At 38.7% G+C, this 57,671-nt stretch carries 39 protein-coding genes, 3 pseudogenes and 1 riboswitch (2 of these 43 running past the window's edge); of the genes and pseudogenes, 30 read left to right on the forward strand and 12 right to left on the reverse strand.

Annotated elements, in window-relative coordinates:
* The 3 genes from I6H64_RS03460 to nagE all read left to right on the forward strand — a co-directional run.
* Nucleotides 1–1,160, forward strand: partial view of a thiolase family protein gene (locus tag I6H64_RS03460; RefSeq protein ID WP_008840980.1) — the 3' portion only. The gene continues 19 nt to the left of window position 1, outside the view; the window shows 1,160 of its 1,179 coding nt (coding positions 20–1,179); its start codon lies beyond the left edge, outside the window; it ends in the stop codon at nt 1,158–1,160.
* Between the two features lie 216 nt (nt 1,161–1,376).
* Nucleotides 1,377–2,747, forward strand: a complete 1,371-nt coding sequence (locus tag I6H64_RS03465) for an FAD-dependent oxidoreductase (protein WP_056984979.1) — start codon at nt 1,377–1,379, stop codon at nt 2,745–2,747.
* Nucleotides 2,748–3,198: 451 nt separating this feature from the next.
* Nucleotides 3,199–5,178: an N-acetylglucosamine-specific PTS transporter subunit IIBC gene (nagE, locus tag I6H64_RS03470; protein WP_008840977.1), complete on the forward strand. Its 1,980-nt coding sequence runs from the start codon at nt 3,199–3,201 to the stop codon at nt 5,176–5,178.
* 128 nt (nt 5,179–5,306) lie between these two features.
* Here nagE and I6H64_RS10095 read toward each other — a convergent pair.
* From I6H64_RS10095 to I6H64_RS03480, 3 genes and pseudogenes are all read right to left on the reverse strand, one after another.
* Nucleotides 5,307–5,624, reverse strand: a pseudogene (locus tag I6H64_RS10095) (IS1182 family transposase); the annotation flags it as partial.
* Nucleotides 5,625–5,691: 67 nt separating this feature from the next.
* The gene (locus tag I6H64_RS03475) at nt 5,692–6,696 is read right to left on the reverse strand and encodes an aldose epimerase family protein (RefSeq protein ID WP_008840976.1); all 1,005 of its coding nucleotides are present in this window, start codon (nt 6,694–6,696) and stop codon (nt 5,692–5,694) included.
* A 63-nt stretch (nt 6,697–6,759) separates the two neighbouring features.
* Entirely contained in the window at nt 6,760–10,059 is a 3,300-nt protein-coding gene (locus I6H64_RS03480; RefSeq protein ID WP_008840975.1) for a tetratricopeptide repeat protein, read from the reverse strand.
* A 168-nt stretch (nt 10,060–10,227) separates the two neighbouring features.
* On the opposite strand from I6H64_RS03480, the gene I6H64_RS03485 reads away from it, so the two are divergent.
* The 6 genes and pseudogenes from I6H64_RS03485 to I6H64_RS03510 all read left to right on the forward strand — a co-directional run bounded on the left by I6H64_RS03485 (nt 10,228) and on the right by I6H64_RS03510 (nt 19,910).
* Complete coding sequence (locus I6H64_RS03485; protein ID WP_008840974.1) at nt 10,228–11,124, forward strand: helix-turn-helix domain-containing protein; 897 nt, start codon at nt 10,228–10,230, stop codon at nt 11,122–11,124.
* 41 nt (nt 11,125–11,165) lie between these two features.
* On the forward strand, nt 11,166–12,512 hold the full coding sequence (locus I6H64_RS03490) for an oligosaccharide MFS transporter (RefSeq protein ID WP_201781100.1): 1,347 nt from the start codon (nt 11,166–11,168) through the stop codon (nt 12,510–12,512).
* 26 nt (nt 12,513–12,538) lie between these two features.
* The gene (locus tag I6H64_RS03495; protein ID WP_008840972.1) at nt 12,539–14,872 is read left to right on the forward strand and encodes a beta-galactosidase; all 2,334 of its coding nucleotides are present in this window, start codon (nt 12,539–12,541) and stop codon (nt 14,870–14,872) included.
* 536 nt (nt 14,873–15,408) lie between these two features.
* Nucleotides 15,409–16,830, forward strand: a pseudogene (locus I6H64_RS03500) (glycoside-pentoside-hexuronide (GPH):cation symporter).
* 13 nt (nt 16,831–16,843) lie between these two features.
* The gene (locus I6H64_RS03505) at nt 16,844–19,207 is read left to right on the forward strand and encodes a glycoside hydrolase family 2 protein (RefSeq protein ID WP_036685054.1); all 2,364 of its coding nucleotides are present in this window, start codon (nt 16,844–16,846) and stop codon (nt 19,205–19,207) included.
* 19 nt (nt 19,208–19,226) lie between these two features.
* On the forward strand, nt 19,227–19,910 hold the full coding sequence (locus tag I6H64_RS03510; RefSeq protein WP_056984981.1) for a discoidin domain-containing protein: 684 nt from the start codon (nt 19,227–19,229) through the stop codon (nt 19,908–19,910).
* Nucleotides 19,911–19,932: 22 nt separating this feature from the next.
* On the opposite strand, the gene I6H64_RS03515 is transcribed toward I6H64_RS03510, so the two are convergent.
* Nucleotides 19,933–20,358 (reverse strand): helix-turn-helix domain-containing protein, encoded by a 426-nt coding sequence (locus I6H64_RS03515; RefSeq protein ID WP_056984984.1) that lies wholly within the window; start codon nt 20,356–20,358, stop codon nt 19,933–19,935.
* A 211-nt stretch (nt 20,359–20,569) separates the two neighbouring features.
* Here I6H64_RS03515 and I6H64_RS03520 point away from each other — a divergent pair, with 211 nt between their 5' ends.
* The 9 genes from I6H64_RS03520 to I6H64_RS03560 all read left to right on the forward strand — a co-directional run bounded on the left by I6H64_RS03520 (nt 20,570) and on the right by I6H64_RS03560 (nt 30,960).
* Nucleotides 20,570–21,049 (forward strand): flavodoxin family protein, encoded by a 480-nt coding sequence (locus tag I6H64_RS03520; RefSeq protein ID WP_008840966.1) that lies wholly within the window; start codon nt 20,570–20,572, stop codon nt 21,047–21,049.
* Between the two features lie 1,268 nt (nt 21,050–22,317).
* Nucleotides 22,318–23,181: a ribosome biogenesis GTPase YlqF gene (gene ylqF, locus I6H64_RS03525; RefSeq protein WP_036685048.1), complete on the forward strand. Its 864-nt coding sequence runs from the start codon at nt 22,318–22,320 to the stop codon at nt 23,179–23,181.
* Entirely contained in the window at nt 23,168–23,935 is a 768-nt protein-coding gene (locus I6H64_RS03530; protein ID WP_008840964.1) for a ribonuclease HII, read from the forward strand. Before ylqF ends, I6H64_RS03530 begins: the two co-directional genes overlap by 14 nt.
* A gap of 45 nt (nt 23,936–23,980) precedes the next feature.
* Nucleotides 23,981–24,850: a DNA-processing protein DprA gene (gene dprA, locus I6H64_RS03535; RefSeq protein WP_008840963.1), complete on the forward strand. Its 870-nt coding sequence runs from the start codon at nt 23,981–23,983 to the stop codon at nt 24,848–24,850.
* 172 nt (nt 24,851–25,022) lie between these two features.
* Nucleotides 25,023–27,095 (forward strand): type I DNA topoisomerase, encoded by a 2,073-nt coding sequence (gene topA, locus I6H64_RS03540; protein ID WP_008840962.1) that lies wholly within the window; start codon nt 25,023–25,025, stop codon nt 27,093–27,095.
* Between the two features lie 71 nt (nt 27,096–27,166).
* On the forward strand, nt 27,167–28,072 hold the full coding sequence (xerC, locus tag I6H64_RS03545; RefSeq protein WP_008840961.1) for a tyrosine recombinase XerC: 906 nt from the start codon (nt 27,167–27,169) through the stop codon (nt 28,070–28,072).
* Between the two features lie 20 nt (nt 28,073–28,092).
* The gene (gene hslV / locus I6H64_RS03550) at nt 28,093–28,647 is read left to right on the forward strand and encodes an ATP-dependent protease subunit HslV (protein ID WP_002831687.1); all 555 of its coding nucleotides are present in this window, start codon (nt 28,093–28,095) and stop codon (nt 28,645–28,647) included.
* A 3-nt stretch (nt 28,648–28,650) separates the two neighbouring features.
* Entirely contained in the window at nt 28,651–30,063 is a 1,413-nt protein-coding gene (gene hslU, locus I6H64_RS03555) for an ATP-dependent protease ATPase subunit HslU (RefSeq protein WP_004165097.1), read from the forward strand.
* Between the two features lie 12 nt (nt 30,064–30,075).
* Nucleotides 30,076–30,960: an aldose 1-epimerase family protein gene (locus I6H64_RS03560; RefSeq protein ID WP_008840959.1), complete on the forward strand. Its 885-nt coding sequence runs from the start codon at nt 30,076–30,078 to the stop codon at nt 30,958–30,960.
* A gap of 45 nt (nt 30,961–31,005) precedes the next feature.
* On the opposite strand, the gene plsY is transcribed toward I6H64_RS03560, so the two are convergent.
* The gene (plsY, locus tag I6H64_RS03565) at nt 31,006–31,617 is read right to left on the reverse strand and encodes a glycerol-3-phosphate 1-O-acyltransferase PlsY (RefSeq protein WP_002831684.1); all 612 of its coding nucleotides are present in this window, start codon (nt 31,615–31,617) and stop codon (nt 31,006–31,008) included.
* Between the two features lie 169 nt (nt 31,618–31,786).
* Between plsY and parE the strand changes: the two genes are divergently transcribed.
* From parE to msrA, 9 genes are all read left to right on the forward strand, one after another.
* A complete protein-coding gene (gene parE / locus I6H64_RS03570) occupies nt 31,787–33,832 on the forward strand; it encodes a DNA topoisomerase IV subunit B (RefSeq protein WP_008840958.1) in 2,046 nt (681 codons plus the stop codon).
* An 18-nt stretch (nt 33,833–33,850) separates the two neighbouring features.
* The gene (gene parC / locus I6H64_RS03575) at nt 33,851–36,304 is read left to right on the forward strand and encodes a DNA topoisomerase IV subunit A (protein WP_002831680.1); all 2,454 of its coding nucleotides are present in this window, start codon (nt 33,851–33,853) and stop codon (nt 36,302–36,304) included.
* A gap of 95 nt (nt 36,305–36,399) precedes the next feature.
* A complete protein-coding gene (locus I6H64_RS03580) occupies nt 36,400–37,386 on the forward strand; it encodes a LysR family transcriptional regulator (protein WP_008840955.1) in 987 nt (328 codons plus the stop codon).
* Nucleotides 37,379–38,311: a manganese-dependent inorganic pyrophosphatase gene (locus I6H64_RS03585; RefSeq protein WP_005916961.1), complete on the forward strand. Its 933-nt coding sequence runs from the start codon at nt 37,379–37,381 to the stop codon at nt 38,309–38,311. The genes I6H64_RS03580 and I6H64_RS03585 overlap by 8 nt, the downstream gene beginning before the upstream one ends.
* Before the next feature lie 193 nt (nt 38,312–38,504).
* Nucleotides 38,505–41,036: an ATP-binding cassette domain-containing protein gene (locus I6H64_RS03590; protein WP_056984985.1), complete on the forward strand. Its 2,532-nt coding sequence runs from the start codon at nt 38,505–38,507 to the stop codon at nt 41,034–41,036.
* A gap of 174 nt (nt 41,037–41,210) precedes the next feature.
* On the forward strand, nt 41,211–42,503 hold the full coding sequence (locus I6H64_RS03595; protein ID WP_008840952.1) for a GntP family permease: 1,293 nt from the start codon (nt 41,211–41,213) through the stop codon (nt 42,501–42,503).
* A 15-nt stretch (nt 42,504–42,518) separates the two neighbouring features.
* A complete protein-coding gene (locus I6H64_RS03600) occupies nt 42,519–43,673 on the forward strand; it encodes a glycerate kinase family protein (RefSeq protein WP_008840951.1) in 1,155 nt (384 codons plus the stop codon).
* A 192-nt stretch (nt 43,674–43,865) separates the two neighbouring features.
* Nucleotides 43,866–44,318 (forward strand): peptide-methionine (R)-S-oxide reductase MsrB, encoded by a 453-nt coding sequence (msrB, locus tag I6H64_RS03605; protein WP_002831667.1) that lies wholly within the window; start codon nt 43,866–43,868, stop codon nt 44,316–44,318.
* Between the two features lie 3 nt (nt 44,319–44,321).
* Entirely contained in the window at nt 44,322–44,837 is a 516-nt protein-coding gene (msrA, locus tag I6H64_RS03610) for a peptide-methionine (S)-S-oxide reductase MsrA (RefSeq protein WP_036685046.1), read from the forward strand.
* 61 nt (nt 44,838–44,898) lie between these two features.
* On the opposite strand, the gene yjeM is transcribed toward msrA, so the two are convergent.
* The gene (gene yjeM, locus I6H64_RS03615; protein WP_002831664.1) at nt 44,899–46,401 is read right to left on the reverse strand and encodes a glutamate/gamma-aminobutyrate family transporter YjeM; all 1,503 of its coding nucleotides are present in this window, start codon (nt 46,399–46,401) and stop codon (nt 44,899–44,901) included.
* Nucleotides 46,402–46,760: 359 nt separating this feature from the next.
* On the opposite strand from yjeM, the pseudogene I6H64_RS03620 reads away from it, so the two are divergent.
* A pseudogene (locus I6H64_RS03620) lies at nt 46,761–47,246 on the forward strand (YfcC family protein); the annotation flags it as partial.
* Between the two features lie 483 nt (nt 47,247–47,729).
* Here I6H64_RS03620 and I6H64_RS03625 read toward each other — a convergent pair.
* Together I6H64_RS03625 and mgtA are read right to left on the reverse strand one after the other, a co-directional pair.
* Nucleotides 47,730–48,755 carry an LCP family protein gene (locus I6H64_RS03625; RefSeq protein WP_008840948.1) on the reverse strand — a complete coding sequence of 342 codons (1,026 nt, stop codon included), beginning with the start codon at nt 48,753–48,755 and terminating at the stop codon, nt 47,730–47,732.
* A 139-nt stretch (nt 48,756–48,894) separates the two neighbouring features.
* Complete coding sequence (gene mgtA, locus I6H64_RS03630; RefSeq protein WP_008840947.1) at nt 48,895–51,552, reverse strand: magnesium-translocating P-type ATPase; 2,658 nt, start codon at nt 51,550–51,552, stop codon at nt 48,895–48,897.
* Between the two features lie 117 nt (nt 51,553–51,669).
* Nucleotides 51,670–51,841, reverse strand: a riboswitch (M-box (ykoK) riboswitch).
* Between the two features lie 423 nt (nt 51,842–52,264).
* Here mgtA and I6H64_RS03635 point away from each other — a divergent pair.
* Entirely contained in the window at nt 52,265–53,440 is a 1,176-nt protein-coding gene (locus I6H64_RS03635; RefSeq protein WP_056984988.1) for a multidrug effflux MFS transporter, read from the forward strand.
* A 336-nt stretch (nt 53,441–53,776) separates the two neighbouring features.
* Nucleotides 53,777–54,346 (forward strand): NAD(P)H-dependent oxidoreductase, encoded by a 570-nt coding sequence (locus I6H64_RS03640; protein WP_008840944.1) that lies wholly within the window; start codon nt 53,777–53,779, stop codon nt 54,344–54,346.
* 71 nt (nt 54,347–54,417) lie between these two features.
* On the opposite strand, the gene ribH is transcribed toward I6H64_RS03640, so the two are convergent.
* The 4 genes in view from ribH to ribD are tightly spaced (at most 4 nt apart) and all read right to left on the reverse strand, a layout consistent with a single transcriptional unit that may run on beyond the window.
* Nucleotides 54,418–54,891: a 6,7-dimethyl-8-ribityllumazine synthase gene (gene ribH / locus I6H64_RS03645; RefSeq protein ID WP_008840943.1), complete on the reverse strand. Its 474-nt coding sequence runs from the start codon at nt 54,889–54,891 to the stop codon at nt 54,418–54,420.
* Between the two features lie 4 nt (nt 54,892–54,895).
* On the reverse strand, nt 54,896–56,110 hold the full coding sequence (locus tag I6H64_RS03650) for a bifunctional 3,4-dihydroxy-2-butanone-4-phosphate synthase/GTP cyclohydrolase II (protein ID WP_008840942.1): 1,215 nt from the start codon (nt 56,108–56,110) through the stop codon (nt 54,896–54,898).
* Entirely contained in the window at nt 56,103–56,702 is a 600-nt protein-coding gene (locus I6H64_RS03655; protein ID WP_008840941.1) for a riboflavin synthase, read from the reverse strand. Before I6H64_RS03655 ends, I6H64_RS03650 begins: the two co-directional genes overlap by 8 nt.
* Nucleotides 56,703–57,671: the 3' portion of a bifunctional diaminohydroxyphosphoribosylaminopyrimidine deaminase/5-amino-6-(5-phosphoribosylamino)uracil reductase RibD gene (gene ribD / locus I6H64_RS03660; protein WP_008840940.1), read on the reverse strand. Its footprint extends 105 nt past the window's final position; the window shows 969 of its 1,074 coding nt (coding positions 106–1,074); its start codon lies beyond the right edge, outside the window; the stop codon is at nt 56,703–56,705.

Below are 57,671 nucleotides of genomic sequence, written 5' to 3' on the forward strand. Positions count from 1 at the left end.
TTGCAGCCAAACGGACGGCAATCGGCAAACTAGGTGGAAGTCTAAAAGGATTTACAGCCGCTGAACTAGGCGGATTTGCAATAAAGGCAGCAATGGAACAAGCTAATTTAGAGGATAATTACGTTGATCAAGTACTTATGGGGAATGTGATTCAAGCAGGTAATGGTCAAAACCCAGCAAGGCAAGCAGCGGTATCCGCAGGCATTAATTATTCTGTGCCGGCCATCACTATTAATGATGTGTGCGGGTCTGGTATATCTAGTATTAATTTAGCGGCAAGCCTTATCGCTTCAAAACAGGCAAAAGTCGTAATTGCTGGAGGAATGGAAAGCATGTCGGCAGCGCCTTTAATTTCGCGTAAATCGCGATTTGGGCAGCGACTTGGTAATCAAGTTTTAGAAGATGCAATTCTAAGTGATGCGCTAACTGACGCCTGGGGCCACTATCATATGGGGATTACCGCTGAAAATGTTGCCTCGAAATACCATGTTAGCAGACGTGAAATGGATGAGTTTGCTTTAGCTAGTCACCGGAAGGCAGTTGATGCGCAAAATAATGGTCGCTTTGATAAAGAAATTACATCAATAACCATAAATCAAGCGGATGGCAAATATTTATTTAACAAAGATGAGGCTCCACGAAAGGACACAACCATTGAAAAATTGGGAAATTTAAAACCAGCGTTTAAGTTAGATGGGGAGGTTACTGCCGGCAATTCTTCTGGGATTAACGATGGGGCTGCAGCGCTAATCCTTGCTTCTAAGGAAGCAGTTATCGCACACGGATTAAAGCCCTTAGCAAGGTGGGTGAATTGTTCTCTGATAGGTTTAAGTCCAGACATGATGGGCATGGGACCGTACTATGCTGTTAACGAAGTATTAAAAAATGCAGGATTAGCGAAAGAAGACATTGATTTGTATGAGCTCAACGAAGCTTTTGCAGCGCAATCGATTGCATGTATTAGAAAATTAAAGTTAAAAACAGAGAACGTGAATATTAATGGTGGTGCGATTGCTTTGGGACACCCAGTAGGCGCTTCGGGAGCAAGAATATTAGTGAGTTTGATATACGAGTTACACGATCAAAAATTAAAGAGAGGCCTTGCTAGCCTTTGCGTTGGTGGCGGTATGGGCGTAGGTACAATAATTGAAGCTGTTTGATTATTAAATGGGTGGCTTTTTTATTAGGAGATTTGTTGGTTACTTCTATTTAAACTCTAACTTATCTAACGTTAAGTACTTAATAATTTTATTTAAGCAAATACATTTAATGCATTAAAGTATAGTTTTTGTAAAATTATTGTCGTTTTGTTTGTAAACGGTTTACAAAAAGAGTTACACTATAGCTGTAATATTATGAATAGGGGGATATTATAGATGGATAAAGCAAAAGTTATTATTGTTGGGGCATCACATGGCGGACATGAATCGGCAATTGAGCTGTTAGATAAATACGATAACGTCGATGTTACGATTTATGAAATGGGTGATTTCGTATCGTTCATGTCCTGTGGGATGCAACTTTACTTAGAAGACCAAGTTACGGATGTTAATGACGTAAGGAACTTCCGACCAGAAGACATCACTTCCAAGGGCGGAAAGATTTATAACAATCACCAAGTTACGGCAATTGATGTTGACCAAAAACAGGTAACCGTTAAGGATTTAAAAGAAGGTACAGAAGAACAAGTTGCTTATGATAAATTGATTCTTAGTTCAGGAGTGACGCCTAAGAATTTGCCAGTCCCAGGTACAGACCTTGAAAATGTATATTTAATGCGAGGTTACGACTGGGCTACAAAGATTAAGGCAGCATTAACTGATGATAGTATTAAAAATGTTGCGGTGGTTGGTTCAGGATACATCGGGATTGAAGCAGCTGAAGTATTTGCTAAGAAAGGTAAACACGTCACTTTATTTGATTTTATCGATCGTCCCCTCGGCAATTATCTCAACCCTGAAATGACTGAAATTATCGATAAAACGTTGACTGACAACGGCGTCCAAGTAGAAATGAGCCAGAGCATTACCGCATTTAAGGGCGACGGAAAAGTTGCCAGTGTGGAAACTAAGAAGGGCAGTTATCCTGCAGACCTTGTAATTCAAGCTGCCGGGGTACAACCTAATACAGAATGGCTCAAGGGCGTAGTAGACCTGACAGATCGCGGATTCATCAATGTGGATGGCTACTTGAGAACCAACGTGCCCGACATATTTGCAGTCGGAGATGCCATCTTACCATTATCTATCCCGGCTGGAAAACCGTCCCCAATTGCTTTAGCTACAACTGCCCGGCGTGAAGCCCAATACGTTGTAAATCATATTTTCGAGAAGAAACCAACCCAAATCTTTAAAGGCGTAGTCGGCTCATCAGCGCTGCATGTATTTGACGAACACTTTGCTTCTACGGGTGTAAATGAATTTACTGCAGAACGCTCTAATGTTGAAATCGTTAATTCACACTATGTCGATCACATTCGTCCTGCATACGTTCCTGAGTCAGAAGGAAACGTTCGCGTGGATGTTGACATCACGTTTGATCCTCATACCCACATCGTTTTAGGTGGCGCAGTTCTTTCAACATGCGATTTAACTGCTCAAGGAAATGTTTTGGCTTTAGCGGTAGAACACCGTTTGACAGTTGAAGACTTAGCCGAAGCTGACTTCTTCTTCCAACCTGGTTACGACCGGCAATGGAGTTTAATTAATTTGGCTGCGCAACATGCTTTAGGTTATGCACGCTTCTAAAGTAGGTTGTTTCTTCGATTATATTAACGCCTTTAAAAAGGATAAAATAGTAAGTCTAATTAGCAGGAAGCCCTTTATATAGGGCTTCTTTTTAGTGTGTTTTCGAATAGCAAATTAAATTTTAGAATGATTTCTAGCCATATTGAGCAAACAATAGATAGAGAGTAGTGATACGAGGATTTAGTTGCTGTCCAAAAAAGCGGTCTACGGAGGTTGTAACCAATAATTTTTTAAAAAAATTTAGTCCTTTAGACCACGGTAAATTCAAATATGTAATTTTTTATCAAAACAGCGCTTTCAAAAACTAATAATAGGTATATACCAATTTTGTTTTTTTATAAAAAAGACCCATAAAGCGGATTATACCAATAATTTACGCTTGAAACAGCGTTTTCACTAACATAGAATTGAATTATTGCATTTATTCAATATTCTATTTGGAGGTATTTTCATGAAAGCATATTTGCAACGCATGGGTCGTTCTTTACAACTTCCCGTAGCCGTTTTACCTGCCGCCGCTTTGTTGGTTGGTATTGGTAACTGGTGGGCTTCTTACAGTAATGACGTAGTTGCTCATTTCTTACAAGCTGGTGGTAACGCTGTTTTAGGTCAACTACCACTGTTATTCGCCGTTGGCTTAGCCCTTGGGATGTCAGTCGATCAATCTGGGGCTGCGGCCCTTGCTGGGTTAGTTGCCTTTGAGCTACCGGTTAATGTATTAAAACCTGAATCGGTTGCTACATTAATGAACATCAAACCTACAACTGTTGATGCTTCGTTTGCTCAAATTGGTAATGTATTTATCGGAATTATTGCTGGTTTGATTGCTGCAGCATTATACAATCGATTCCACGAAACAAAATTACCGATGGCCCTTTCCTTCTTTAGTGGTAAGCGTTTAGTACCAATTATGGCTGCCCTTGTTATGCTGCTTGTCAGTGTAGTGTTACTATTTATTTGGCCACCAGTTTACGGTGCACTCGTTACATTCGCTAAGTTTATCTTAAACTTAGGCTGGGTTGGTGCTGGATTGTACGGTTTCTTCAACCGTCTCCTTATCCCAACTGGTTTACATCAAGCTTTGAATTCCGTATTCTGGTTTGACGTGGCTGGGATTAATGATATTGGTAAATTTTTGGCTTCCCAAGGTACAAAGGGTGTTACAGGTATGTATCAAGCTGGATTCTTCCCAATCATGATGTTTGGACTTCCAGCCGGAGCTTATGCTATTTACAAAAATGCTCGTCCTGAAAATAAAGCAACTACAGCATCATTGATGTTAGCTGCTGCGTTTGCTTCATTCTTCACCGGTGTTACGGAACCACTTGAATTCTCATTTATGTTCGTTGCGTGGCCTCTATACGTATTGCATGCTATCTTTACTGGTCTATCACTTGCATTTGCGGCATTTATGCATTGGACAGCTGGATTCGCATTCAGTGCAGGTTTAGTTGATTATGTGCTTAGTTTGAAGAATCCTATCGCTAATCAACCACTATGGTTAATTGTTCAAGGCCTTGTAATGGCTGCAATTTACTATTTTGGTTTCGATTTTGCGATTAAGAAATTCCATTTGATGACCCCAGGTCGCGAAGAACTAGGTGAAGATGACGGTGTTGAAGAAGTTGCAACTGATGATTCAGATGATAAGTATACTGTTCAAGCTAAGAAGATTTATGCTGCTTTAGGCGGTTCAGACAACTTACAAGTTGTGGATAACTGTACAACACGTCTTCGTCTTAAATTGAATGACACAGATAATATTAATGAAAATGCAATCAAACGTAGTGGTGCTGCAGGATTAAACAAGATTGATAAAAATAACCTACAAATTATTATTGGTACTGAAGTTCAATTTGTTTCAGATGCACTTGCAAAATTAAGCAATGCTAAGGCCCCAATTTCTTCAGTGAAGACTGCAGATGAACCAGCTCCAACAGAAGAAACGGTTGCTGATGGTATTAAACGGGATGTTACAGAAGAGTTCTATAGTGTTGCTAATGGACAATACATGGACATTGAGGAAATTCCTGATGACACGTTTGCTCAAAAGATGTTAGGTGACGGATATGCTATTAATCCTATTGATGGAACTATTACTGCTCCAGTTGATGGAACAATCACATCAGTATTTCCAACTAAACATGCAATTGGTTTCAAAACAAATGCCGGTTTAGAAGTTCTTCTTCATATGGGAATCGACACTGTAGAATTAAATGGTGCTCCATTCGATGTTAAGGTGGAAGACGGACAAATGGTTAAACATGGTGACGTTGTAGCTAAAGTTAACTTAGACGCAATTAAAAATGCGGGTAAGCAAACACCAATGATCGTCATCGTTACGAACATGGATGCAGTTCGGGTGATGAAGTTCAAAGGTAATGCACAAGTTACACCAGAGTCATTAGTTCTTAAAACAACTACCAAGTAAAAATAAGTGAAGTAAAATGAGGTTGTGACAAAAATGCCTCTCACAATAAATAAAAAGGACGAAAAATCAAAAATCCGATTTTTCGTTCTTTTTTGCTTTAGAATATTCTCAATCTTCATTAATCAAGTTTTTTCTGTATATCCCTTTGGAGTCAGTGATTTTGATATTAGTTTGTGGTCAACATCGTATTTTTCAGCAACATATTCCTTAAAGGTCCTAGTGAATCCATTTTTATTAGTTCGTTTTCGATAAGCATTAAAATTAAATCTAACGCTGTGTGGGTCGAAGTAATCGTCCCAATTCATAACCTTTTGGTCATCATTCTTCCATTTACGACAATTTCCTTTTACCGTGGTTCCGTGAGGAATCTAAGCAACATGTCCGCTAAGCTCATCTTCAATATACAGATAATTGCTTTCAGAATCATATCCTGCATCAGCAACGACATAAAGTACCAAGAACACCCTGTTTTTTTAAGATTGAATAAAGGTTTTTAAAGTTCTAAATCAAAGATTAAAAATCAATATGCCAACTAGTTCGTCGGTAAAAGCGTTCATCTGGTAGTAAAGTTATCTCACGTAATTGTTCGTCTTGACTTGGTGGAACCTGTGTTTCTAAAGCTACACCTGCATATTGTCCGATGTTTTTTGTGTAACCTCTATGATTAAAATGATTCCCAGTATATACGACGATGGATGGTGCGGTTGTAGATAATTCTAATCTTCGTTGATGATCTAAACTCTCTAAGGTAGCGTCAATTTTACCATTTTTATTCAATAAAAATGGGTGATTTAATCCTAATTGAGATTTTATTTGAGGGTCATTGGATCGAATTGCTTTGCCAATTAATGTCGGGTTGCGAAAATCAAAAACTGATTCCTTTACCTTTTGTGCTTTTTTGAATGGAATATTATTTTCATCTAGTGCTAAGTAATAATCTGCATCTATGCTTAAATATTGGTCCAAAATGTTATTACCACTGTTTAAGTTGAAATAGCTGTGGTTGGCTGGATTAAAAATGGTTTTTTTATCAGTAGTTGCTTTGATCTCATAAGACAAAGTATCATTTTGATCCAAAGTATATATTACTGACATTTCTAAATTTCCGGGATAATTATTATGTCCATCGGGGTCAATTAAATGGAAATAAACTTTTGAACAATCAATGTTATCCTCAATTTCATAATTATATACTTGCGTGTCTAATCCATTGAATCCACCGTGTGCGTGGTTTACACCGTCATTTAGGTCAAAATTATGAATTGCTTTTCCATCAAGCCAAACACCGTTTTTTATGCGACCAATGACCCTTCCTACAGTGGCTCCAAGATAGGTTCGTTCTAAATTATAATATTCTGGAGATTCTAAGCTTAAGACAATGTTATCTAAAGGTGATTTTCTTCCCGGTATCAGAAAATCTTTTACTGTGGCACCGTAGTTGAGTAAATTGATTTTAATTCCATGACGATTTTCTAAAGAAATTTGACTGTATTTGTTATATTCTTTAATTGTTATCATTGTTTTGAGACCTTTCAGATACATTAAAAAGCACTAATTTTAGCGCTTTTTAATTTGTCTATATTAAACTTGATATTTAATAAATTCTCGATGCCGAATTATACCTTGATGATTATTAGTTAAATCATCAACTAAATCAAGAACTTCAGGGACTTTATCATGATTTCCAAGTCCAATGTAACCTAAGATCATTAAATAGTAGCAATCGATAGTGTTGCGTAGCTGATAATCATCTTTAAAAAGAAGGGCGTCTGGCAAAGATACTGCAAAGTAATCTTTTTCAAATTTATCAAAAATATGCTTTTTCCCATAACTAATTAGTTGATGATATCTTCCCGAAGCCTTATCAAGCTTTCCTAATTGTTCAAAGGCCAAGCCTTGATAGAAGATGGTATCAGAAGGTTGATCATTATAGTAAAGAGCACTGGAAGGATGTTCTAAACCAGTTGTTGCTAAGGTAAAGTACTTAATGGCTTCTTCATTCTTATTTAATTTTTTATAAGCATATCCAAGGTAGTAATTGATAACGTTATCATTAGCAGTTGGTAGCTTTCCTTCTCCTAAGGAACGGGGGAAGACGAGTGCTTTCTTCAATTTTTGAATTGCATCTTCGTATGCCGTATTATCTATATCGATTTTGGCCATTTCAACTAATGCATATTCGTATTGAGAACTGACTTTGCCTTCGCCGCCTTCCCAAGGGTGGAAGTTGCGTTTCATAATCATATTATAAGCTTGTTCATATTTGCCAGTTTCATTTAAGAGGGTGATGTACTGAATATAGCTATCGTCACGTTGGTTAACTAAATCAATATGATTCTCTAAGAAATTAATCCTATCAGTAAGTGGCATTTTAAGTTTTTGGTATAGAGAATCTAGTTCAATTACCAAGCGAGAATTCTGTGGATCTAGTTCAAATGCACGTTCCAATGATTTCTTGGCTAATTGCTGCTGGTTACTCTTATTATAATATGATATAGAAAGATTACGGTGTGACATCGCGTAATCAGGATTAATACGGGTCGATTTTTCCCATAGCTTCTCTGCTTTATTATATATTCTACGATCGTAGTACAAATTGCCAAGATAATAAGGTGCAAATCCATCCTCAGGATTCTTAGCTTGGATAAAGTTTAAAACATTTACTTCAAACAACCGGTTAGGGAATATATAATCGGGAGAAGCTTTGGAACCTTCAATTGCTGCTGACAAGGCCTTATCTACTAAATTCATTTTTTCGTAAACAAATGCCTTATAATAAAGGTGCATAGGATTTTTCGTTCCATCATAAACATCAAGAACAGATAGAGCATCTTCAAATTGGCCAGATTCTATATATAATTCGGCGAGACCAAGAACATCATTTAAACGATCATGAGTAAAATCAGATAATTTAGTTAGGTAATCGGAATCTAATTTAGATAATTCAAATAAGATTGCAGGGCAGCTCTCATCAATTAAAAGACTGTCTAATAAGATTTCTTTAGCCTGATGGTGTCGTTCTTTTTTAATTAAAATATGACCTTTTAAGGCACGGGCTTCTAAATCGTTATAGTTAAATATAAGGGCCTGGTTAATAAATTTAAGTGCATTTTCGATGTCATTTTTGGCCATCTTTATTTTAGCCATCGCAATTAAACTGATTGATTTTGTGTCAGCTGACCAAGTTGCTTTGTAAAAAGCATCATATGCTTCATCAAATTTACCTTGTTTTTCTAAACTGATCCCTAAGTGATAACTTGGAAAACCTGATACAGGATTAGTATTATGCATATTTTGGCGTTTGAGTGCTCGTCTGAAGAATTTCTCACTTTCACTAAATAATCCTTGGCGATAGAGTAATAGACCATAAGCATCATTAATGCGTTTATCAAATTTATCTCGTTTTAGTCCTTCTAGATAGTATTGCTCTGGTCTAAAACTTGCATGACGATATTGTTCAAGATGTTGACCAGCATTGTATAGTTCATCGTTGGTTTTAATATCTTCAGGATTTGGAATGGCTTTAGCAGCATCTGGAATAGGTTTCATTTTCTCGGCATCTGGACGGTATGAAACCAAAATTTTATTAAATTGATCAGTTATTTGAACAGAGTAATCAGATAAAACTTCATTAGATTTTTGAGGAATGATATCCTTAAAAATATTAACCGGACTTAAGTCGACTTCTTTATCAATAAGTACATCATTTTTATTTTTCAGAATAATGCGTGCATCTTTGAATTCTGATGTCGCGTATGCAACGATTTTTAAGCCCTCAGAAGTTGTTTCTAGATTTACGGCAGCATCAACGGTTGCATTCTTGACTGAACCGACTTCCTTATACGGCATAAAGTATTCCGTGCTATGTTTTTCTTCATGTGGATTTAGCCAGGTGAAATCGGGTTGATTATCAGTAAAAGTACCAACCATTAATTCAATGTAAGGACCGTCATTGTCAGTTAGCTGGTTATCCCACGATTTTCCAAAATCCCCATGTCCCCATGTCCATTGTTTTTTTCCGGGAGATGTATGATGATTGGCAACATGTAATAAACCGGCCTTCTTTTGATGATCATAATTTCCTAAGAAATCATATTTAGAACTAGCCGCCATGTACGAAGTAGGGACAGGGACGTTTTTATACCGTGAAATATCCACGCCACTAGAATAGTCAACTTTGTAATATTCTCCAGTAGCAATTGGAAAGTCAGAAACCGCCCGTTTACCATGATCAAAAACGGCATTAACATCTGGTGGGAAAATTGATTGAGTATTTTCGTTTACTGGTACGGCTGGATTTGCCCACCATAAAAAGGTCTGTGGTAAATCGGTCGGATTTGAAAATGTTTCATCTATTTTCAGGTAAGCCTTGTCAGGGAACATGGTAAAACCGACCAATACCTTAGTGCCATACATTTGGTCAACATCACTCATCCAAACAGTCTTGGAACCGTCGTCGTTATTGCGCGTGTAATAATTTATAGGTGCAAAGGTATCTGGACGATGATGTTGAGGCCAATTGAATTCAATTCCTCCTGAAATCCATGGACCAGCTAATCCGACTAAAGCGGGTTTAATGACATGATTATAGTAGACAAAATCGTAGTTGTTAGTCTTGTCTAACATACGTTGGATACGTCCGCCTAGTTCAGGTAAAAAGGTTACTTGAATATACTCGTTTTCTAATATTATAGCTTTGTACTCTTTATCTTTTTTTTCGTCAAATACTTTTTCAGTTACGGGAAAAGGGTAGGTTTTACCGCTACTACCTTGGTAAACACGATCTTCTAAAAACATTGGATTTTTCTCTGGTTTTCCAACCGGATATGTCGGAATAGTGATATTTTTTTCAGTTAAAATAACTTTATCTTGTATAGACATAGTAAATCTCCTTTCTACTGTTCGATACCAGAATATGACAGAAAGCGTTTTCTTTAAATGAAGGAAATGAGCTAAATGATGGATTATATACAACCAAGTAATTGTTGCTGTTCAAAGTGTGTGCTATTATCTTGATAATAAAATTATTAAAAATTTAGGGGTGGGATTATGAAAAAATTGCATGGTTTTGAGAATGAGTATTTATATGTTTTGCCGTCTGAAGTATTAAATAATTTCACGTTTTCTGACATTGTAAAACAGTTATATATAACGGATTTAGGTTTTTATCCCAAAGCTAAGTTCCATTTTGTCCATCGTGATAATGGGGCGAAGGAATGGATTTTAATTTTTTGTACTTATGGGAAAGGAACGATTCGTTCTTCGAATAAGACTTGGAATATAGAAAGCGGACAGATAGCGTTGTTACCACCTAATAAAGAGCATACATACTTTTCGAGTGATGGAAGTCCTTGGGATATATTTTGGGTGCATTTTGCAGGGGATGCAATTGAAGAATATATACCACAAGAAGCGCTCCAAGGTGACGGATTTTTGGTAATTAACAAACTTGAAAGTGACGAAACACAGTTGATTATGTCACAATTTTGGCAAATGATAAAATCGCTTTCGAATGGATTTTCATATCAATCTGTGTTTTACACTTCTCAAGTTTTAGGAATGACTTTAGCGTATATATCGCTTCATTCAGTATTGCCTAAGGGATCATATACGATGGGAAATGAGTATATAACTAGAGCAGTAAAATTTATCTATGATCATATAGATGAAAAAGTTAGCTTATCAACTCTGACAAAAGAGTTAGATATTTCAAAAAGTTACTTAAGTCGTATTTTTAGACAGACCGTTGGAAAAAGTGTTAACGAGTTTATTTTAGATATTAAAATGAAACAAGCTAGCTATTACCTACAAGATACTAATTTGGCTGTTTCACAAGTGGCTTCCAGATTAGGTTATGAAGATCCTTACTATTTTTCAAGAATATTTAAGAAAAGTATCGGAAAAGCTCCAAGGGAGTTTAGAAAAAAACATAATAAGCAATTATAGCAATTAGTGGTCAATTATCCATTTTTTAAGGTTGATCGTCTATGTCTTTGTTAGCGCTTTCAATACATAATGTTTATGTATTCGGAAAGTGCTTTTATTTTGTGGAAATGGTGGTGACTGTTTTGGGTGTAGAACTTACGAATAAAATCCAGGATCGTAATCGAAATTTTATTGCGATTAGTGTTGTTAGCTTTTTTTACTTGTTTGCTTGGTCGGCAGCAATGTCTTTCTTTGTTATCTGGTTGGGGCAATCTGAAGGAATAGGGAGTGCTCAAACAGGTATTCTTTACTCGGCTAATTCTTTAATGGCCCTCGTTATGCAACCGATTTTTGGTTTTGTTTCAGATAAAATTGGTTTGCGAAAGGGTTTATTATTTGGAATTCTAATTCTTGTTTTACCAATTGGACCATTTTTTATTTATTTGTACGGGCCACTTCTACGTCATACATTTTGGTTAGGAGCAATTTTAGGTGGGCTGTATTTGGGTATGATTTTTAATGCTGGGTATGGTGCTATTGATTCATTCATGGACAAGATTTCACGCAAATATGGTTTTGAATACGGTCGTTGCCGTATGTGGGGTTCATTAGGATGGGCTGTAGCTACTTTTGTGGCCGGTCGCGCTATTAATATTTCACCTAATATTAACTTTTTATTAGCTTCTGGTGCCGCTGTAGTTGCTATTTTAGCCTTGTCTTTAACTAAAATTAAACTTAGCGAAATAGAAATTGAAAAAGCAGAATCAGTCAAATTGAAGGATACCTTTAGTTTGGTTAAAAATGTACGCTTTTTAATTTTATTACTTTTTATGATAGGCGTCGGTTGTATTTATGATGTGTATGATCAACAATTTGCTACATATTTTGTATCTCAATTTAAATCAGCGGCTATTGGTAATAAGTGGTTTGGTGATTTAGGTTCGATACAGACAATTTTCGAGGCGCTGTTCTTGGCGGTTGCTCCTTTTATTTGTAAAAGATTAGGTGCCAAAAGAACATTATTATTAGCGGGTATAATTATGTCGGTTCGAATTTTTGGGTCTTCTTTGCAATTTGGACCACTTTGGATCGGCATTATGAAATGCATTCACTCATTTGAAAAACCACTATTTTTGGTTGCACAATTTAAATATATTGCTTTAAATTTTGATTTGAGATTATCTTCCTCGGTATATTTGGGTTGTATGTTTACAAGCTCCGCTATGTCAGTTATGTTGGCACCTTTGTTTGGAGTAATGTATGCAACCATTGGATTTTCAACCACCTATATGATAATTGGAATTACTGCTGGAATTTGTACAATTCTATCATCATTCCTACTTACCAGTGACAAAAAAGCACTTAACTTTGGTAACTCTTTTGCGGAAGGGTCAGTTAATGATAATTAAAGATATTAACTTAAAAGGAGAATAAGATGGAAATTGAAAATGTTATTAATTTAAAGGGTATAAAAAATAACGTTCATGAAGCATTGCCACAACTGCACGGTGTCGACCCCAATGGAAATGAATTTAGTTTTACCAATCACTATATGGTTCGTGATGGACATCCTTTCTTTGGTATTTGTGGAGAATTTCATTTTAGTAGATATAACTGCGATGAATGGGAAGACGAATTAATAAAAATGAAAATGGGAGGGATTAATATTGTACCAACTTACGTGATTTGGAATCATCATGAGGAGGTTAAAGATCAATTTATATGGTCTGGAAATAAAGACTTGCGCAGGTTTGTTAAGCTATGTAAGAAGCATGGCTTGGATGTCATTTTAAGAATTGGACCTTGGGACCACGGCGAAGTTAGAAACGGTGGATATCCAGATTGGTTATATGGAGAGCCCCTAGAAGTTCGATCCAATGATAAACTATATCTACATTATGTAGAAAAATTATATGAAGAAATTGGAAAACAAGTACATGGATTATTTTTTGAGAATGGTGGACCTATTATTGGAATCCAGTTAGAAAATGAATTCCAACACGCTGGAGCCTCTTGGGAGATAACTACAGGAACAAGTGATGAATGGATTCCGGCAGGTCATGGTGGAAATGAGCATATTAAATCTTTGTTGAGGTTGACAAAGAAGGTTGGTATGAATGTACCGATATATACTGGGACAGCTTGGGGCGGCGCAGTCGCTGAAACTGATACAGTTTTACCTTTAGGGGGTGGCTATGCGTTTTGGCCATGGATTTTTTACGATAAAAATGTTAAAGAACATCCAGCAACACCTGAATATATATATAGGGATTATCGGTACCCAACTTATAATTTTGATCCAACCTATAATCCGAAAGAGGTACCATATGCAGCATGTGAAATGGGCGGTGGTATGACCGTATTTTATAGTTATCGGTTTAAGCTACCTTATCAAAGTGTGGATGCTATGACTAATGTTAAAGTGGCAAGTGGATGTAATTTTGTTGGCTACTATGTTTACCATGGTGGATCAAATCCACGTGGTATTAAAACCCCATACTTGAATGAAGCTGCTACTCCCAAAATTAATTATGATTATCAAGCGGTATTGGGACAATTTGGACAGCCTCGAGAATCTTACTATCGTTTAAAACGCCAACATTATTTTTTTAAGGATTTTCAAGATGATTTTTGTCCAATGGAAACAGTACTACCAGAAGGGGCGCAAGATATAGACCCGACTGATGATAAAACCTTGAGATACTCAGTTCGTCAAAAAGATGGTAAAGGATTTATTTTTCTTAATAATTACCAAGATCATATCAAAGGAACTGATAAGGAACATGAAGTTATCAATTTAGAGTTAGATAACGAAAGTTTGAGAGTTCCATTTAGTGGAACATTTGGTCTTAAGAATGAAGAGAGTTGCATTTTGCCATTTAACTTTGATATGGATGGGATTCTTATAAAAACAGCAACGGTTCAGCTAATTACTAAAGTAGAAAGTAAAGGCGAATCATATTACTTCTTCTATCAACCAAGAGGAATGGAGCCGGAATTGGCACTAGATTCAACAACAATTGATAACATTGACTCGGAAGATATTGAATCATATGGTGATCATATTGTTATTCGCCCAGTAAAAGGGGAACTTACCAATTATAAGATGAAATCTGCAAATGGTAAAAAAGTTAATGTTTATGTTATGACTAGTCAACAAAGTTTAGATTTTTGGAAATTTAACTTTGCTGGAAAAGATAATATTGCTTTGTCAGCAAGCCCATTATTAGCAGATGGTAACAACTTGAAAATGGAATCTAACGATAGTAATGTTAAATTAACAATTTTCAAGGCATTAAAAGATCCAGAAATCATTAAAAATATGGTTAAAGTAGACGAAGACAAATTAACTGAAACGTATGAAATGGAAGTTGAAAAAGTTAATTTTGGTTATAAAGTTGTCAAAGTTAATGATAAAAAAATGTCTATTCATATAGATACCACGCCTTTGGATTCTTCTAGGATTAAAGATTGCCTACTTGAAGTTGATTATGAAGGTGATATAGGGTACGCATTTTATGAGGATAAGCTAATTAACGACGATTATTCAAATGGTAGAGTTTGGGATATCGGATTGAAACATAATGTTCCGGAAACAAAGGACACAGTTGTTAATCTAACAATATCTCCAATCCGTAAAGACCATTATGTTAAGAGTGATTCCCCTATGGCGGCTAGATCGGAAGAAAATGAAGGGGAAGTTGCTAATATTAATGAAATCAAACTAACTCCAATTTATAAATTTAATTTGATTTCATTATTTAATTAAGGAAAAAATAAGTAGCTCACTTTTAGATTGAATTAATTTGAAGTCATAGTCCTAGAAAGAAAGTTACTTAAGAGGATAGATAGTATTTAAAGTCATAAACAAAGTTATCTTGATTCATCAATAGAATTAAGATGGCTTTTTTATATGTAAATCTTTCAAGTCAAGCATAAAACTAAAAAAATATCATCCGTCTAGTAATTCAAAAAATTATAGGACGTTGATCTAACTGGTAGTGGCATTTTTAGTCGGTTTGTATAAGGTTTGTCTATTTAATAGTAGAGAAAAAAATAGTTTATCTGATTTGAGAAAAGAAATAGATATCTCAAAAAGTTAGTAGAGGTAGATTTTTTAGCAACCGATTGGTAGCGGGTTCAATGAATTTTAGATTATTATCAATAAATTTTATAAAAATTTAAAATAAATGGCCTTTGTGGACAATTGTTCATTTTTTAAGGTTAATATTCCATGTTTATGTTAGCGCTTTCAATTTATTATGAATTTGTATAAAGGAGGCTATTTTTAAACCAAAATTTGAGGTGATTAATTTGAAACAAAGAATTGCATATGCTGTAGGTGGATTTGGTCATTCAGTATTTTACGTTGTACTCAGCACATATTTTATTGTTTTTGTTACAACTGGTATGTTTCAAAACGTTGATAAAGTTACTTCATCAAAATTAGTTAGTGTAGTCACAAGTGTGATTGTAGTTATGCGTATTGTAGAGGTATTTTTTGACCCGCTAATTGGTGGAATCATTGACAATACCCATACTAAGTATGGAAAATTCAAACCATGGATCACGGTAGGTGGCTTGGTTAGTTCCATTTTGTTAATTTGTTTATTTACCGACTTTGGTGGATTAGCAAAACGTAATGAAATTTTATTTATTATAGTATTTGCAATTGTGTTCTTTTTAATGGATTGTTTTTATTCATTTAAAGACATCGCTTTTTGGGGGATGGTTCCGGCATTGAGTACGGATTCACGTGAGCGAGACAAAATCGTTACATTAGGTAATTTTGGTGCTTCTATTGGAGGAAATGTTGTAAACATTACCGTGGTTTCAGTAACAACATTCTTTACATATTTGGTAACTGGTAAACATACACAAGGTGCTGAAGGTTGGTTCTTGTTTGCTGTAGTTGCAGCATTTATCGCAGGAATCACATCAATCACGACAGCATTGTTTACTGAAGAAAATACGAGTTTATTAAGACAAAATAATGATCACCATGGGATTAAACAAATTATTCAAGCGCTTGTTACAAATGATCAACTCTTATGGATGTCAATCGCTTATGTGATTTATGGAATTGCCAATGTCGCTACAACTTCAGTATTATTTTACTATTTTAAATTTATTTTAAATAAACCCGACGCATTTTGGGTAGTTGGGTTTATTGCAGGGACATTGGGTTTTGTAATTATACCGCTCTATCCATTCATATCTAAATTAATCAGTAGAAGATGGGTTTTTATCCTAGGAATTACATTAATGTTATTATCTTATTTATTTTTTATATCCGGTGAAATAGTTTAATACTAGTCATCATCGGATTAGTTTTATTTTCCACAACCTTTAGTTTTTTTAGCTTCGTTAATGACAATCACTGATTCTGTAGAATATGGTCAACTAAAAATAGGAGTTAGAAATGAAGCAGTTATATTGGCCATTAGGCCTCTGTTGGATAAGTTTTCTGGAGCGCTATCGAATGGATTGGTGGGGTTTATTGCGGTAACAGCAGGTATGACAGGGGCGGCCACTGCATCTTCAATTACGGAACATGGCATTAGAATGTTTAATTTATTAGCTTTTTTAGCTCCAGCACTGTTAATGATGGTTTCTATTTGTATTTATTATTTTAAAGTAACTTTAACTGAAGAAAGGCATGAAAAAATTGTGAAAGAACTAAGTGATAGATTAGCATTAAAAAACGATTTAAAAAATAAACTTTAAAGGAGAAATGAAAATGTATGATATAAGTGGAAGCTGGTCCTATAAACTAGATAGTGATGATACGGGAAGTAAAAATCATTGGTATCAAGGATTTAATGAAGATGGAGAATTCACTTTTCCTGGAAGTAATACGGATAATAATATTGGATCTTCGTATGTTTACGATGGGAAACTATCTAAAGAAAATGTGCATATGCTTCGAAGTCGTTATAGTTATATAGGTAAAATTTGGTTTAAAAAAAGGATAAAATTGGATGGTTTTGATGAAAGAAAAGTTTATAAAATAATATTTGAAAGGATTATGTGGCAGTCTAGTTTATGGATTAACGGTAATTTTATTGGGACATGTGACTCGTTAAGCACAAGTCATGTGTTTGACATTACAGAGTTTACGGCTCCTTCGATGGAAATAACATTATGTATTGATAATAGAGATATCCATGAAATAGGAACAGCACCAAGTGCCTATACAGAAGAAACACAAACTATATGGAATGGCGCTATCGGGAAAATGCACATTGTTGAAAGCGTTTTAAAAGAAGAAAAAATCAATGTGTTTGCTGATTTCGATGGTGAATCAATAGTTTTGAATGCAGATTTAGAATTTATGGATACAAGTGAGCAGTATAAATTAAATATTAATATTTATGATGAAACAAAATTAATAGATAGTGCTGTGTATTCATTAAAGAAAAAAGATGTGCTTAACGAAAAATTCAAATTGAACTCTATAAATTATTGGGATGAAAACAATCCTCATTTATACAAAGTTAAAATTTCAATAGAAAATCATGCTGGAACTAATGTTTTGAATTTTTCAAAATCCATTGGTTTTAGAAAATTTACTAATAATAGGGGACAGATGTTATTAAATAATAATCCAGTTTTCTTACGAGGTACTGTAGATTGTTGTATTTTTCCTAAAACTGGTTATCCACCAATGGATATCGACAGTTGGAAAAAAATATTAACTAAAATTAAGTCCTATGGTTTTAATCATGTTAGATATCATTCCTGGTGTCCACCGGAAGCAGCATTTGATGCGGCAGATCAATTAGGATTATATCTTCAAGTTGAAGGACCAATTTGGCTGGATGATTATATGCCATTTGTGCTTGGAGATAAGCCGGATCATTATACATTTTTTGAAAGAGAAAGCGCCCAAATTGTTGATGAATATGGAGATCATCCATCATTTTGCTTTTTTAGTTGTGGTAATGAGTTACGTGGTGACAATACCATTTTACGTAATATAGTTAAAAAGCTAAAGACGATGAATAAATCTATATTGTATACTTGTACATCCAATTGGGATCGGAGTGTTTATCCAGAGGAAGACTTCTTTATAGCCCAGACAGTTGAAAAGAAACCAGTCAGAGGACAATATTATTTAGATGAGTTATCAAACGGTACCAATGTTAATTTTAATGATGCTATAAAGCAAAGGGATATTCCTATCATTTCACACGAAGTGGGACAGTATAGTATTTATCCTAGGATTCAAGAAATATCAAAGTACAACGGTAATTTATTACCGGTTAATTTTGAGGCTATCAAAGATGATTTAATTAAAAAGAATATGGTTGAGGAGGCTGAAGTATTTACTCATGATTCGGGTCGTTTGGCATTTGAATTGTATAAGTCTGAAGTAGAAGCGGCTTTAGGAACCGATAGAATGGGTGGTTTTCAACTTTTAGGTTTAAATGATTTTACAGGACAAAGCACTGCTACAGTTGGTATGTTGGACTCTTTTTGGGAAGATAAAAATATAACAAATGCAGATGAATTTAAGCAATTTAACAATACAATAGTTCCGTTGGCTATTTTTAAAAAAAGGAATTTTTATTCAAATGAATTATTTTCTTTTCTGCCTAAAGTAGCAAATTATTTAAAAGATATAAAGAAAGTAGATTTTTATTGGTCTTTGAAAAATAGAGAAGGAAAAGTACTGATAGAAAAAAATTGTAACATAAAAAACATTTCAACGGGGTTAAACAATGTAAAAGAAATACAAAGCTTTACGGTAGGAGATAAAATTAGTAAAAGCGAACAGCTAGTCTTAGAAATGAAGATTAGGTTTGACGATGAAACTTACGAAAATAGTTGGAATTTATGGTGCTATAAATCACTTGATAAGAAGTATAATAAATACTTCATTCAATCTAATTATATTGATGATGAAATAATGAGAAGGGTTTACAATGGAGAGAACTTACTATTAGAACCAAAATCAAGGTTTATTAAAAATGCTGAAAAAACGACTTTCTTTTCGGTATTTTGGAGCCCAGTGCACTTTATGTCTAAAGATAGTTGTGGTGCTCATATTGACTTAAATTGTCCGTTATTCGAATTATTTCCTACGGATAGTTTATACTAATTTTCAGTGGAAAGATTTATTGACAGGTGCTTTTTCAATTAAATATCCTGATACGATTGAAAATTTCCAGCCGTTGGTTCAAGTGATACCGAATTTTTTCAATAATAGAAAAAATTTTGTTTTAGCGGAATTTAAATTTGGTAAAGGAAATATTTTGATCAATACATTAAATATGACGAAGGATACGCCCGCGGTTAAAGCCTTTAAAAAATCTGTGAATTGTTATTTACAGTCAGATGAATTTCATCCTTTATCTGAGATAGATAAAAAACAGCTTGAAATTTTTTTCTATAAAGACGGAGAAACACCTGAAAAAAACAATTTGGCTTTAGGATGCAAAAGCTTTGCAGATAGTCAAAAGGGGAGTGATTATGATCCCAATAATGCAATAGATAAAAATCTAGATAAAGTATGGAAGGCTTCTGACAATGATGGTGGACATTGGTTGAAAATAAATTTAGGAGAAGAAAAATATTTAACGTCTCTAGAAATCGACACCCTAAGTAAAGGGGTTTATTACTATAACGTAGATATATCTAGTGATGATGTTGTATATCACAAAGTTGTTAATTCAACTGTTAGTACACAGGACGATTTAACAGTTACAGCTAGTTTGAATGATAATGCTCGATACGTAAAAATAACTTTTACTGATTGTAATGAAGGTGCTACTGTTGGAGTAAGATCAATAAGAATCTATTAGATTTTATAACAGTTGCAATCTTTTAGTATATTTTTACTATAAATTCTAAATAAAAAACATTATCATTTTGATCATGTTTTTTATTTAGAAAAAGTTTTAGTTCGATTGACAAGCAACAAAAATAAAAATCGTGTGAATTCTCATAATGTTTGTGGAAGTCGTTTATTCTTGCAAGAATTTCTACATCATGCTTTTTAATTACCTCGTTAAAAAAGTACTGAGATAACATCTCTTTTTCAGGGGTAACATTATTATTCAAATAAAAGGTATATTCCTGAGCAGTGACGTTCAATCTTTCTATATAAGCAAAAAGAATATTGCTGGCAACATGAGTCGAATTATTTTCAAACGCAGAAAGCGTCGCTCGACTTGAAATACCACTGGACAGCTGTGTTTGAGTCATTCCACGTTCTTTTCTAAGTTTTCTAATCAGTTCTCCATGGGTCATAAAATGCCTCCATAAATGACAGGATCCTTTACAAAAAAGTTTCAAGTATTTCTGCCATTGTACAATAATCCTAAACTTAAAGCGAAAGCACTATTTATTACACAATAAAAAAGTGCCCAAGCAATTAGAAATATGAGGTAGAAAATATGAAGCTCCTGTTGATAGTTCATCTGGAAGGGTAAATTCAAACTCAGAGTGTTTAGGCAAGAAAGTGCTAAAAAATCTCAAATTTGATGAAATAAATTTGTTGAATTATTCAGTTGATGATGTTCTAGATAAAAGAGAACATAAAATCTGGCAGAAAACGTCAGACGACTATTACAAAATTATTGACTTATTCGTTAAAGCTGATTTAGTTGTTTTATCGAGCCCCATATATTGGTACGATGTCTCATCAAGGTTATCTCGTTTTATTGAAAGAATTTCAGAAACCTTACACATAGATCCAGATTTTAAAGCAAAAATTTCCCATAAAAAAATAGTTTTAGTGATTGTAGGTGGGGATACCCCGTTAGACAAGGGAAAGGTAATAATTCAGAGATTTAGATATATTTGCGAATTCTTAAATTTAGATTTAGTTGCTACAGTTATTGGATGTGCTAATAGATCATTAGAAGTTATATCTGATGAAAATGCTATGTTGACAGCGCAAAACGTCAATCAAAAAATATTAGAAATGTTGGATAACTAAAAATAGGCCGGGAGTTATTTTTAGTGATTTAAAATATACTTCTAACTAAATGTTGGGTATTTTTTCTAAAGGGTAAAACTTTATATTCACGCCTAAAAAACGCTTGCAAACGCATGAAGAAAGATTACAATTAAAGCGGAAAAGTAGGAACGGTTTTTAATTCAAGAATGTACTATATAAGTATGGGTAGGATAAATGACAAATTTTAAAATTCAGAATTCAGTGAATATTTGAACCTAATAGAAGTTTCAATAACAATTGTTAAAAGGGGCTTTGTGAATTAAGAAATGTTGGAATAGTTAGCATGTGTGAAGTAAAAAGAGTGATTCATCATGAAATTAAAAAAGGCAAACCTAACGAAACGAACTAAAAGGCTGTATATTGTTTGGATAATTGCTAACTCATTAATGTTAGTAATGACTTCGTTTACACCACTTAAGGAAAGCGCAGATTTTGTAGTTGGATCATTTTTCGTAATGTTATTCTTTTCCATTTACGTATTTTGTATGGCAATGAAGGATGAATTTGGTGATAAAAACCGTTTGAGATAGAAAAAAATCAATTTTACGAGTGAAAGAGAACGAGTTTGGTTCTCTTTTTGTTTGTCCTAGTGTATGTATGGATCTTTATGAATAGATTTGATGCACACAAAAACAGAAACCAAATTTTCGAGGAATTGATTTCTGTTTTTTATTTTATTAAGGGCTAGTAAAAATTAGTTAACTGCTAATTAAACATTGAACATCGTGTAAACAGCTTCTTTTCGACTTGCTTAATTTGCCCAATGCTTGTTATTAGAAACGATACGGCTACTCAAGATGTGGTAGCAAACAGCTTTGAAGATGGTAAAATTGATTTGGCGATTACTAGATTTTGAATTTGCCCAATTTCAATTAATACATCCTTAATGGATATTCAGATTTGAAAATTTGAATAAATTAGGTAACATAAGTACTTGATGCTAAAAAAATTATTATCAATCCGATGACTCATGGATCCATTAAAGAGTTAGTTTATTTTTTTAAATAAATTTGCCCAATTTTCAAAGATATTGAATGAAAATTAGGGTTCAGTACCTTGATATAAAAGGGGTTAGAAAATATACCTATTATACAGTGACCGTATTAATGTTTTTAAGCGTGGTAAAAGTAGCTGATATAATAACGTTTTACTAATTTAAGCAATGCTAATCAGCAAGTTTAAGTGGATTAGCTTAATTTTAAACAAACAAGGTGTTTAAAGCCTTGATATAAAAGGAGTTAGAAAATATGCCTATTATACAATGGTATCCGGGCCACATGGCCAAAGCCATTCGGCAAGTTGAAGAAAAATTAAAGCTCGTTGACGTTGTTTTCGAACTGGTCGACGCGCGGATCCCAGTTTCGTCACGCAATCCAATGATTGAGTCGGTTATTAAAGATAAGCCGCATTTATTAATTTTAACCAAGGCGGACTTGGCCGATCCTCAAGAGACCCAACGGTGGTTGGAGTACTTCCGCAAAAATGGCGACCATGCCGTGGCGTTGAACTCTAAAGAGCCTTCAACGGAAAAAATCATCTTAAAACATACCCGCGCAATTCTAGTAGATAAGCTTGAAAACTGGGAAAGTCGAGGAATTAAGAAAACTGAGATTAAATCGATGTGTATCGGAATTCCTAATGTAGGAAAATCGACCTTACTAAATCATCTGGTTAACAAAAAAGTTGCCATTACTGGGGACCGTCCTGGCGTTACTAAAAAACAACAATGGCTTAAATCACGGCAAGGTTTGTACCTATTAGATACCCCCGGAATTTTATGGCCGAAGTTTGAAGACCAGTCGGTTGGCAGTAAGCTAGCATTTACTGGGGCAATTAAGGACAACCTCTACGCCAATGATGATGTGGCATTATTTGGCTTGCAGATTTTTAGTGACAAATACCGTAACGGTTTAATGGAGCGGTATCATTTAACGGATGAAGACTTTGATCAGCCTTTGCCAGAACTTTTACTGTTAATCACCCAGAAGTTAGGAATGCGAGACGACTATGATCGTGCTAGCCAACGAATCTTGTTGGATGCTCGGAAGGGTAAATTAGGTCGTTTTAACTTAGATTTTGTAGAGGAGCTTAACGACCGTGGCGACGATTAAAGAAATTAAGGAACGCTTAGTAACCGTTCAAGACGTTAATGATCCTTACTTTTTGGCTCTAGCTGACGATAGCCGTGCCGGAGTGCAAAAACTATTACGGCAAAAGGAAAAGGCGCTCCAAAAAGTGGCTGAACAACGCCTCGCCTTTCAAAAGCGGTTTTCCTTGGAAAATGAGTTATGGCAGTCCGGCAAACAGTTTGTGGCTGGGATTGATGAAGTAGGCCGCGGATGTTTAGCTGGACCAGTGGTGACGGCAGCAGTGGTCTTAGACGACCGTTTTGATTTAGTAGAAGTTAACGACTCCAAACAGTTGTCCTTAAAGCTTAGGGAATCTCTGTACGCCCAAATTCTATCTGAAGCAGTTAGCGTTGGTATCGGGGTGCGTTCTAACCAGCAAATTGATCAAATGGGAATTTTGAACGCCACCAAAGCGGCGATGAACGACGCGATTAGCCATTTAAACGTAACGCCGGAACACTTGTTAATTGATGCAGTTCAGGTTCCTACAAGCATCCCTAAGACGGTGATGTATAAAGGGGATGCTAAGAGTATTAGCATTGCGGCAGCTTCAATTGTGGCCAAAGTCTACCGGGACCACCTCATGCGCTCGTACAATAAAATTTATCCCGGCTATGGCTTCGACCAAAACGTGGGTTACGGCACTAAGCAGCATCTGGAAGGGTTAAAGGAATTGGGAGTTACCCCGCTACATCGGTTAACTTTTGAACCGGTTCCGGAATTTGTTCGACAATAAAATATTATTTATTAAAATCACGTATTGTACATTCGAGGTGAAAGAATGGAACTTCGTGATTTTTTAATTCGCATTAAAATCGGCACTACTTTTGGCATTAAAAAGCAATCTCAAATTTATCAAGCGGTCTGCGACCAGCTAGAGCCATCGTTATCTGAATGGGTACATACAAGCCCGTTAATTGCCGACGAACAGCGAAGTGATTTAGTTAACTATTTGCATAGTTCGGAATTAAAGCGTAAGATTCATGAAAATGAGCAAAACGGGGGAATCCTAACGATTGCGGATCCAGCATATCCCGACCTTTTACGTGAGATTTATTGTCCGCCCACCGTATTGTTTTACCGGGGCCGACTAGATTTACTCCAAGAACCGCGAATGGTTGCGATTGTCGGTGCTCGAAACATGACCCGTTACGGAATGGTGACGGTTAAAAAACTGGTTCCAGGGTTGCTTGAGCACCAGTTAGTTACCGTTAGCGGTTTGGCGCGTGGTGTTGATGCGATGACTCACCAAGCTACCGTGGACGGAGCCGGGAAAACAATTGCGGTAATTGGTAACGGCTTAGACGTTACTTATCCTAAGCAAAACGCGATTTTACAAGACCAGGTCCAACAAACCGGGCTGCTGCTCAGTGAGTATGCTCAGGGAGTGCGACCGCTACGTCATCACTTTGTGGAACGCAATCGGATTATTGCTGGCTTAGCTCAGGCCACTTGTATTATCGAAGCGAAACAAAAATCAGGCAGTTTAATTACTGCCAGCCTAGCTTTAGGGGAAAATCGCAACGTTTTAGCGGTGCCCGGGAGTATTTTTAACGAAAATAGTCGGGGAACCAACGAGCTAATTGCTGCGGGAGCACGCCCATTAATCTCTTTAAATGACGTTCTTGAAGAGGTTGGTTTACAAAGATAAATATACATTTTAAAAAAGTCGTGCTAATATGTAAACTTGATTAGCACCGTTATAACAGTGGCTATCAGAGACTACGTCAATCGCTTAGGGTGGTACCCGCTATTTGACAATTTAGATTCTAATGCAATAACATGGTGACTATAAATTCTAATTTAAGGCAAAGGAGCAACAAATGCCGACTACTAAAAAAAACTTGGTGATCGTAGAATCACCTTCTAAGGCAAAAACCATTGAAAAATACTTGGGTCGCTCTTATAAAGTCGTGGCTAGTTTAGGCCACATCCGGGATCTACCGAAAAGTAAAATGGGAGTCGATATTGAAAACGACTACGAACCCCACTACATTTCGATCCGCGGTAAGGGCGATACCATTAAAAATTTACGTAAAGAAGCCAAAAAGGCTAAAAAAGTTTACCTTGCTTCTGACCCGGACCGGGAAGGAGAAGCAATTGCGTGGCACCTTTCCTACCTATTAGGACTAGATCCGAAAGATAAGAATCGGGTGGTATTTAACGAAATTACTAAAGACGCGGTTAAAAACGCTTTTAAAACCCCTCGCAGCATTGACACTACCTTGGTTGATGCCCAACAAGCGCGCCGGATTTTAGACCGGTTAGTGGGGTATTCAATTTCACCATTGCTCTGGCAAAAAGTTAAAAAGGGCCTCAGTGCTGGTCGGGTTCAATCCATTGCGTTAAGCTTAATCATTAAACGTGAAAAGGAAATCGACGCCTTTAAACCCGAAGAGTATTGGTCAATTGATTCTGAATTTAAAAAGGGCCGTTCAAAGTTTAAGGCTAGTTTTTATGGTATGCACCATAAAAAGATGAAGTTACCAAATAATGAAAAGGTTCAAGAAGTCCTAAAGAACATTGACCCTAAAGGCGACTTTGACATTACGGAAGTTAAACGGCGTGAACGGAAGCGGTACCCAGCAGCGGCGTTTACCACGAGTTCTATGCAACAAGAGGCTAATAAAACCCTTAATTTTCGGACTCGTAAAACCATGATGACTGCTCAACAGCTTTATGAAGGAATTAACATCGGTAAAGAAGGAACGGTTGGGTTGATCACCTATATGCGGACGGACTCGACCCGAATTTCAGAAGTTGCTAAGCACGAAACTTCCTTATTTATTCATGATCAATACGGTGCAGAATATGCGGCTACTAAGCCACGGAAGGGGAAGATGCCGGAAGGGGCGCAAGACGCCCACGAAGCGATCCGTCCTTCTTCGGTTAAGCGGACGCCGGAACAAATTAAAGAGTACCTTAATAACGACCAATTTAAGCTTTATAAACTAATTTGGGCCCGATTTGTTGCAAGTCAAATGACGCCCGAAGTTTCCGATACGATGACCGTTACAATTGAACAAAACGACGCCCAGTACCGGGCAAACGGTTCGAAGACCAAGTTTGAAGGGTTCACAAAGGTGTATAAAACTAATAAGGACAAGGATAACGTGCTGCCAAACCTTGCCGAAGGCGATCAAGTTAAGCTGGTTAATAATAATCCAAACCAACATTTTACTCAGCCACCAGCCCGCTATACTGAAGCCGCCTTGATCAAGGCTTTGGAAGAAAACGGCGTCGGTCGTCCGTCTACCTACGCACCAACCCTGGATACGATTCAACGTCGCTACTACGTTAAGTTAGTCTCCCGGCGTTTCGAACCAACGGAGCTAGGAGAAATCGTCAACGAAATCATTTACGACTTCTTCCCGGACATCGTTAACATTGATTTTACCGCTGGCTTAGAAAAAGACCTTGATTCCATTGAAGAGGGTAAGGAAAATTGGATTAAGGTAGTTGACCGGTATTACAAGCCGTTTGCTAAAGAATTGGAAAAAGCCCAGGGGCAAATTGAAAAGATTCAAATTAAAGACGAACCGGCCGGCTTTAACTGTGAGATCTGTGGGGCACCAATGGTAGTTAAAATGGGCCGCTACGGTAAATTCTTTGCTTGTAGCCGGTTCCCTGACTGTCGTAACACCCAGGCAATTGTTAAGGAAATTGGGGTAACCTGTCCACAATGCCATAAAGGACAGATTATCGAACGCAAATCCAAGCGTGGACGCGTATTCTACGGTTGCTCGCGTTACCCAGATTGTGAATTTGTCTCTTGGGACAAGCCAATTGCGCGGGAGTGTCCCGTATGTCACAGCTTCTTAATTGAAAAGAAAATTAAGGGCGGTAAACAAATCGTTTGTCCAAATCATGACTACGAGGAAGAACCTCAAAAATAGCTTAAAAAACAATAAATAAATTGAGTTTCCCTCCACAATTTGCTACAGTGTCAATTGTTGGAGGTTTTTTTATGGACTGGATAGAGCAATTTAAAAGGTATTTAACCGTGGAGCGGCAGTATTCTGATAAAACGGTTACAGCTTATCTGGAAGACTTGCAGGAATTTCAAAAGTTTCTTCAGACTACCGGAAATAAACCGGAGCTTTTAGCAGTGGACCGTTTTGACGCGAACGTCTTCATGAGTTACCTCTTTGACCAAAATTTAAAAAGAACCTCAATCTCACGAAAAGTCTCGTCTTTGCGTGCTTTTTATCGTTTTTTGATAAAAAATGACGTGATTGCCAAAAACCCTTTTGAATTTGTGCAATTAAAAAAGCACGCTGACCACCTTCCGCGTTTTTTCTATGAAAAAGAGATGAACCAGCTTTTTGATACGGTTTATCAAGATCAAGGCCCGTTACATTTACGTAACGCTGCTTTGTTAGAGGTACTTTACGGAACCGGGATGCGGGTTAGTGAATGTACTAATTTACGCTGGACGGATATTGACTTTTCTATGCAGACCATCCTAATTTTAGGAAAGGGAAATAAGGAACGTTACGTGCCCTTCGGTCGTTATGCTAAGCATGCATTAGAGGATTACCGCCAAAACGAGTGGTCCGGTCTATTGGAAAAGTATCACCAAACTCATCAATACGTGTTCGTTAACCATTATGGACAGCCGATTACCGTGGCTGGAGTGGAATATGTTTTAAACCAAATTATCAAGAACAGTAGTTTGAACGGAAAAATTCATCCACATATGCTCCGCCATAGTTTTGCGACCGCTATGTTAAACAATGGTGCAGATTTACGAACCGTTCAGGAACTACTAGGGCACGCTAGCCTCTCAACAACCCAAATTTATACGCACGTTACAAAAGAAAAATTACAAGAGAGCTATCGGAAGTTTTTTCCACGCTCGACTAAGTCTTAATCTTAATGAAGGAGAACATTATGCCAGTAAAATTTGACGCAACAACCATAATTGCCATTAATCACAATGGGGAAAACGCCATGGCCGGGGATGGTCAGGTTACCATGGGTGAAAAATTCATCATGAAGGGCACTGCACGAAAAGTTCGCAGAATTTACGATGGAAAAGTCATCGTGGGCTTTGCAGGCAGTGTGGCCGATGCTTTCAACCTGGAAGAAAAATTTGAAAAGAAATTATCCGAATATAGCGGTAATTTACAACGCGCTTCCGTCGAACTGGCAAAGATTTGGCGGGGCGACCAACAGTTACAAAAGCTGGAAGCCATGTTGATCGTAATGGATCAAAAGGAAATGTACTTGGTTTCTGGAAGTGGGGAAGTAATCGCTCCGGACGATGGAATTTTAGCCATTGGTTCAGGCGGAAACTTTGCTTTAGCAGCTGCTAAAGCTTTAAAACAACATGCCAAGGATATGACCGCTAAGGAAATTGCTAAAACCGCAATCAACGTTGCCGGAGATATTGATATTTTCACTAACCACAATGTAATCGCCTTAGATTTCAAGGAGGACAAGTAAGCAATGTTAAAAGAGAACCTAACCCCGCAAGAAATTGTTAATCAATTAGACGAATTTGTAATTGGTCAAAAATCAGCTAAGCGTGCCGTTGCGGTTGCTTTACGGAATCGTTACCGGCGACTCCAGCTTTCTGCCGACATGCAAGAAGACATCACCCCCAAGAACCTACTAATGATTGGACCAACCGGGGTCGGCAAAACTGAAATTGCCCGGCGGTTGGCCAAAATCGTTAACGCTCCCTTTGTGAAGGTCGAAGCAACTAAGTTTACCGAAGTTGGTTACGTTGGACGGGACGTTGAGTCGATGGTGCGTGACTTAGTTGAAAATGCTGTGCATCTAGAAGAAGAACGAGCTTTCAAAGATGTTCGGATGGAAGCTGCTAAGAATGCGGATCACCGCATCGTCGAATTGCTTGTACCGGTTCCAGAAGATCCTAAACAAAATTCAGCGGTAGACTTTCAAAACATGATGAACATGTTTACGCAAATGCAACAGGGAAAGACACCAACTGATTTTCAACCAAGTGGACAAAATGTGCCGGATGACATCAAGGAAAAGCGGATGGACACGGCAAGCAAGTTAGCTAAGGGACTCCTTGAAAACGAGATGGTCACCATTGAAATGGACGACCCTAAGCAAAATAATAATAACAATATGATGAACCAAATGGGCATCGACCTTAACGAATCGTTGAGCGGGCTCTTACCAAAGAAGAAAATTAGTCGAACGGTACCCGTGCGGGAAGCTCGTGAAATTCTAATTAAAGAAGAGTCCGACAAATTAGTTAACCATGGGGATCTGTATCATAATGCAATCCAACGGGCGGAAAACACCGGAATTATCTTCATTGATGAAATTGATAAGATCACTGGTTCAGGACAAAACACTTCTAGCGACGTGTCCCGGCAAGGGGTGCAACGAGACATTTTACCAATTGTAGAAGGGTCTCAAGTTAACACTAAGTATGGTTTGGTAGACACCAGCCACATCCTCTTCATCGGTTCGGGGGCGTTTCACGAAAGCAAGCCTAGCGATTTAATTGCTGAATTGCAGGGTCGTTTCCCAATTCGGGTTGAACTAAACGACCTTTCTAAGGACGACTTTGTCAAGATCCTTACCGAACCAAAGAATGCATTGGTTAAGCAATATATTGCCCTAATTGGCACGGATAACGTGAAAGTTACCTTTACTATCGAAGCAATTGAACGAATTGCCGAAATTGCTGAACAAGTTAACCATGAAACGGAAAACATTGGTGCGCGGCGTTTGCATACTATTCTAGAAAAACTATTGGAAGACATCCTCTTTGAAGGACCATCGATGGAAATGGGCGAAGTAACCATTACCGAAAAATACGTTGATAGTAAGATTGGTAGCATCGCGGGTAACAAAGACTTGAGCGAGTTTATCTTGTAGGAGGCAATTTTTATGGCGGCAGTTTTAAAAAATAAATTTTTAACGGTCACAATTGATGAATTAGGCGCGGAGCTAACCAGCGTTAAGTCTAACGACGACCAAATTGAGTACGTTTGGCAAGCCGATCCCCAAATCTGGGGGAGACATGCTCCCGTTCTCTTTCCGTTCGTGGGTCGCTTAAAAGACGATCAATTTAAGGTTAACGGTATGCGTTATCCAATGGGGCAACACGGTTTTGCTCGCGACATGCGCTTTACGGTGATTTCAGCAAGTGACGAACAAGTGGTAATGGAGTTAAAGAGTACCGTGGAAACGCGCGAAAAATTCCCGTTTGATTTTGATTTACGGTTGCATTTTGAACTACACGACCACGAACTAACCGAACGTTACGAAGTTCATAATCCGGCTGAAAAGGCCGACCTCTGGTTTGCAATCGGCGGTCACCCGGGATTTAACCTTAACCTAGGTGACCCAAGGATTGGGATGGCGGAAAGTCAAATGCGGATTGCTCCTAAAAAAGTTTTCAAGCAAATTCCGTTACAAGCACCTTACACAGATCCAAAACATTTGCAGGATCTTGATGCTACGCAGCCAATTGCGTTAAGTCACGAGCTCTTCGCTGAAGATGCATTAATTCTTGACCTTCAACGAAAGTCAACGACCGTAATGCTAGAAAATAGTGTTAATGACCATGGGGTCGCCCTTACAGTGGAAGATGCGCCTTATCTGGGAATTTGGTCCCCATATCCTGCTGAAGGAGACTTCGTTTGTTTGGAACCTTGGTGGGGGATTGCGGATACCGTAGACTTTAATGGCGAATTGAGTGAAAAATTAGGAATGAACCAATTAGCCGCTGGAGAGACGTTTAACCAAAGCTTCACAATTTCATTCTTCTAAAAAACAAAACCCCTGAAACTAAGATAAGTTTCAAGGGTTTTTAGTTTAGCCTTTATGTTTGAGGCGGTAATAGATCCCAAAGGGAACCAGGTTCTCATTTCCGCTCAAGATTCGACTGATGTTCGAACGATGACGATAAATAATAAAACTAGTTAGCCCAATGGCCACTACTGAAAGCACCCAATCATGGTAGAAAAACGAAATAATAACGAGTAAGATTGCCGAAACGATGCTCGAAAAACTAACCATGCTGGAAATGTAGATGAAACCAACAAATAGACAGCAAGCAATGATGAAGTAGCTGGGGTTGTACGCTAACAGCATTCCTGCACTAGTGGCTACCGCTTTACCACCACGAAATTCGTCAAAAACGGAAAAGGTGTGCCCTAAAATGGCCGCTAAGCCAATAATGAGGGGGTTAACCGTGGTAACATGAAAAACGATGGGTTGTAACGTGGCTAAAGTTCCTTTTAAAAGGTCCATTAACAAAACTAGTAATCCAGGTTTAACGCCGAGAACCCGAAACGTATTGGTTGTCCCGGTGTTTCCGCTACCTTCTTTATGTAAATCTTTGTTAAAATGTTTGGCGACCAACACTCCCGAGGGAATCGAGCCCAATAAGTAGGCAATCACCAACATGATTAAAATCTTTAACATGGGACTTCCTCTTTTCTAATTAATAATTTAAGTTTCAATAAATTTTAGCACGGTTTTTAACAGTGATAAAATTTCAGTCACAATGCAGTATTATAACATTTATCGAAATGTTTTCATCAGATTAAAAATAAGTTATGATAATAGTACTGACCTTAAAGGAGTAACGTGAATGGCAAAAACAGGTAAAACAACATATGATGATTCTTCCATCCAGGTGCTTGAAGGGCTTGAAGCCGTTCGAAAACGCCCCGGAATGTACATCGGATCCACTGATGGACGCGGATTACATCATCTCGTTTATGAAATTGTTGATAATGCAGTCGATGAAGCGTTAGCTGGGTACGGAAAAGAAATTAATGTCACAATCCGCTCAGATAACAGTATTACGGTCGTGGACCACGGACGCGGAATGCCAGTTGGAATGCATAAGTCTGGCAAACCGACTGCCGAAGTAATCTTTACCGTTTTACACGCCGGAGGAAAATTCGGCCAAGGCGGTTATAAGACTTCGGGAGGATTGCACGGAGTGGGGGCAAGCGTGGTAAACGCATTGTCTGAAAAACTAACGGTGGAAATCGTTCGGGACAAAATGAAATACGAAGAAAACTTCGTGAATGGCGGACATCCGGTCGGAACGCTAAAAAAAGTGGGAAAAACCAAAGAATCTAACGGGACGACGGTAACTTTCAAACCGGATCCGACGATTTTTACCACGACGGTTTTTAACTTTAATACCTTAGCGGTTCGACTACGTGAATCTGCCTTCTTACTAAAGGGGGTTAAGATTACCCTTACTGATGAACGTGCGGGACATGAACAAGCTGAAGAGTATCTTTATGAAGAAGGGATTAAGGAGTTCGTAGAATACCTTAACGAAGATAAGGATACTCTGGGAAACATCATGTACTTCGACGGTTCTAAACATGGCATTGAAGTTGAAATTGCTGGACAATATAACGATGGTTACTCCGAAACCGTGTTGTCATTCGTTAATAACGTCCGAACTAAGGATGGTGGGACTCACGAAGCAGGGATGCGTTCGGGATGGACCAAGGCCTTCAACGAATTTGCTCGAAAAGTCGGACTTTTAAAGGAAAAAGATAAAAACTTGGAAGGCTCTGATGTTCGAGAAGGTTTGTCGGCAGTAATTTCAATTCGGGTTCCTGAAGAATTACTTGAATTTGAAGGTCAAACCAAAGAAAAATTGGGAACTCCTGAAGCTCGTCCAATTGTTGAAGCCGTGGTTAGTGAACAACTGGGCTTCTTCTTGATGGAAAATGGGGAATTTGCTCAACAACTAGTTCGTAAAGCAATCAATGCTCGCGATGCGCGCGTGGCTGCGCGAAAAGCACGGGACGAATCCCGTACCGGCAAACGTCGCAAAAAGCAAGATCGGATTTTATCTGGTAAACTGACTCCTGCTCAATCCAAAAACGCTAAGAAAAATGAGTTGTTCCTTGTCGAAGGGGATTCTGCGGGAGGTAGTGCTAAGCAAGGCCGTAACCGTAAATTCCAAGCAATCCTGCCGCTTCGTGGTAAGGTTTTGAACACGGAAAAAGCTAAACTACAAGACATCGTAAAAAACGAAGAAATCAACACGATCATTTACACCATTGGCGCTGGAGTAGGCCCCGAGTTTAAGGTTGAAGATAGCAATTATGACAAAGTAATTATCATGACCGATGCGGATACCGATGGAGCCCATATCCAGACACTATTGTTGACGTTCTTTTATAAATATATGCGTCCAATGATCGATGCTGGTAAGATTTACATCGCTTTGCCACCCCTTTATAAGCTACAAAAGGGCGCTAATAAAAAGACCAAGATTGAATACGCGTGGACCGATGAAGAGCTTGAGGAAGTTAGCAAAAAAATGGGCCGCGGTTTTTCCTTGCAACGGTTTAAGGGACTTGGTGAAATGAACGCCGATCAGCTATGGGAAACCACCATGAATCCGGATACCCGGACCTTAGTGCGGGTTCGAATTGACGATGATACCTTAGCTGAGCGCCGGGTAACCACTTTAATGGGTGATAAGGTTGAACCACGTCGGAAGTGGATTGAAAGCAACGTTTCCTTCACCCTCGAAGAGGATGGTAGCTTGCTTGATAACGAAGCTGTTAAAGCTGAACATGAATCTAAGCCAGCTACCCCTAAAGGAAAAGAAAACGAAACGTTTGAAGAATTAAAATTAGATTTAGAAAATAACTAGAGTAAAAGGGGAATCCGAATGGCTGATAATCAATCAAAAATTCAAGAATTAGCACTTGAAGATATTATGGGCGACCGTTTTGGACGGTATTCTAAATATATCATCCAAGAACGTGCGTTACCTGACGTTCGCGATGGCTTAAAGCCCGTGCAACGACGCATCCTCTTTGCAATGAATAAAGATGGTAATACTCATGATAAAGCCTTTCGTAAATCGGCTAAATCAGTCGGTAACGTAATGGGTAATTTTCATCCGCATGGTGATAGTTCCATCTATGAAGCTTTAGTCCGCATGAGTCAAAACTGGAAACTGCGAGTGCCGTTAATTGAAATGCATGGTAACAATGGTTCGATTGACAATGATCCCCCGGCCGCAATGCGGTATACCGAGGCGCGGTTGAGCCAGGCAGCCGAAGAAATGCTGCAAGATATCGACAAAGAAACGGTCGACATGGTGCTAAACTTCGATGATACGGAGTACGAACCCACCGTTCTACCGGCTCGTTTCCCGAACCTCTTGGTGAATGGAGCAACGGGAATCTCTGCTGGTTACGCGACGGAAATTCCTCCACACAACATTGGGGAAGTAATTGACGCCGTTTTATATACCATCAAACATCCGGATCCTTCGTTAGAAAAATTGATGGAATTTGTTAAAGGTCCCGATTTTCCCACTGGTGGAATTGTCCAAGGACGTGACGGCTTAAAACAAGCTTATAAGACCGGTCGGGGCCGGGTGGTCGTCCGTTCTCGGACAGCCATTGAGCAATTGCGCGGTAGCAAACAGCAAATTCGAATCACGGAAATTCCTTACGAAGTTAATAAAGCGCAACTAGTTAAAAAAATTGATGAAATTCGGGTAATGAAAAAGATTGATGGGATTGCTGAAGTACGTGACGAATCCGACCGTGAAGGCTTATCAATCGCAATTGAATTAAAGAAGGACGTTGATGCCCAAGGGGTGCTCAACTATCTATTAAAGAACACCGACTTACAGGTTTCTTATAATTTCAACATGGTCGCAATCAATAAGTTACGTCCCGAACGAATGGGGCTTAAGCCCATCATTCAAGCTTACGTGGACTTCCAAAAAGAAGTAATCACTAAGCGAACGCAATTTAATTTGCAAAAGGCAGAGGCCCGTTTACACATCGTTGACGGCTTGATTAAGGCCCTTTCAATTCTGGATCAAGTGATCAAAACTATCCGGGGTAGTAAGGATAAAAAGGATGCTAAGCACAACTTGGTGGAACGGTTTGACTTTAGTGAAAAGCAAGCCGAATCAATCGTTTCCTTGCAACTTTATCGTTTGACTAATACCGACGTAACGGAGCTAAAGACGGAAGCTCAGCAATTAAACGAATCAATTGCCGAGTTTAACCAAATTCTTAACGATCCAGCTAAGTTATCACGGGTATTATCAGCAGAATTGCGGAAGGTTAAAAAGCAATATGCCACACCGCGCTTATCAGAAATTCAGGACGAAATTGAAGAAATTAAGATTGATCGCACGGTTACCGTACCGGAAGAACAAGTGATGGTGTTAGTTAGCCAAGCCGGTTATCTAAAACGCAGCAGCTTGCGTTCTTATAAAGCGTCTGCGGATGAAGATGGCCTTAAAGATGGCGACCAACCCGTTTTCAAACATGAATTGAGCACCTTAGATCATCTGTTGATGTTTACTAATAAAGGTAATTTGATTTACCGCCCGGTATATGAAATTACCGAAGCGCGTTGGAAAGATACTGGGGAACATGTTTCACAGACAATTGGGCTAGCTGACGATGAAATTATCTTAAAGGCCTATGATGTCAAAAACTTTAAACAACCAATTAACTTCTTAATCGCGACGGACGATGGATACATTAAGCAAACTGCTTTGCAAGATTTGAAACCAGGGCGAACCTATCGTAAAAAAGCCATTACCTACGCTAAGCTGAAAAAGCAAGGTGCTAAGGTAGTTAACGTTGTGCAAGTAGATCCTAAAACTGCTCCAGCAACCATTCTATTAGCGAGTGAACATGGTTATGGTTTACGCTACGACTTAGTTGAAATTCCAACCGTAGGACCCCGGGCTGCCGGCGTTAAATCAATGGACTTGAGGGATGATCAGGTAGCTAACTTTGTGCTAGTTAACGATGAAGACCAGATTGGCTTAATAACTAACCGCGGTTCCTTCAAGCGGATGAAGGTTAGTGAAATTAGCGTAACGAGTCGAGCTCGGCGCGGAGTACAAATTTTGCGTGAACTTAAGAAAGAACCTCACCGGGTGGTTGATATTGCGGTAGTTAACGAACACCAAGCCTTTGAAGTTCTAACTTCTCGCGGCTTAGTTCATGACATTCTGCCGATGGAACATCCGTTAAATGAACGTTATTCCAACGGTAGTTTTGTGATCGATATTGACTCCGAGGGTAATCCGCTTTCAATGCGCTTGAAAACATTGGATCCAGCAGTCAACGAAGCGAAATAAAGCGATTACCCCTTGCTCTTTACAGGGAGTAATATTAAACTTAATTATAATGATTATTAGACGATTAAGCTTAATGAAACTCGAGGTGTACGAACATGCGGACTAAACAAGAAAAGATCTTTTCTTCAAAAGCGTTGACATATTTTTTGCAACTTTCAGATACGATGAACTATACGCAAGCTGCACAAATTCTAGGGATTACGCAACCTGCGCTTACCCAGCAAATTAAAAAGCTAGAGCACACCATTGGAGCGCCGCTATTTTATTCGGTAGGGAAAAAATTGCGGTTGACCGATGCCGGATACACAATGTTAAGTGCTAGTCATGAAATTAACCGTGTCTTGAATAATGCAACTGACGAAATTCAACAGTCGTCAAATGCAAGTCAAGGTGAAATTTCAATTGGAATTTTATCCTCGATTGAGACCCAAATTTTCGAAGATTTTATTGCGCACTATTACCAAAAGGAACCCGGAATTAAAATCATTGTCCACATGCTGACTAGAAAAGAAATTTGGGAAAATCTAGAAAATAATAAAGTGGATCTAGCAATTATGTATTTGCCAGATGACAGTATTAAAAACTGGAAACCATACCAGTCCCACAAAATCACGAGTGAAAGCTTAGTTTTTATTCATCATGATGAAAAAATCGCTCGTCAAAAGCGGATTAAGTTGCAAAAAACAATCAACTATAATTGGGTAACTTACCCTGAAGAATTCTATTTAGATGGGGTAATCAAAGAGGCTTATAAAAATGCCTTAGTTAACCGCCCGCATAGTGTCGCTTGCTTTACCACTCCCGACCAGATTCGGCACTTTGTGAACGCGACCGACGTGGTAACCGCGTTGCCAGAATCATACGTAATGGCTCACCCACGTAAAAAGGGAGTCTTTACGGCTAAGTTGGATCCGGTAATTTCGTTTGATTTAGACTTTGTCTTTAGAAGAGATAAAGATAGCATTCCGAGAATCGAAAGCTTTTTGAATGAATTTGAGGCATACTTAGCCAAAAAAGGGTATACTGAAAGATTAGAAGAGATAACTAATAATAGATTAAAGGAGCATTCAGATAATGACTAAACAACTTATTTTTGGACATTCTAACCCTGATACAGATGCCATTGTTGCGGCAAAGGCATTTGCATATTACCAAACTCAAATGGGCGTAAAGGACGTTGAAGCCGTTGCATTAGGTAACCCTAATCCAGAAACGGAATACGTTTTAAATCACTTTAACGAACCAGCTCCTCGGGTAGTTGAAACCGTGGCTAACGAAGTGGACTCTGTAATGTTAGTAGACCACAATGAAAAGCAACAAAGTGCACAAGATGTAGACCAAGTTACGGTAACGGCCGTAGTTGATCACCACCGGATTGCTAACTTTGAAACTGCTCAACCACTATTCTACCGTGCTGAACCAGTAGGCTGCACAAGCACCATCTTAACCAAGATGTTTAAAGAAGCAGGGATTGAAATTCCAGCTAAGATTGCTGGGCTAATGCTTTCAGCAATTATTTCCGATACGCTTTTACTTAAGTCACCAACCACTACGGATGACGACCGTAAGGCTGTAGAAACTTTAGCTAAGATTGCTGACGTTAACGTTGAAGAATACGGTTTGGCGATGCTAAAAGCAGGCACTGATTTATCAAGCAAGAGTGAACTTGAACTGGTTGATGGCGACGCAAAGAGCTTCGACATGGGCGGTAAGAAAGTTCGCATTGGCCAAGTAAACACCGTTGATTTGGACGACGTGTTCGCTCGTGAAGATGCCTTAGTTAAGACAATGGAAGACGAAAACCAAAAGAACGGTTACGACATGTTCTTACTATTGGCAACTAACATTTTGACAAGCGATTCGCGTCTATTAGTAGTTGGCGAACCTAAGGAAATGGTTGAAAAGGCCTTTGACGTTAAGTTAAGTGACCATAACACTGCCGACCTTCCTGGGGTTGTATCCCGGAAGAAGCAAGTGGTACCACCACTCATGAAGGCTTTTGAATAATCATCAATAAAAATCTTATTGAACAGGCTCGGAAATCTAATTTTCCGGCCTGTTTTTTAATATCTGGTTATGATTATGCGATAAAATCTTGCTAGCACGTTTTTACGCCTAGAAAAGTGGGCTTACTTTGGATAAGCGACGGTTTTAGTTATAATAAAGGTGTTGTTATTCGAAAGGAGAACCATAAGCAGTAATGGAAAATCAAGCAGTCTTACCAACCCAAATTAACGTACGCGGAGGGCGTGTCCATAACTTAAAAAATATTGACGTGGACATTCCTTTACACCAATTTGTTGCAATTTCGGGCCTTTCGGGATCCGGGAAGAGCTCGTTAGCCATGGGAATCCTTTATGAGGAAGGCTCTCGGCGATATTTGGAAGCCCTGTCGACCTACACAAGAAGACGGATTAAACTAGGCTCACAGGCGGACGTTACTAGCGTAGAACACATTCCATCCGCCTTGGCGCTTCGGCAACGACCGAGCGTTCCGTCCGAAAGGGCCACGGTTGGGACGATGAGCGAAACCTTAAATGTAATTCGGTTAATTTTTTCTCGTTTAGGTTCGCCTGTTTGCCCCAATGGTCACCGAGTAAAGCCCAGCTTAGCGATTGCTCAAGCAATGAGTGAAAGTGGCGATGCAATGGGTAGAATCACCTGTCCCGTTTGTGGAGTCGCCTTTTACGTTCCTAGTGCGGAGCAATTTTCCTTCAATAGTGACGGAGCTTGCGAGCGTTGCCAGGGGACTGGAAAAGTCCGGCAACTGGACGAAGATAAATTAATCGGTGATCCTAACCTTAGTGTTGCTGATGGTGCAGTCGCGTCCTGGCACCTTCCAGGAAGAAACTTTATGCCCAAGGTTGCCGAACAGGCCGGTGTGCGAATTAACGTGCCTTACAAAGAATTGACTGCTAAAGAAAAGGACTTTATCTTAAACGGTCCCCAGAAAAAATACCGGATGGACTTTCGTTCGGGAACCGGCCGGGTTTTCCATGATTTTAACGCTTTATACGAAAATGCGCACCAGGCCGTGCTCGAATCAGCTAAAACGAGCAAAAGCGAACGGGCGCAGGCTCGGATAAGTCAATTTTTTAACTATTCGACTTGTCCCGTCTGTCACGGAAGCCGGTTGAAACCGGAATTAATGCAGCAGACGACCGGCGGAAAAAACATTGCCGAAGTTTCTGACCTTGCCTTAGGCGACTTAAATTCCTGGATGGAAAAGGTCCTCGCAGAACTTCCCGCGGATATGCAAAAGATGGCGGATAGTTTGTTTGCCGAATTTAGCCATAACTTACGTCCTTTACTCGATCTAGGTTTAGATTATCTAACCCTTTCAAGAAACGGTAATAGTCTTTCGACAGGGGAGCTACAACGAATCCAATTAGCACGAACTTTACGTACAAAGACTACGGGAGTCTTATACGTGTTGGATGAACCTTCCATTGGTTTGCATCCTGATAACGTTAGTGGTTTGCTAAAAGTCTTTCGGGAATTAGTTGATCAAGGAAATTCATTGGTGGTCGTTGACCATAATTTAGCCGTTATCCGCGCTGCTGATCAAATTATTGAAATTGGCCCCGGTTCTGGTCAGGAAGGCGGCTATATTTTGAATCAAGGCACTCCAGCAGAATTGGCCGAAGATCCCGATTCCTTGATTGGCCCTTACTTGAAGGGAACGGCAATGATTCACGTCCGGAAAATCAATAATCAGGACCCTGCTAAATTAATCGATTTTACCGTTAAAGACTACTACAATTTACAAAATGTGCGGGCTGAAATCCCCGTCAACCGGCTTACCACGGTTACCGGATTTTCCGGCGCAGGGAAGACCAGCTTAATCCTAGATAGTTTAGTCCCAGCAATTACCGCGCAATCTCAAAAACGTAGTCTCCCTAAACAAGTAACGCAGCTAAAAACTCCGTTAAAAAAGGTAGTCAGCGTCAACGCCGAACCAATTGGCAAAAGTGTTCGATCAACGGTTGCCACGTATACTAATATCATGAACAATTTACGTAAACTATATGCTAGCCAACCTGCAGCCAAAAAACGAAAGTACACGGCAAGCTACTTCTCCTACAATAACAAGCAGGGCGCCTGCCCGACTTGCGGCGGGACGGGAAGCATTACTTTAGATATTCAGTTTTTACCAGACATGCAACAAGTCTGCCCAACTTGTCATGGAGAACGTTACAATCCTGAAATTCAGCAAATTAAATGGCACGATTTGTCGATTGTGGACGTTTTAAACTTAGACGTAAAATCAGCGATTGCCGTCTTTAAGGACGAACCCAAGATTCAACAAGACTTGCAAAACTTAATGGAAGTCGGGTTGGGATACTTACATTTGGGTGAAAACACTCCTAGCTTATCGGGCGGGGAAGCGCAACGCTTAAAACTAGTGAAGCATCTTAATCAGCAACAAGCCAACACCCTATTTGTTTTTGACGAACCAACCATTGGATTACATCCTTTAGACGTCCGCGTACTTCTACAAGTCATGCAACGTTTGCTGGATCGACAGGCAACCATTATTGTGATTACCCATGATCTCGATTTAATGGTAAACGCGGATTACTTAATTGATTTAGGCCCTACTGGTGGTCAAAACGGTGGCAAGCTTGTTGCAACCGGTCAGCCTGGTGAATTAATTAAAGACCCTCAAAGTCTCACCACCCAATATTTAGCAAATTATTGGCGCCGTTTTAAGAACACAGCAAAAGATTAATAATTATTACGTGGTTCTTCGCTACCAAAGCTCACTGAAGGGTGAGGATCTGGTAACGGAGAGCCTTTTTATATATTTGATAAGTTAAGCGCTTACTTTTGAAAAGGAGGTTATTTTACTTTGTGATTAGCTGTATAATGTTATGTGAATTGATTGACAAGAAAGGAGTATTTCATGCATTTATTACCATGGTGGGCAGCGCTAGTGGGGTTAGCCGTTGCCATTATCCTTATTCTCAAGAAATTAAACCCCGTTTATTCGTTAATGTTGGGGGCAATTTTAGGTTGTTTGCTAGGTGGAGCAGGGCTTAGCCAAACCATTAACGTCCTCATTCAAGGTTCGCAAAGCGTTATGGGAACTGTGTTACGGGTAATTGCAGCCGGAATGCTTGCCGGGGTGATGATGGAATCCGGCGCAGCGGATGTGATCGCTAAGACCATTGTTAACAAACTGGGGGATCAGTTAGCGCTATTTAGTTTAGCATTAGCGACAATGGTAATTACGGGAGTGGGAGTCTTTATTCCAGTTGCCGTCTTAATCGTTGCGCCGATTGCGCTTGAAGTTGGCCAACGCATGCATATTTCAAAATTGGCGCTCTTAGTTGCCCTTTCCGGAGGCGGCAAAGCCGGAAACATTATTTCACCAAATCCCAATTCGATTGCTGCAGCAAAAGGGTTTGGTGTTAATCTAAGTCAGATCATGATTGCAGACTTTATTCCCAGCGTCGTTGGTTTAATTGTGGCAGTTTTAGTGGCCTCCTTTTTGAAGCATCGTGGGAGTGCGGTCTTAGATACGGATATTGCAAATTTAACTAAGCCTAAGCAACCTACGGAGTTGCCATCATTGGCCACAGCCTTGGTAACCCCGGTTTTAGCGATTGTTTTGTTGTTACTAAATCCGTTAAGTTCACTTTTACATATTCACGGTTTAACTAATTTAAATTTGGATGCCACCTACGTGCTTCCCTTTGCTGCCGTAGTTGGGACGTTAGCAATGCGAAAGGGACGGCAATTAAAGGCTTACGCTCAATCTGGAATTGCCCGAATGACCGACGTAGTCATGATTTTAATCGGGGCAGGAATGATTGGCGCGTTAATTACCACGTCTAGTTTGCCAAATAAAATTATTGAATTAATCAAAATCAGCCACGTTTCTGGAATTTTCTTGGCGCCGTTAGCTGGAATTTTAATGGCGGCAGCAACTGCTTCAACGTCGACGGGGGTTATCTTAGCCACGGGCTCCTTTAGTAAGGCCATCTTAGGTTTTGGGGTAAGTCCGTTAGGCGCTGCTGCGATGGTACATACTGGGGCGACGGTAATTGATCACTTGCCACACGGGAATTACTTTCACGTTACGGCCAATGCCATGCATATGGAAATTAAGGAACGTTCTCGTTCAATTATCTATGAAACCTTGGTCGGATTGTCAATGACCATCGTTGCAACCGTAATGTATGGATTCTTTTAATAAAGGAGTAGAATAATGAAATTTGTGATTGCACCAGATTCATTTAAAAATGGAATGACGGCTAAACAAGCCGCTAACGCCATTAAAACGGGACTTAAAAGAATTTTCCCGGAAGCGACTTATACACTCGTTCCCATGGCAGACGGTGGTGAAGGAACCGTACAATCTTTAGTTGACGCTACTAAGGGACGGCTGTTGACTGCTGAAGTTACCGGTCCACTTGGTAAGCCCGTAAACGCCACTTATGGAATTTTAGGTGACCAGCATACCGGCGTGATTGAAATGTCGCAAGCCAGTGGAATCCAATACGTTACGAAAACCACTCGGAACCCATTAAAAACAACTACTTTCGGGACGGGCAAACTGATTTTAAAGGCACTTGATCAAGGAGTTGATCGGTTAATCATTGGCATCGGTGGCAGTGCCACTAACGATGGTGGTGCCGGAATGGCCCAAGCTCTTGGAGCAGAGTTGCTAGACGATGGGGGTCAAGCTATTCAACTAGGCGGGGGCAATTTAAATCAACTTAAGCAAATTAAGGTTAACCAAATCGATCCTCGAATCAAAAAAACGAAAATTATCATCGCCTCAGACGTTACTAATCCCTTAATTGGTAAACAAGGCGCATCGGCGGTTTTTGGTCCCCAAAAGGGCGCAACTCCCGAGATGGTTCAACTTCTGGATCAAAACCTTACTCATTATGCAAAAGTCTTACAGCGCGATTTAGGGCTTGATTTAGCTAATCGCCCTGGTGCGGGTGCGGCAGGCGGTTTAGGTGCCGGGCTAGTAGCATTTACTAACGCAACCATGAAAAAAGGGATCGACATCGTAATCGAATACAGCGGATTAAAAAATAAGGCGCAAAATGCGGACTACGTATTTACCGGAGAAGGGGGAATCGATTTTCAAACTAAGTATGGCAAAACTCCCTATGGGGTGGCATTAACCACTAAGGCAGTTGCTCCAGATGCGCCGGTGATTGTAATTGCTGGTAACGTCGGCAAGGGAATTGATGAATTATACGCAGATAACGCAATTGACGCAATTTTTACAAGCGTATCCGGAGTTAAGTCGCTACGCGAAGCTTTGGCAACTGGTCCTCATGATGTTGCCCAAGTTGCGGAGAATATCGCTCGGTTAATCAAGAAAGGAATTGGTTCGGTCAAATAAGGCCCCTTTTATCCCATAATTTACGGGCAAGCCAATTATTTGCTTTTGAAAATATTCAGCTTATAATGTAGCCACAATGATCGAAGATCTAATTCTATTTTAATCTTCCAATTGTATATTTAGGGGGTTAATTAAACAAAATTACCCATAAATATGTATTTATATTCATTTTAGTGGTTAGGAGTGCTGCAAATGGAGAACAAAAAACTTTCTAAAGCCGAGCTAAAAGAAAAGCTTAGTCCTGAAGAATATGCGGTGACGCAAGAAGCGGCTACAGAGCGTCCCTTTAGCGGGAAATATGATAACTTCTATGAAAAAGGAGTTTACGTTGACGTAGTCAGTGGGGAACCATTATTTAGCTCTACCGCTAAATATGACGCTCACTGTGGATGGCCAGCCTTTAGCCAACCAATTGACCCTCAGTTAGTTTCCGAACACCGGGACCAATCCTGGGGAATGGAACGTGTGGAAGTGCGCAGCAAACAAGCTGACTCCCATTTAGGACACGTGTTTTTGGATGGTCCACAAGAAGCTGGAGGCGTGCGTTATTGTATTAATTCGGCAGCGCTGAAGTTCATCCCGTACGATGAATTGGAAGAGCATCACCTCGGCTATTTGAAAAAAATCTTTGATAAAGAAGGGTAACTTATGACATCAACAGCTATTTTTGCGGGCGGATGTTTCTGGTGTATGGTCGAACCATTTGAAACGCAGCCTGGAATCTTAAACGTCGTTTCTGGTTATACTGGGGGACATGTACCAAACCCCACTTATGAACAGGTAGCTTCGCACACCACCGGCCATACTGAAGCGGTCCAGATCACTTTTGATCCTGAAATTATTTCTTATCGGGAGTTAGTAGAAATATATTGGCAACAAACGGACCCTACAGACGCGATGGGGCAATTCCAAGACCGAGGGGACAGCTATCGACCGGTAATTTACGTTAACAGCGAAGAACAGCGCCAGGTTGCGTTGGCTTCCCGTAAAGCACTCGCGGAATCAGGTAGATTTGACGAACCGATCGTCACTACTATTGAGGATGCCCAACCATTTTATCCGGCGGAAGAAGAACACCAGCAATTTTATAAGAAGAACCCTTGGAGATACCAAATTGAAGAAGCTGGTGGGCGAAGTCAATTTAAACAAAGCCACTGGCAATAAAAATGGGCAACAAAAAAATCGTAAGTTTCAAGCAAATGCTTGAACTTACGATTTTTATTTATTAAATATTCTTATTCTTTTCACGTCTAACCAAGAATGCCCAAGCAATTAGACCGAAGAATAGTGGTCCAGCCACCGTCCACAATCCGGTAAACAAGTCTCCGGAAATGAACGGTGAAATTGCGGTAAAGACAATTCCGACGCCGACGGTAATTAACACTACCGTAACGATGGTTAGCATCCAAGGCCGACTGCGGTAAACTTCAAATGGCCGATCAAGGTCTTTTTTAGCCTTGAAGAATGGAAATGCTCCTACTAAGAAGATGTATGGCAAAGTAGTTGAAACGTTACTCATGGAAGTCAACACGTTGTAGAAGAAAGTGGCTTCTTTGTGAGTAATTGAAGCTAAAATAGAAATTCCAGCGATAAATACGCTAACTACGATTGCTTGTAACCACATTGAGTTAGCAGGCATGCCGTTTTTGTTTAGTTCGGTCATTTTCTTTGGCCACAATTCTTTAGGTGAACCTAAGATGAATGATTTTAATGGTGAGTAACTTAAAACGAAGAAGGAACCAACGTAAGCTAACAGCATTCCTAAACCAGAGAATCTTGAGAAGGCCGTTCCTAACGCAACTGCAGCTGAACTACTCAAGCCCATTGCTTTACCTAATTCTAATCCTAAGTTCTGCATCATTACGTACGTGATATTACCTAAGTTAGCTTTTTGTTCCAAAATTACGGTGTGCCAGTTTGCTGAAACTCCCCAGAGGAAGATCGCAAATGAGTAACCTACCGCGATTACGATCCCACCGATCATAACCCCTTTAGGGAAGGTCTTTTCAGGCTTATCTAAACTATCAGTGATTCCCCCCATGGATTCCAAACCACCGTAAGCGAAGATCGCGTAAATTACGAAGGAAATCATCGCGATGGGGTTTTGGAATTGGGCACTTGGCGAAGTTGCAAAATCACTTAAATGATTGATTGGTTGAGCCAAGTGACCGTGGTTAGCGATTAAAATGAACACACTAGCTAATAGTAAGATTACGTTCATTGCCATTACGGCTAAACCACCTAATGAGGAAACCTTTGCCAAAGTATTAATTCCTCGAGAAGCAGCCCAAGTTACAAATACTACCCATAGAATGGCGAGTAATCCAATCGTCATGGTTGAATTCATTCCAAATAGTGACCAGCTACCAGTAGTATCGTGACCAGAAATGATGGTTGCCAAGGTAATCCAAATCTTTTGTGCGATCATTACCATCCAAATGATCCATGAAGCTAACCACATAAATGTGGCGATGAAGGCCCATTTTTCACCGATGGATTGTTCCAACCAGGAGTAAAGGCCCCCCTTAGCTTCCTTAAAGGTTGCCCCGTATTCCGCAAACATTAAGCCAGCGGGAATAAAGAATAAAATTGCACCTAAAATGTACCAAAAAATTGCTCCGTAACCCATTTGCTGGAAAGCAGTAGGGGTATTACCAAAACCAAAGATGGTGGTAAATATCATCAAAACTAAAGCGCCGAGCGATAGTTTTTTCTTTTGTTCACCCATATTGAATATCTTCTCCTAACTTTTCCTTTTATGAATAAAAATAAATTAAATATGAGTATAATTGTAGCAGAAAAAAAAAGTCAATAGAATGTATGTAATTAAATTTTAATCTTTTATGAACTGAAATCTAATTTTTGGGATAATTTTTTTAATTCGAACGATTAAATTCCCCTTTAATTCTCCGAGTTGACATATTTTGTGGCTCCCAAAAAGGATTTTACGACTTAATCATAAAAGAGACCTCGCGTTTAGCATTAATTCAATTTTTAAATTAACCTATCAACGGGCCGTTACCAAGGCTTCCACTGTTTAACATATTTTTTTACTGATGCAGCATAGTTTTTAGGGAATATTTTTAGAAGGAAAGTGAATTTATTGAAGCCTTTATGAATGGAATGAGCGAGCTATTAAGCGTAGCAATCATTGTCGCCGTTGCTCGGGGAATCCAAGTAATTATGAATGATGCTGCAATTACAGATACCGTTCTTCACTGGGGTGAAATGGGGCTCAAGTCGTTACCAAAGACTGTTTTCATTATCTTGACGTACTTGTTCTACATTCCAATGTCGTTCCTAATCCCATCTACTTCTGGATTAGCATCGGCAACAATGGGAATCTTAGGTCCAATGGCGAACTTTGCTCACGTTGCAGAAAGCACCGTAGTAACTGCATTTCAAGCTGCTTCAGGCTGGGTAAATTTGATTACGCCAACCTCTGGAATCGTGGTCGGTGCGTTAGGAATTGCGCATGTTAACATTACCGTTTGGTGGAAATGGATGGCTAAATTGATGGTCGTTTTATTGATTGCCACGTGCGTATATTTAGCAGTACTTGCAATTATCTAAAGTTGTCCTAATTAAATAAAAACACGTACTTTGTCAGCGAATTAAATTCAACGTTGTAAGTGCGTGTTTTTTTATATGTGGTGAAAAAAATGATTGTATAGCATAAGAAACTACATAGCAGAACGTTAACTGCCAGCTTAACTGTTGTAAACAGCTTAGCCTGATATAACTTGGTACAAATAAAGAATGCAACATTATCTGATTTGGGACATGTCAAATGTCTACGAATCCTGGTGAAAGAAAGAGTGGAGACCATTAAAGTACAGATGAAATGCTACTTAATTAGTTTTCTTTTTCTAGTTTACATAATATATATTATTGAAAGTAATGTACAACTTTAATAATGGTCTGATTTTATAAGTAATCTAAAAATCCATGATTACTACAAAATTTAATAAAGTACAAATAAATACTCTTCTTGTAATAATCATGGATTTTTTGAGCTGCTACTACGCTTAAACTATTTGGTTAGTACGATGCCTGCTAATAAGTGTTATCTGTATAGTAAGTTGTATCTAGTCCCGCAGTATTATACGTGGTGCTGTTAAGATTGCTAAAGAAATCAGTGTTCAATTCGTTGAGCTTAGTTTCTGTATTGTGCAATTTCTTAGATGTTAATCCAAGATTTTTGCGCAACTGGTCTGACGCGCTTTGCAAATTAGCAGTATCAATTACTTGATAAGAACTTCCGTTGATCCAAGCTTCTCGGCCAACGAGTTGCTTTGTCACGACGTGCTTAGTACATTGATGGTAATGGCTAATTAATTTTTCGATTTGCTGCGTAGTTAAGTCGGTACTAATATGCGAGCCTAATTTGTTCATCAAAGTTGGTATCCTAAACATATATTGTGGAGACTGCAATTTGTGGACGATCTGCATTAAAACTTCTTGTTGTCGTAATTGTCGTCCGTAGTCCCCACGCGGATCCTGATAACGCATCCTGGTGTAAGCTAAAGCTTTTTCACCATTCAGATGATGGGTACCCTTTGGGATTGTTTGACCATCAAAGCTAACCACAATGTCAGTTTTGACGGTCACCCCGCCCACAAAATCAACTAACTCTTTTAAAGCGCCCATATCAATGGTTACACTGTAATCAAGTGGCATACCTAAAAAAGCGCTCACAGTTTTCTTAGCAACTGGTGCTTTACCAATCTCATAAGCAGCGTTGATTTTCTGAACGTCTTTTTTAGCATGGTTGGTCTTAATTTCGGCCAAAGAGTCCCGTGGGACCGAATAAAGCAGCGTCTGCTTAGTGCGTGGGTTTAGCGTTGCAACCATCATTGAATCGGATAATCCTCTATCAATCCGGCCGTCAGATCCCGTATCAACGCCTAATAGTAGAACCGAGAACGGCTTTTGCTGATTAATTTTATTAGATACCGAAGAAGTACTAGTTTTTATCGTCTTAAACGCTTTATATTCGTAAAACTTAAAAACTAGCACTCCAATCACCGAAAGCACCAACACCATTGTTGCTACATAACCAAATACTTTTTTCGCTTTCATAATATAATCCCTCCATTCTTAGAAAACCTATTAAAACCGGCTATAAATACAAACTTACCTACGTTATATTTAAAATTCCTATACAATCGATTTTATTCAGCGTTGTCCCAGAATTCATATTTTGACGGGCTAAAATTTGTTAAATGAAGCCCTTGTAACGACGAATATAGGTTGATTTAACGACTGTAGCAAGCGCAAGATAGCTAAAGATTGTTATTACTAACCAAATCCAATAGCTGTCTGGTACAGCGGTCAAGCCTAAACTTCTGCCAATCGGAGTAAATGGAATAACGGTGCCGATGACAATACTCAAACTCGTGGTTATCGTTAGGACGGCTGAGGCACTGCTTTGAATAAACGGAATTTTGGCGGTTCTTAGCGCGTGTAAAACCATGGTTTGGGACCAGAGCGACTCGATAAACCAGCCGCTTTGGAAAAGCGCGATGAAATACATTTGATTTGGATGGGTCAAATGTATAAAATCACCGCCCGCAATCGCGGGACAGATAACGAAAAACATTAGTAGATAGGTGGTGATGTCAAAGATGGAGCTAGTCGGACCAAACCAAACCATAAATTTGCCAATACTGTTAACTCGCCATTTTTTAGGCCTTTCTAAATAGTCTTTGTCCATCGTATCCCAAGGAATTGACATACAAGAAAGGTCATAAATAAAGTTTAATAAAAGAATTTGAAGGGGTAGCATTGGCAAAAATGGCAGGAAGATGCTTGCAATTAATACGGAAAACATATTTCCAAAATTAGAACTTGCGGTTGCTTTAATATACTTCATGATGTTGCCAAATACTTCTCGGCCAATTAATATTCCATGCTTCAAAATAACTAAGTCGCTTGCCGTTAAAATTACGTCAGCAGATTCTTTTACTACGTCTACAGCCGAATTGACGGATATTCCAACATCCGCCGCTTTAATTGCTGGAACGTCATTAATTCCATCGCCTAAAAAGCCCACGGTGTGTTTATTTTTTCTTAACGCCTTTATGATTCTCCGCTTGTTTTGCGGGGTTAGTTTTATAAAAACATTATTTTGGGTGACTACCGGACCTAGTTCCTGGTCGGTTAAGTGATCAATATTTTCACCGCTTACTATGCCAGTTACCCTTAAGCCGACTTGTTGACAGATTGATTTAGTCACAATTGCATTATCCCCCGTCAAAACTTTGATGGTAATCCCCTTTGACTTCAAGGCTGATAGGGCTTGCTTAGCAGTCGGTTTAGGAGAATCTAAGAACGATAGAATTCCGATAAAGCTGAGGTTGGTTTCATCTTTAACGGAACAAGTGTTCGGTGTGGTTGCTAAACGCTTATGCGCAACTGCCACCACCCGTAAACCAGCTTGGTTTAACTGGCTAACTTGCCTTAAAATTTCGTGCTTGATTTCTATTGTTAGCGGGACCAAGCTACCTGCAGAGTAAACCGTATTAGTGATTTCAAGCATCTCTTCTACCGCACCTTTGGTAATTAGCTCGTAATGGCGCTGGGATTGATCTTTAAGAATAACGGTCATTCGCCGACGCTCAAAGTCGAAAGGAATTTCATCAACCTTTCGGTAATTAGCTGCTTGAGCTTTAACTTCCGGTTTAACTGCGTCGATAACGGCCTGATCCAACGGATTATTAAAACCAGTTTGGTAACGACTGTTTAAATACGCCCATTTTAAAGTCTCTTCGTCCGTCGTCCCCTTCCAATTTAAATAATGGTTTAAGGAAAATTGATTTTGGGTTAACGTACCCGTCTTATCCGTGCATAAAACGTCAATCGCCCCTAAATTTTGAATTGCTTTTAAATTTTTAATGATCGTTCCACCCTTGGCCATTTTAGTTGCTCCCTTAACCAAATTGGTAGTAACGATCATCGGTAGCATTTCGGGGGTGAGCCCGACCGCTACTGAAAGACCAAATAGCAACGCTTCTAGCCAATCTCCTTTGGTTAAACCGTTAATTAGGAAAATAACGGTAGTCATTATTACGGTGAATTTTATAAAAAGGTACGAAGTTTTTCGAATTCCTAGATCAAAGTTAGTTTCGGTCGGCGTAATTGATGCCGAATGGGCAATTCCACCGAATAAAGTTTGGTTTCCAGTCGCTATTACCACTCCTTCAGCTTGCCCGTTAGTGACGTAACTTCCCATAAATACTAAGTTTTCGTAGTCCGTTTCGCTTTTAACGTTTTTCTTAGATTGCAAATGGTTCTTTTCCACTGGATAGCTTTCGCCGGTGAGTGATGCTTCAGAAACCAATAAATCTTTCGACTTAATTAATCGCATATCAGCAGGCACCATGTCTCCGACAGAAAGTTGTACGATATCCCCGCAAACCACGTGATCTACTGGAATTTTTTGGATTCCGCTCGCCCTTTTGACTGTGGTGACGGATTTAATCATGGTTTTTAATTGTTCTACGGCTTTTGTAGACCGTAACGACTGTATAAGGGTCATTGTTCCGCTTATAATTACCATTCCAAAAATTATTCCGCTCCCCAGATAGTTACGTTCCCCAGGTGGAGCTAAAACTACGTCGGTAATAAAGGACACTAAGCCAATGCAAATCAAAACAATCGTAAACGGCGTAATGTAGGCTCCTAAGATTGTCCGGATAATTGATTTTTTCGCATTATCCGTTAGTTTATTAGGGCCAAATCGATTGCGCATTTTTTGAACCTGGGTTTGCTTAAGGCCTGTCGTCGTGATATTAAAGTCTTTAAATAACTCACGAATACTTGCCTTAGCAAATTTTTCGTAATTGGGTTTTAAATTGGTCTTACCTACATTTCTCATTTTTCTCCCTCCTTAAAAACCTATAAAAGTTGTTGAGGTGGAGACTTCAGGGCAAATAAAAAACGACTTTTTGCCCCGAAGCTCAGCAAAAAGCCGCATTTAGTTTATAGTAAGTAAACGCTGATCTATTCGTTGAGCTTTAGCACTATACAACGTAAAAATTTTCCAATTTTAGCTACCTTAAGAAAAGCCTTGAATTCGACAATTCCTGTTCTACCCATTAGTGTCTCTCGACATTTTTGGGCAGCAGCCTATGTTTGTATAGGAGCCTCACCTAACAAATGTATTCAATTAAAACAGAGTACCCTGTTATGGTTTCATCATACTTTATATTTACAAATAAAACTAACGCAAACCAAACACTTAACTAATTATTTATATTTTTTCTTGACGGTTAATAGTAATAATTTTGGGAAAGGGACCTCCCCTGTTAAATCCCGACTAAATTATATAAAAAGAGTGACTAAAAAAACACTTTTTTGATTATGCTTTTTAGTATTTATAAAGTTATTCTTCAAGAGGTTCGCTCACGGTAATGGGCTACTGTTGCATGTAAAATAATTAATTGTTACCCTAGTAAAGATATGCAAAATGGGCAGATAAGTGTAGAAAGAAGGTTTAAATAATCGAATATAAAGACTTTATCGCATGTGTGACAGTAATTAAATTAGGACGTTTTTCTTAAAAAATAATAAATAAAGGAAGTATAAAAATGAAAAACGTCCAAAAACAAGTTCCATCTTTAATGATTATTATCGCATTAGTGGGCTTCCCACAAATTAGTGAATCCATCTTCACTCCCGTCCTCCCTGCCTTGAGTGCTAATTTAAATGTAGCCGATCGGACTGGTCAATTAGTAATGAGCACTTACTTTATTGCTTTTGCAGCGGGGGTATTATTTTGGGGGAAGCGTTCAGATGCCAAGGGCCGTAAACCTGCGATGTTAGAGGGCTTATTAGTCTACCTTGTCGGCAACGTCGGACTATTTTTTGCGCCTAATTTTATAGTCATGATTTTCTTTAGATTGATCCAATCTTTTGGAGCTAGCGTGGGATCGGTAGTGACCCAGACAATCATGCGAGAAAGTTTCTCAGGAAGTAAGGGAGCTAAGGTTTTCGCTAACGTAGGTGCGGCCTTAGCCCTCTCCCCTGCGATTGGTCCCCTGCTTGGTGGATACGCCCAAACTTACTTTGGCTATCGCAGCGTTTTTGGTGTGCTAATTGCTATTGCAGTTTCATTGATAATTTATACCGGGGCGCGGTTGCCAGAAACCAATCCGGCAATCGGTGTTAAAGGGCCCAAAATTTCTTTGATTGCGGTAGTTCGGCGTCTTTTTACAGATCGTAATGTATTGGCCTATGGTTTATTGATCAGCGGAATTAACGGAATTTTATTTAGTTTCTACGCGGAAGCTCCGTTTATTTTTATTGATCATTTTCGTTTCTCACCAGTCCAATATGGAATCATAGGTATTATAATTGCCCTGTCCAGCATCATTGGTGCCATAATGGTTAACAAGTTAGTCTTAATCTGGTCGCCCACTAAGATTATTAAATTAGGTTTGATTTTTTCTTTATTTGGCGGACTATTTATGTTTCTAACGGTTTTACAAGATTCAGTAATCGGATTTATTGCTGGTACCTTTATTGTTTTCTTAGGTTTATATACTGTACTCCCCCTTTCCTTAAACCTTGCTTTAGTAGGTTATGAAAAAATTATTGGGGTGGCTAGTGGAATTTTTAGCTTTGCTTATTACCTAGTGATTAGTTTTCTAACCTATCTAATTAGCGTGTTCCACACCGGCTGGGTCGGCATTTTACCAATTTATATTTTTATAGTAGTTGGGATCATGACCCTGGTTTATTGGCTTAGGTTTAATAATCAGTAAAGCCTAATTCGTTTAAAAATAATAATGATTAGCTATTAATTTGGTTAATGAAAGACCATCAACTGAGGATATACAAATTATTAAGCAAATGGATTAATTAGTAAGTACCTTGCGTGCTCCTAAGTTACCTTTTTACGGCTTATAATTTTGGATATTGTTCGGGGATGGTCTTTTTATATTAGACTAAATATGGTAGATGATTTTTGAATTCTAAGCTTTATACAAATGAATGCCTAGTTGACATTTAAAACATAAAATAAAAACAATACCCTCTATTGAATAAAGCGCTTTCAAGAGATACACTTAGGATATAAATAAAAAGGAAGGCGACATTTCATGAAAACTATCATTTACGTACATCCCTGGGCCGGCAGTTTTAATCACGCAATTCTTGAAAATGTGAAAAAGAAATTTGACCAAAAACATGAGGATTACCAAGTAATCGATTTGTATAAGGATCAATTTAACCCTACTTTTTCCGCTGAAGAACTGAGCATGTTCAATGCTGGAGATACTCCTTATCTAAAGGTTAAAGAGTATCAAAAAATGATCAAAGATTCTTCAGAATTGGTCTTCATCTTTCCGATTTGGTGGTTCTACTTGCCAGGAATCTTAAAGGGCTTCTTTGACAAAGTGATGTTGAAAAAATTTGCTTACCAAGTCGACGAACAAGGCACCTGGACGGGGCTCTTAACCAATATTAAGAAAGTAACCGTCATTACTACGGCTTCCATGACTAAGGAAATTTTAAAAGCTAGCGGTGATCCAATTCAAGGGTTGTTTATTAACGGTACCTTAGGATCCGTTGGGATTACGCCTGATAAAGTTAACTGGCTGCATTTCGGAAACGTGGAAACTGCATCTCCAGATGAACACACTGCGTTCTTAGAAAAAATACTTGATTAGATATAAAAACAGCCCTGGTAACCAAAGATGGTTATCAGGGCTGTTTTTGATTATTACCTTATAACAATAGGTTATTTATTCAATTTTAATTCATTTTCTAAATTAATCATTTCTATGACACCACTAGCACATTCAATTCCTTTATTACCCGATTTGCCTCTTTCCCTGTCCAAGGCTTGATTCATACTATCAGTCGTTAGTATCCCAAACATTACTGGAACTTTGTTATTTAAGCTTACCTGACTAATTCCACTCGAAACTTCGTTACATACATAATCATAATGAGAAGTTTCACCGCGAATTACAGCACCTAATGAAATTATGCCGTCTACTTTACCCGAATTACTTAATAGCTTGACTACCCGTGGGATTTCAAAGGCTCCTGGAACCCAATAAACTATTATATTATTAGCTTCCACTCCCAGCTGTTCTAAACCTTGTTTAGCTCCATCTAATAATTTTCTAGTTACTAACTCATTAAACTTAGCAACAACAATACCAATTTTTTTACCTTTACCATTAAGTTTTCCGTAAGCTTCTCTCATACTATCAAACCTCCGTAAGCAAATGATGCATTTTTTGTTTTTTCGTTTTTAAATAACTCAAATTATTATCATTAGGATTCATTTCAAGCGGAATCCTCTTCTCTATATGAATTCCATATTTAGTTAATTGGGTAATTTTATCGGGATTATTAGTTAACAACTCAACTTTAGAAATCCCCTTTTGTTTCAAGATAGCTGCAGCAATGTCATATTCTCGTTCATCAGCTTGAAATCCCAGCTTTAAATTAGCATCTACAGTGTCTAGTCCGGCTTCTTGTAACATATAAGCCTTTAATTTATTGGTTAACCCAATTCCACGGCCTTCCTGACGCAAATATAAAACAGCTCCTGAGCCCTTTTTTTCAATTTGCTGTAAACTAGCTATTAACTGATCTCCGCAGTCACATCGTAATGAACCAAAAACATCCCCGGTAAGGCATTCCGAATGCAACCGTAATAGTAGCGAATCCGCGTGTTTTAGCTGGCCTTTAGATATTAATAAAGTAGGCTCTTGGCTATTTGGGGTTTCAAATGCTTCTAAATTAAAATTTCCATATTTAGTTGGCAAATTAACTTTTGCGACGCTTTTAACGAGTTGCTGATCTTTTAATAATCGGTAGTACTTGATTTCTTTTACCGTAATTAAAGGCATCTGCAACCCTTCTGCTAGTGACTTGAGATCTTTTTTTCTGGCCATCTTACCGTTTTTTTTCAAGATTTCCATGATATAAGCGGCTGGAGTGCTATTAGCAAGTTTAGCTAAATCAACAGCGGCTTCAGTGTGTCCTGGTCGTTCTAACACACCACCCTTTTTAGCAATTAGCGGGAATATATGGCCTGGATGATAAAAATCATCATACTTTGATAGTGGATCAACTAATTGTTTAATAGTTTTAGCACGATCATACGCTGAAATGCCAGTTGTGGTACTTTTAGCATCAGTACTAACAGTAAAAGCAGTACCGAACGCATCCGTTGAGTCGTCAGTCATCGAATGGAGGCCTAATTTTTTAGCTAAATCTAAACTCATTGGAACGCATAATAACCCACGTGCATGAGAAATCATGGTATTTACGTTTTCAGGGGTAACATGTTCAGCTAGCCCCACCATATCACCCTCTCCTTCACGTTCAACATCATCAGCAACGATAATTAATTGACCTTTTTTTAAAACCTGAAGAGCTTCTTCCACTCGCGTAAGTACGTCTTTTTTAACCATTAAAATCCCTCTTTTTGCTAAGAATATACTTGCCTAAAATATCAGTCTCGACATTTACTTGATTTCCAATCTTTAAGTATTTAAAAGTAGTTTCTTTAATTGTGTGCGGTATCAAGCTAACGATAAAATGGTTTTCAATAACTTTTACAATGGTTAAGCTGACGCCATCTAGAGCAATCGACCCCTTTTCCACGATGTATTGTTTGAAATCATTACCGATAGTGAATTCAAAATCTATGGCGTTGTCGTCGACGACCTTTTTAATCAAAGTAGCCGTAGTGTCCACATGTCCTAAAACAAAATGGCCATCTATTCGATCAGTTGGCAAAAGCGCAGGTTCAAGATTTACTTTTGTGCCAACTCTAAACCTGTTAAATGCGGTTCTTTTAGTAGTCTCGGGCATAACATCTACTTGAAATCCGTCCGTAAAAATTCTTGTGATTGTTAAACATACTCCGTTTACCGCGATACTATCTCCGATTTTGCTATTAATCTCTTTTACTAATGAAGTAGTAATTTTTATTTTAGAAGAGTTTTGATGTCGATCAATTTGAGCAGCCGCCCCATAATCATTAATAATCCCTGTAAACATTTACATTCTCCTTAACTTAAACTTCGTATCTAACCCAATGAATTCTCGGCTGACTAACTGAAAATTCGATGATTGTGCAGCTTTTCCCTGAACAGCTGGTAATCCTTGACCGCCAAAGATTTTGGGCGCTACATAAACAATAATTTCGTCAACAAGATTGCTAGCTATAAATTCAGCATGTAAGTGACTACCACCTTCGATTAAAAGACTCTGGACCCCAATTTTAGCTAAATATTCTGCAATTTTTTTAGGATTCCATTTAGAATCGATAACGATGTTAATTCCTTTAGGCCATCTCTTCTTTGTGACCGTCCGGGAAAGTACAATTGTTTTTAAATGATCTTGAAATATTTTTAAATTGTTTGGCAGCTGGTCGGCATTATTAGCTACAACGACTCGCCAAGGTTGGTAAGGCGTATTTATATTTCTAACAGACAGCGATGGATTATCAGTCAATGCTGTATTTTCGCCCACCAAAATAGCTTGATTTGTAAGGCGTAACTGTTGACTATCCGCGAAAACTTCATTCCCAGTGATAAAGCTTCTCAGATTAGATTGGCGATTAATTTTTCCATCTAATGTCATAGCATATTTAACGGTAATGTACGGCCGGCCACGGTTATAGTAAAAGTTATATTTTAAATTTTCTGGTAATTTCAAATTTAAATTTGTTACTTCAATCCCCGCATTTTTTAAAATCGAAACTCCCTTACCTGACACTAATGGATTAGGATCCAGCTGGCCAATGACAACTTTTTTAATACCAACCTCAACTAGCCTAGTCGCACAAGGAGGGGTTTTGCCAAAGTGACTGCACGGTTCCATACTCACATACATTGTGGCGCCAAAGGCTGCGTTGATGTTTTCTAACCGGTTTAACGCATCAATCTCCGCGTGCTCTTTACCGAATTGATGATGATATCCCGTAGCCAAAATTTCACCGTTCTTAACGATAACAGCCCCAACTAA

The organism is Pediococcus acidilactici (assembly GCF_016127815.1).
Taxonomy (GTDB): domain Bacteria; phylum Bacillota; class Bacilli; order Lactobacillales; family Lactobacillaceae; genus Pediococcus; species Pediococcus acidilactici.

What these genes read in the sequence shown, in the direction of transcription:
- ribH (WP_008840943.1), bottom strand. Translation starts at nt 54,891, where the DNA reads ATGAGAGAAGCTTACGGAAAACTTAATGGTAAAGGTAAAAAAATTGGT.
- mgtA (WP_008840947.1), bottom strand. Translation starts at nt 51,552, where the DNA reads ATGAGAAATGTAGGTAAGACCAATTTAAAACCCAATTACGAAAAATTT.
- nagE (WP_008840977.1), top strand. Translation starts at nt 3,199, where the DNA reads ATGAAAGCATATTTGCAACGCATGGGTCGTTCTTTACAACTTCCCGTA.
- xerC (WP_008840961.1), top strand. Translation starts at nt 27,167, where the DNA reads ATGGACTGGATAGAGCAATTTAAAAGGTATTTAACCGTGGAGCGGCAG.
- I6H64_RS03480 (WP_008840975.1), bottom strand. Translation starts at nt 10,059, where the DNA reads ATGTCTATACAAGATAAAGTTATTTTAACTGAAAAAAATATCACTATT.
- parE (WP_008840958.1), top strand. Translation starts at nt 31,787, where the DNA reads ATGGCAAAAACAGGTAAAACAACATATGATGATTCTTCCATCCAGGTG.
- I6H64_RS03650 (WP_008840942.1), bottom strand. Translation starts at nt 56,110, where the DNA reads ATGGTTAAAAAAGACGTACTTACGCGAGTGGAAGAAGCTCTTCAGGTT.
- I6H64_RS03465 (WP_056984979.1), top strand. Translation starts at nt 1,377, where the DNA reads ATGGATAAAGCAAAAGTTATTATTGTTGGGGCATCACATGGCGGACAT.
- yjeM (WP_002831664.1), bottom strand. Translation starts at nt 46,401, where the DNA reads ATGGGTGAACAAAAGAAAAAACTATCGCTCGGCGCTTTAGTTTTGATG.
- I6H64_RS03580 (WP_008840955.1), top strand. Translation starts at nt 36,400, where the DNA reads ATGCGGACTAAACAAGAAAAGATCTTTTCTTCAAAAGCGTTGACATAT.
- I6H64_RS03585 (WP_005916961.1), top strand. Translation starts at nt 37,379, where the DNA reads ATGACTAAACAACTTATTTTTGGACATTCTAACCCTGATACAGATGCC.
- plsY (WP_002831684.1), bottom strand. Translation starts at nt 31,617, where the DNA reads ATGTTAAAGATTTTAATCATGTTGGTGATTGCCTACTTATTGGGCTCG.
- I6H64_RS03490 (WP_201781100.1), top strand. Translation starts at nt 11,166, where the DNA reads ATGTCTTTGTTAGCGCTTTCAATACATAATGTTTATGTATTCGGAAAG.
- topA (WP_008840962.1), top strand. Translation starts at nt 25,023, where the DNA reads ATGCCGACTACTAAAAAAAACTTGGTGATCGTAGAATCACCTTCTAAG.
- I6H64_RS03600 (WP_008840951.1), top strand. Translation starts at nt 42,519, where the DNA reads ATGAAATTTGTGATTGCACCAGATTCATTTAAAAATGGAATGACGGCT.
- I6H64_RS03640 (WP_008840944.1), top strand. Translation starts at nt 53,777, where the DNA reads ATGAAAACTATCATTTACGTACATCCCTGGGCCGGCAGTTTTAATCAC.
- I6H64_RS03590 (WP_056984985.1), top strand. Translation starts at nt 38,505, where the DNA reads ATGGAAAATCAAGCAGTCTTACCAACCCAAATTAACGTACGCGGAGGG.
- dprA (WP_008840963.1), top strand. Translation starts at nt 23,981, where the DNA reads ATGGAACTTCGTGATTTTTTAATTCGCATTAAAATCGGCACTACTTTT.
- I6H64_RS03635 (WP_056984988.1), top strand. Translation starts at nt 52,265, where the DNA reads ATGAAAAACGTCCAAAAACAAGTTCCATCTTTAATGATTATTATCGCA.
- I6H64_RS03515 (WP_056984984.1), bottom strand. Translation starts at nt 20,358, where the DNA reads ATGACCCATGGAGAACTGATTAGAAAACTTAGAAAAGAACGTGGAATG.
- parC (WP_002831680.1), top strand. Translation starts at nt 33,851, where the DNA reads ATGGCTGATAATCAATCAAAAATTCAAGAATTAGCACTTGAAGATATT.
- I6H64_RS03655 (WP_008840941.1), bottom strand. Translation starts at nt 56,702, where the DNA reads ATGTTTACAGGGATTATTAATGATTATGGGGCGGCTGCTCAAATTGAT.
- I6H64_RS03505 (WP_036685054.1), top strand. Translation starts at nt 16,844, where the DNA reads ATGTATGATATAAGTGGAAGCTGGTCCTATAAACTAGATAGTGATGAT.
- I6H64_RS03625 (WP_008840948.1), bottom strand. Translation starts at nt 48,755, where the DNA reads ATGAAAGCGAAAAAAGTATTTGGTTATGTAGCAACAATGGTGTTGGTG.
- hslV (WP_002831687.1), top strand. Translation starts at nt 28,093, where the DNA reads ATGCCAGTAAAATTTGACGCAACAACCATAATTGCCATTAATCACAAT.
- I6H64_RS03595 (WP_008840952.1), top strand. Translation starts at nt 41,211, where the DNA reads ATGCATTTATTACCATGGTGGGCAGCGCTAGTGGGGTTAGCCGTTGCC.
- I6H64_RS03495 (WP_008840972.1), top strand. Translation starts at nt 12,539, where the DNA reads ATGGAAATTGAAAATGTTATTAATTTAAAGGGTATAAAAAATAACGTT.
- ylqF (WP_036685048.1), top strand. Translation starts at nt 22,318, where the DNA reads ATGCCTATTATACAATGGTATCCGGGCCACATGGCCAAAGCCATTCGG.
- I6H64_RS03485 (WP_008840974.1), top strand. Translation starts at nt 10,228, where the DNA reads ATGAAAAAATTGCATGGTTTTGAGAATGAGTATTTATATGTTTTGCCG.
- I6H64_RS03560 (WP_008840959.1), top strand. Translation starts at nt 30,076, where the DNA reads ATGGCGGCAGTTTTAAAAAATAAATTTTTAACGGTCACAATTGATGAA.
- msrB (WP_002831667.1), top strand. Translation starts at nt 43,866, where the DNA reads ATGGAGAACAAAAAACTTTCTAAAGCCGAGCTAAAAGAAAAGCTTAGT.
- msrA (WP_036685046.1), top strand. Translation starts at nt 44,322, where the DNA reads ATGACATCAACAGCTATTTTTGCGGGCGGATGTTTCTGGTGTATGGTC.
- I6H64_RS03475 (WP_008840976.1), bottom strand. Translation starts at nt 6,696, where the DNA reads ATGATAACAATTAAAGAATATAACAAATACAGTCAAATTTCTTTAGAA.
- hslU (WP_004165097.1), top strand. Translation starts at nt 28,651, where the DNA reads ATGTTAAAAGAGAACCTAACCCCGCAAGAAATTGTTAATCAATTAGAC.